Consider the following 57,671-nt stretch of genomic DNA (forward strand, 5'->3'; position numbering starts at 1 on the left):
AAATACTTCGTTGCAATACAAAAAAGTGAGTTTTGTACGGTATCGCATAGAACAAAGCCAAATTGTTCAGATTACAGGCGATATCACTTGAAAATGAGTGGGTTAGATGGCGGTTTTGGGCGATTGTCTGTAGGTACTATTTAACTGCTCATGTCTTGGCTGTTCCTAAACCCTTTTGGCGAGTGGCCGCTCCATTTTTTGAATGCGTGTCGAAAGTTGGCGCTATCAGAAAAGCCGACACGATCGGATATCTCTTCAATCGTAATCTGCGTATTCAGAAGATAGTGCCTTGCGAGTCGATAACGGACATCATCCAGCAGTTGTTGGTAACTGGTACCTTCGTTCTTTAGATGGCGACGCAGTGTGCGCGATGACATGCCAAGTTCTGACGAGAGCGCTTCAATGGATGGATAGTTGCCAAGTCGCTCGACAAACAATTGAGTGATCTTCTCATTAAGGCTGGTGGAGCCCTGAACCGTCGCGAGCAGCTCATCACATGACTTAAGGCACATTTGCAGTGTCATGGTGTTGGCGGCTGGGAGTGGGTCATAGAGTGTGGTGGCGTCAAACTGCCACTCAAGATAGTCGGCATTGAACTCAACGGGGCAGTGGAATATCTCTTTGTAGAGCTCGCTGTGTTCTGGCTCTGGGTAAGGAAAGCGAATCAGTTTGGATGAGAACGGTTGCTGCATCACTTCTTCACAGAGGTTTTGAATAGCAGTAAACCAATATTCGCAAAAGAAGGGCAGTAAGTCTCTGAGATCGACGAGCTGCTCAGCTCGAAAATACCCTAAGTTGTTTTCAACCCACATCTGCTTTTTTAAAACAGGTCCCGCTAAGCGCAAGTATTTAAAGCCCATCATTAGGGCATCCAACATAGTATTGCTGCTAAAAACGGCGTAACCCAATACGCCAAAGTCGCTGAACCTTGCTTGTTGACCCACCTTTAAACCAAGACCGGGTTCATGAACGTGTGAGAGGGCGTTGCTGAAAATCGCCATCTTTTGCGCCATCGTCACTTTAGTATCGGGTTGGTAGAGTTGGTCGGCGGTCAGTGGGGTGCCTTCGAACAAGGATTCGCACGGCATTTTACCCTCAAGATATCGAGTCATAAGCTGAAGATCTAAAATCCCACACGCTTGTAAATCGGGCTCGTAGACTGCCGTGTACTGCATTGCTGATTCTCCCGTTCGAACTGACGTAGTTTCAATAAGTTAGCGTCAACATAGCTCAAAATCGGACACCTCATGTCTGACGAATGTCCGAATATCACCGTTTTTTGTCTCTATGCAACCTGTGATTGATGTTATCAGAATGTTGTAATTGAGCAAAATGGCATGCGGGAAAAATAAATGAGCGAAATGATTGATTGGTCAAAAAGTAACTTGGTTGAATGTAACGCTCCAGAGTTGAGTGAATTATCGACGTGGTTTTCCGAGCTTAAACAGGCATATCAACAAGAGACAAACCCAAGTCTTGCGATAAGAAAGCAGCGTTTACAAGCTCTTAAAACGCAATTGACTCGTTATCAAGATGTGTTGGCAGAGGCGATGAGTGACGATTTTGGCGGACGTAGCCATACAGAATCCATCATGGCGGATGTGTTAGCGCCGGTTCTCGATATCAAACACGTGTTAAGCCACCTTAAAAGCTGGATGAAATCGCAGCGTCGCCCGACGGAGTGGCTCTTCAAGGGCAACAAGCTAGAGGTCCGTTATCAGCCTAAAGGGGTGGTTGGCATTATCTGCCCTTGGAACTTCCCACTCTATCTATCCCTCGGTCCTATGGTCACCGCGTTGGCGGCGGGTAATCGATGCATGATCAAGATGCCTCCAAACTGCCCGGCAACCACTAAGGTGCTGAAGCGCATGTTGGCAGAGATCTACCCAACGGATCTGGTTCGAATCGTCGATGGTACTCATCCTGAGGCCATGGAGATCTCACATCTTCCTTTTGATCATCTGGTTTTCACCGGCTCGCCAGCCAGTGGAAAACTCATTATGGCCAATGCGGCTGCGAATCTAACACCGGTCACGCTTGAGCTCGGTGGTAAATCTCCGGTTATTGTGTTTGATGATTACGATATTCAAACTGCAGCGAGCCGCATTGCTCATGGCAAAGGCTTTAACTCTGGGCAGATCTGTATTGCACCTGATTACGCGTTTGTCCCCGAGTCTAAAGTGACCGAGTTTGTTGAGGCGTTAAAGCAGAGTCATATCGCAATGTACGGTGACATCAAGGGAAATGCTGACTACACCTCGCTAGTGGATGATGCTCAGCATCAAAGGTTTAAGGAACTGCTCGAAGACGCCAAGCAAAAAGGCGCAACCATTACTCAATGTTTACCGGATGGTGAAGGGCGTAAAACACCGCTTTATGTAGCGACCAATCTATCTCCCAACATGCGTATTTGTCAGGAAGAGATATTTGGTCCGCTACTGCCTGTCCATGGCTACCGAGACATTGACGATGTGATTGAGTACATCACAGAGCGTCCAAGACCACTCGCATGTTACCTGTTTAGTCACGATAAAGCTGTACGTGAGCATGTGTTAGAGCAGACTCATAGCGGCGGTGTCACTATCAATGATTGGGGCTGGCACGTGCTTAACCACTCGGTGCCGTTTGGCGGCGTGGGTAACTCAGGTATCGGTAATTATCACGGGGAAGAGGGCTTTCGAGAGCTAAGTCATGCCCGCTCAGTATTGCAGATGCGCGGTTGGTTCCCGATTCAACTGTTCTCTCCCCCTTACGGTACTTGGGTTCAGAAGCTGGTTATTCGCGTCTTTGTTGGCAAGCCAGATCCGAGTCTGAATAAACGCCGTTAGCGACAGCTCAGTTTTATCCAATAACACATTCAGTCCTTCGTCTTACAAGAATCTTCGACACGCCAGCGAGGGCTGGCGTCGTACACCCCAAAAGGAGACCTAAGATGCACAACCTCGCCGTTAATCTAGAGCGAAGTGCTGCGCTTTTCCCTACCAAAGCCGCACTTAAAATGGGCACCGATGACGTGAGTTATCAGCAGTTGGACGAGTACGCGAACATCGTGGCTCACCACTTAGTAAAATTTGGCTTAGTACCGGGTGATAAAGTGGCGCTGACGTGCCCCAATATGACCTTTTTCCCCATTGCGTATTACGGCATTTTGAAGGCTGGATGCGTGGTGGTTCCTCTCAACACCTTATTCAAGAGTCGAGAAATTGCTTATCACTTGAATGACTCTGACGCTAAAGCGTATTTCTGTTTTGAAGCGCCGCAAACCAGTGCCGATGAGCAGTATGGAAGCATTGGCTTTGCTCAGGCGCCGCACTGTGAGCACTTTATTTCCATGCTTGCATCAGCCAATGCTGAGCATGCACTCGAGACCTGGCTTGAGGCACCACCGCAGCCTTTTGAATCCGTCGCAAGGCAAGGCGATGACACCGCCGTTATTCTCTATACCTCTGGCACCACAGGGCAACCTAAGGGGGCAGAGCTTTCTCATACTAATATGCTGACCAATGCCATGGCGTCACAGTATTTGATGCGTCTTGAGTACAGCGACACCACGATGTTGACCCTACCTTTATTCCACAGTTTTGGTCAAACCGTGATGATGAACGCCAGCGTGTTAACCGGCTCGGCTATGGTACTGATCCCGCGTTTTGAGCCCAAGCTCGTCATCGAGCAGATCATCTCGCATAAGGTGAGTGTCTTTGCTGGTGTGCCAACCATGTACATTGCACTGCTTACCGCTGGCGAGCAATCACCAGAGCAATCTGAGCAGGTCAAACACAGCTTGAGGCTAGGTGTGTCGGGTGGGGCATCTATGCCAGTGGAAGTGATTCGCCAGTTTGAATCACGATTTGAACTGCCTGTTTTGGAAGGCTATGGATTGTCGGAAACCGCACCTGTCGCCACCTTTAATCATATCGATGGCGATAGGCTACCGGGCAGTGTTGGACAGCCTCTGTGTGGTCATATGATCAAGATTACCGATGTTCAGGGTAATACGTTAGCTGGTGGCGAACTAGGCGAGGTGTGCATTAAGAGCCCAAGCGTAATGAAGGGCTACTATGGACGAGCGGAAGCAACCGCTGAGTCGATTCGAGACGGTTGGTTTTTAACGGGTGATATTGGACGTTTGGATGAGCACGGTAATCTGTTCATTGTCGATCGCGTCAAAGACATGATTATACGCGGCGGCTACAACGTCTATCCGCGAGAAATTGAAGAGGTGTTGATGTGTCACCCGGACGTTGAGATGGTTGCAGTGGTCGGAGAGCATGATGAAAGGCTAGGGGAAGAGATACACGCGCACGTGGTGCTCCATGAGACCTCAAGCTGCGATGGGGAAACTCTAGTCGCATGGTGTAAAAGCCAATTAGCAGATTACAAATATCCGCGTCGCGTCTTCATTCGCTCATCGCTTCCGATGACAGCGACAGGCAAAATCCTTAAGCGCGAGTTGCATCCTCTAGATATCGTCAAAACCGTTGCAGAGGAGATCAGCAATGGATCGCTATGATTTTATTATTGTTGGCGGCGGCTCTGCTGGGTGTGTGCTTGCCTCACGTCTATCCGAAGACCCGTCTGTTTCGGTATGCTTGCTAGAGGCGGGTGGCAAAGACTCAAGCCCGTTTATTCACACACCTGTTGGCTGTGTGGTCATGATGCCGACCAAGATAAACAACTGGGGTTTTGAGACCGTGCCCCAGCCTGGGTTGAATGGTCGTAAGGGCTATCAACCGCGAGGTAAAACCCTTGGCGGCTCGAGCTCGATCAATGCCATGATGTATGCGCGTGGGCACCGCTACGATTACGACCTTTGGGCGTCATTAGGAAATACTGGCTGGGACTATGATCAATGTCTGCCTTACTTTAGAAAGGCTGAGAATAACGAAGTCTTTAACGACGAATATCATGGTCAAGGTGGGCCGCTCAATGTCGCGAACCTGCGCTCACCTAGTGAGATGGTCGAGCGCTATCTCAATGCCTGTGAATCAATTGGCGTACCAAGAAACCCAGATGTGAATGGAGCCGAGCAACTTGGTGCGATGCAAACGCAAGTCACGCAGAGAAATGGCGAGCGATGCAGCGCAGCAAAGGCTTACCTGACGCCGAATCTTCACCGACCTAACCTAACCGTGCTGACCAAGGCGACCACCCACAAGGTCTTGTTTGAGGGCAAGCGTGCAGTGGGCGTTGAGTATGGATTGAAAGGTCAGCGTTTTCAGATTTTCTGCGATCGAGAAGTGATTTTGAGCGCGGGCGCATTTGGCTCGCCGCAGATCCTTAAGCTGTCTGGTGTGGGGGCGAAAGCGGAACTCGATAAGCATGGCATTGAGCAGGTACACGAGCTTCCCGGTGTCGGGGAGAACCTGCAAGACCATATCGATTTGGTACACAGCTATAAATGTTCAGCGAAGCGGGATACGTTTGGGGTGTCGCTGCAGATGGCGGCGGAAATGTCCAAAGCATTGCCGAAATGGCTCAGACAGCGTGAAGGTAAGCTGAGTAGTAACTTTGCTGAGGGCATCGGTTTTTTATGCTCCGATGATAGCGTGTCGGTACCCGATTTAGAGTTTGTGTTTGTGGTGGCGGTTGTGGACGATCATGCGAGAAAAATCCATGCCAGCCATGGCTTTAGCTCCCATGTTACCTTGCTAAGACCCAAAAGCTCTGGGACGGTGAAGCTCAATAGCGCCGACCCTTACGATGCTCCGCAGATTGATCCCGCTTTCTTTAAAGACCCTGATGATATGGCGGTCATGATTAAAGGGTGGAAGAAGCAATATCAAATGCTCAACAGCGTAGCGTTTGATGGGGTTCGTGGGGAATGTTTTTATCCTGTCGATCCAAATGATAATGAGGCAATAGAGCAAGATATCCGCAATCGCGCTGATACCCAGTACCACCCAATTGGTACCTGTAAAATGGGTACTGAGCAAGACCCATTAGCTGTGGTAGACAATGAACTGTCGGTCTATGGACTAGAAAACCTAAGAGTGGTCGATGCGTCGGTGATGCCAACTTTGGTCGGAGGTAATACCAATGCGCCAACGATTATGATTGCTGAGAAGATAGCGGATGTGATCAAGAAAGCGTATGCGGATATTCAAGAGAAGGGGGCGGTTCACGCCTAGCTGCTGAAGCATAGCGAATTTCGTATAGCCACAAACTAAAACACCAACCGTACTGGTTGGTGTTTTCTAGCTTCATGACTGAGCGAGATTGCTAGCCACATTAGGCAACTTGACCTAGAAGATTAGTGACCGGCGAACTTAACGCGGATCTTGCTGCCACCAAACATGGTTAGGTTTAGCTCTTTAATTGCTACCTTTGCTTCTTCTGCGTCTGGCATGGTTACAAAAGCGAAGCCCTTAGACTTTCCTGTCTCTTTGTCTAGTACTAGTGTGCATTCGGTAACTCGACCGTACTCACGGAACTGAAGACGTACATCGTGCTCTGTGGTTTCGCGAGATAGGTTGCGTACTAAGATTTGCATAATTGACCATCTGTAATCAAGGGTGAATAACGGGCGGATTGTCGCAGGTTATGCCTTTGAAACCAAGTGATTCCTGCCCGTTTCTTCGATTTTCTTACCTTATTGACATGACTTCAGCTCTTTTATGTCAAAGCTAAGGTGTGATGTCACTAAAGCTCACCGCCTGAACCTTGCCATTATTGAGCGATGTAGTCTTGTTCACTTTGCCTTGGTAATAGTATGGCGTGAAGCTCGGTTGTGACTCATCGTTAACCGCGTAATACAGGGTCACTGGATTGTGATTGAGTGAACCGGATGCCAACGTGCCAATGAGCGCGTGTTCAAATTGGTGATAACCATTTCCCCAATGGAACGCTTTAGTCGACTTAGGGTTTAGACCCACACCGCCATACTTGTGGTCAACCCACACATCCATAAAGCCCGTGGTGGTATAACCAAGTGGCGCTTTGACTTCTCCGGCATCCATAGAGAGCGTCATAGCTGCTTGGTCAAGCTCTGCCCATTCCCAAGAAGAGGCACCACCACTATTTGGTCTGCTTTGCCATGTTGGGATGGTGGCTCCTTTTAACGCTTCTTGCTGCTCTTTGGGAAAGTAATCGGCGACATATTCAAATGGCATGTTGTATTGGGCTCTTTCTAGCGTCACTTCCATACCTTGCTTAGCGAAGGCTTCCCAGTCCGGCTTATCGAGTAATTGAGCGGTCAGATAGGTCATCCAATAGGCTTTAATGGTATGGCCGAAGTCATTATGTTTGGCGTTAGGCTGCATCACCGCTTTGTGGTGTATGGCTCCGTAGAATCGCTGCTCGTCATCTGAGTGGTAATCATTAACCAAGATTTGTGTTAGCCACTCGAGATCTGCTATCCACTTGGTTTTGTGGGGCTCAGGGAGTAGGGGAGCCACAAGCAGCATGTAGCCATTGATTTGATCGAGCTGCGCGACGAGCTCGTGTTGTTTGGCACTTTGATCGTCACCATCTTCCAATACCCAGGCTAAGCCAACGTTATCGTTCAGTTTGTATTTATCAAAGATGAATGCTTGCTGCTCGATGAGTGCTTTCTCTACCTTAGGATCGCGCGTTAGGTAGTAGTACATGGCAAGACCCACAAGGGCGTAAGCTTGGTCTTGAGAGGTGCGTTGCGTCCACTTTAGACCCGGCTTATCGTCTTCGGTAAATGAAATAAAGCCACCGTTCTCAGTGTCTTGAAGTTGGTCAATGAGGTAGTAAGCTCCGTCTTTGGCAAGTTCGAGCGCTTTAACATCGCCGGTAAGGTGAAATAGAACGCCATAAGCGTAGGTCTGGCGTGATTTCATACGCGTGTATTCGCGTCCAAAGTGAGCGGTGATCCAGCCGTGTTGTAGCTCTGGACAGACATTGGATACGTCTAATAACTCTCCGTTATCACAGCGAAATGTTGGGAAGTTGCCGACTGGCACACCTTGCGCTGCTTCATGCATCCAGTAGGGAGCGAGCCCTTGTTTTGCGTGTGTGAGCCACGCTTGTGTGCTCGGAAAAGTATCTTCTGGTGTCACGGGCGCTTCTTGAGATGCGATGGTACTGCAGGAGGCAGCGATAGAGAACGCTAAGATTGAGGTACGAAGAGAATAAGACAACATGACGTATCCTTGTTTTTTATAAGTGTTTGAATTGCAGAAACTATAGCGTCATGACACCTATACAAACTGTTGTACAGTTCAAGAGTTTGAGAATGAAAAAAGCCAAGCTGGGGGCGCTTGGCTTGGAGGTCACGCTTTATCAAGCGCGGGTTTGGAGAGGTGGTTTGGTTTGCTGGTGGTGACATCTTTGATTTTGAGTATCAGTATGATTGACGCAAGTATCAGAGTAATCGCATTGGCAATGATGATAGGCAAGTCGATAACGAGTAGACCGTAGATAAACCAAAGGGCGACGCCGGTGACAAAGATGGAATACATGGCGAGTGATATTGATTGTGTATCACGGGTTTTAAGAATGTGCAGCACTTGTGGCACAAAGGAACACGTCGTGCACAGCGCTGCGATATAACCGAGTGTGGTAATACTCAACATGGATGTTGCTCCGTAAAATGCCCTGGATAAACAGGGCATTGTCTTAGCTGTGAGCCTATTTAGAGCGAAGCGTATTACTTCATCTCAACCCAATACTCTTTGTTCGCTTCAATCAGGTCATCCAAAATCGCTTTTGCAACGGTCGCGCTTGGAATGGTTGCTGATAGAGTTAGTGCTTGCCAAAGTTTTTGGTAAGAGCCTTCTACGTGTGCTTCCACGACCAGCTTCTCAACAGAAACTTGTTGGTTCATCATGCCTTTTTGGAACTCAGGGATCGCGCCAATTTGCAGTGGTTTCGCACCTGTGTTGTCAACGATACATGGGATTTCTACCATGGCGGTTGGATCGAAGTTACTGATAGCGCCGTTGTTTGGAACGATAAGCAGCATGCGCTCTTTGGTGTTGAAGGCGATAGCAGTGGCTAGGTCAACAATATAAGAGGCGTGCTCTTCTACTTCGATAGTGGTATCCACAGCTGTACCTGCTGCGATAATGCGGTGACACTCAGTGAATACTTCTTTCTCACGACCTTCCATGACTTCGTTGGCACGGGTGAACTCTTTGTTTGAGTGCTCAACCACGTAATCTGGGTACATGTAGTACTTGAGGTACGTGTTTGGAATGGTTTCTGGGTCGAGTGCGTACACATCGCGAACCTTGATAAAGGTTTGTTTCCAAGACTCATCGGTGTGTTGTGCACCGTTCATTGCACTCGGTGGCAAGTAGCCGTTCTCTTTGATGTACTCTTTGATGCGTGGCATTAGGTCTTCGCCGGTCTTCGCATCTTTAAATTCTTTCCACCAACCGAAATGGTTTAGACCGTAGTACATGATGTCGAACTGTTTACGGTCGTCGTAACCAAGGATCTCAGCGATGCGCGTCTCGATGCCGATTGGCATGTCACAGATGTTTAGTACTTTAGAGTTTGGACGCATCACGCGGCACGCTTCGGCAACGATAGCGGCTGGGTTTGAGTAGTTCAGCATCCATGCGTTTGGAGAGTATTTCTCCATGTAGTCAATCATTTCGATTACAGCAGGGATTGAACGAAGACCGTAAGCCACACCGCCAGCGCCACACGTTTCTTGACCAACACAGCCATGGCGTAGAGGGATTTTCTCATCTTGCTCGCGCATTGCATAAAGACCTGCGCGAATGTGTGCCATACAGAAGTCGATGTCAGTGAACGCTTCTTCTGGGTCAGTGGTGTAAGAGAACTCGATATGAGGAGCGCGTTCTTTCAGTAAGATTCTGCATGCTTCAGCGATGGTTTCTTGGCGCTGAGCAAAGTTGTCATAGAATTTCAGCTTGCGGATTGGAAAACGCTCTTGGTTTTCAAGCAGCATCATTACGATACCTGGAGTGAAAGTTGAGCCGCCGCCTGCGATAACTACTGAGAATTCTTGTTTCATGATATGCCTCACTTGGACTAGGGCGGCAAACTTTCCGCCCTTTATTATTAAAAACGTTGTTAGTTGTGGAGTTGTTTAGGTTGCTGGACTGAGTGTCATGTCCACGGTCTTTGAAGCGCTGTAGATCTTTTCGCACTCTTCTCTAAGCTGTGGGACATTCAGACCGATAATTACTTGAATCGCTTTGCCGTTTTTCACGATATTCACGGCGCCGGTTTCCATAAAGTATTCTGCTGACATCACTTTGCTTGGGTCTTTGACCGTGACGCGAAGTCTTGTTGCGCAGTTACTTAGGTCTTCGATGTTGTGTACGCCGCCCAAGCCTTCGATTGTCTCTACAGCTTGGATTTGTAGAGGTGTTGCACCTGCGGCTGCGCCTTTACCTGTAATACCGTGTTTTTCATTGAAGTCTTGTTTGGTGTGTAGCTTCATTTCAGCCTCGCCACGACCAGCGATTGGCACGTCGAACTTGACGATAAGGTACTTAAAGGTCACGTAGTAGATGGCTGTGAAACATAGGCCGATAGCAATTTGTGTAATGACCATGCTGGTGTGGTTGCCAAGCAGTGGAATCCAGTTGCCGGTTGCGAACTCAATCAGACCGCCACCCATGTTGCCGACAACGCCAAAGGTATACATCACCATTGCCATGGTACCTGCCAGAATCGCGTGGATAGCAAACAGCCAAGGTGCAATGAATAGGAAGGTAAATTCTAGTGGCTCGGTAATACCCACCAATACCGCTGTAAGTGTTGCTGGAATAAGCAGCGCAGCGACTTTCTTACGATTTTCTGGTTTAGCAGTGTGGTACATCGCTAGTGCAATACCTGTACAGCCGAAGATCTTAGAGTTGCCGTGCAGAGCAAAGCCGCCAGCAGGGAAAAGATCTTTCATCGATTGCGCAGATTGAGTAAAGGTCTCTAGGTTAGTAAACCAGTCAACAACGATGCCGTTTGGTGTCGCGACGTTACCGTAGACAAATGGTGCGTAAACAAAGTGGTGCAGACCTGTTGGAATCAAAATTCGTTCTAAGAATGTGTATAGCCAAACACCGAATGAGCCTGAGCTTACCAAGAAGCCTTGTAGGTTTAAGATGCCATGCTGAATAGATGGCCAGATGTAAAGCGTAAGCCAAGCCGCTGGTAGCATTGCGAAGAATGAGATCATCGCTACGAATGAAGCACCTTGGAAAATACCTAAGTACGCTGGTAGCTGTTTTTCAAACGTGCGGTTGTGAATCCAGGTAACAAAGCCAGAGATAATGATGGCACCAAAGATACCGGTATCTAGCGTCTTAATACCTGCAATTTCAGTCAGTCCAGACGTGCCGCCAATAGCTTGAGAGAAGTCAACGCCAAAGAACTCGCCCCAGAATCCACCCATTGCACCAACAAAGTAGTTGAAGGTGAGATAAGAGACCATTACGACCATAACAGCTCGAGCGTGAGCGGTTTTTGCAAGACCGATTGGCAAGCCAACTGCAAACAGAAGTGCCATATTGCGGAAGATCGTCCAGCCACCTTCTTCAATGACTTGCAGAATTTGATAGTACAGACCGTCTTTATCGGCGAGATCGCCTACAAAGATGGGGTTTTTTAGAACAATGGTTAGTCCCACTAAAATCCCGACAAAAGGGAACAGCAAAACTGGGGTAAACATTGCTCCACCTAAGCGTTGGATAGCACTTAACATGGAAGGGTCCTTTTTGTTATTGGTGTTGTTATTTATTGATGTAATAACTTTTTTGTTTCTCGTTGTCTTTCGACACCATTAACGTTACGCCTGAAAAATAAACATGACAAATATATAATGAATAAAGTGTGATTGAGTACAAATAAAGCACCAAATATGTGATTTGAGGCATAAAAAGACACCTATATAGGATGTTTCTTGCTAGTGGTGAGGAAGTTGTGACGGACATGGCTTAATTGGTTATTGATTTGTATTTATGGTGGTGATAGCTTGGCAGCTACGAGGTGAAAAAATGTTATATAAAAAGGTTATGCAGGACCTTAAGTCCCGCATTGATTCGGAAGAGTTTGCTATTGGTGACACGCTTCCTACCGAGCGAGACCTTATCGATGCGTATTCCGTTAGTCGCATCACGGTGCGAAAAGCCATCGAAGAATTGGTTAAGCTCGGCTTAGTCGAAAAACGTCAGGGCGCAGGCTCGACAATTATCGGCAAAACCATGACAGGTTCTATGTCGAACCTACGCAGTACCAGTGAATACATGAGTGATGCAGGGTCGACGCTTGAGTACAAGGTGGTCGAGTTTACCCTGGCAGATCCTGATGAAGATGTGGCTGCTGCGCTAAAGATTGGTATGGATGAGAAGGTCTATTTCATTCGCCGCTTTAAGCTGATTAATGGTGTGCCATCCATCTATGAAGACTCCTATATGCCAGTTGCGATGTTCCCACAAATGAACATCATGTCGCTACAAGGTTCGAAGTATCAGTATCTTGAAAAAGATCTAGGACTACAGATCGACGGCGCGCTACAAGATTTTGAAGCCGTGATGCCAGATAGCCATTTATGCGAGGTATTTGAAATACCTTCCGATGTGCCGATCATTCGATTGCTCTCGACGGGTAAGCTGAAAGACGGCAGCATATTTGAGTACACCAAACTCTACTTCAAACCGAATACTTATTCATACAAGCACTATCTAAAACGATAAGTGATTGTCTAGTTCGAGGGGCACATCTCCCTCGAACTCCTTCAAACTCCCCACTTTCAATACAAAGCATTACACCCCTTGACGGATTAAATATATAGACTATTTCTTTCTATATCGGCACTAATAATTCAAGCTTATGAATTATATGCAATTTTGCAGAGAATTGACTTAGCGGACTTTTCTGCACCGCTTAACCTCAGTAGAGTTTGCCGCCAAACCCCTGAAATTGACCGAGTCCAAGGGAGTCTATGCTGTCTACCATTCTTCACTTTGATCAACATCCAACGTCAACCAATGATGTTGCACGCTCACATCGAGCGGCAGCCATCTGGTGTTTCGTCTACGCAATCGCGTGGTCGTTGGTGTCCTATAATCTCGATCCTGCTGTGCCTTACGATGCCATCGAGGCATTAAACTGGGCAAGCAATGGTGAGTTGGGTAGTCCAAAGAACCCTTGGTTGGTTGGCGTTGTGGCGCGCATCCTTTTGTTGTCCCCTTCGCCTGAGTTTTCTTCTGCGCATTGGTATGTCGGACACTTCTTCGTTGTTGCCGCGGGTATGCTTGGCTGCTATCGCCTCGCTTACAAGCTAACAGATTCCGTCGCGTTTGCCTGGCTTGGTATGCTGACGCTTAACTTGTCTGGTGTTATCAACTTTGATGCGATTCCTTATAACGACAACTTTTTGTTGTTTGGCTCTTGGTCTTGGATTTTGCTTCTGTTTGTCAAAGCGGTATATGACGACTCAAGGTGGTGGATTGCGTTTGGTGTATTAGCGGGCTTATCTGCCATGGCGAAGTACTCGACATTTGCACCCGTAGCCATGGTATTTATCTTGAGCCTGACTGTACCGAGTGTTCGTCGTTTTTGGCGTGACCGTAATTTCTATATTGGGATTGTCGCATTCCTTGCTTTGGTGACTCCGAACTTCTTTTGGATGTTTGCAAATAACTTTTCTTCGGTGAAGTGGGTAGGGAGCCAAGTCGCGGCTCAGCTTAGCCCGGGAAGTTGGTTAGCGTTGCTTTCGGTATTCTATCCGTTGATTCTTTTGGCTGGGCTATTGGGCAAACGTGGTTTGCGCTTTACGAAACAAGTGCCAGAGAAGGTGTGGCTAACGACTTTTGTTTTGTTTGCACCCCTTGTAGTGATTATGGCTTGGTTTTCGTTCCATGCTGGTGGTCGACTAGTAGAGTGGCTTCACCCGTTCTTTATGCCAGCGCCAGCCGTACTGGTGGCGTTTTTAAAGAAAGAGGTGATTGGCTCGCTGTCTCGCGCTTTCAAGGTTCTGTTCTTTATGGGGCTATTGATGATCGTTGGGTATAGCTCGGTGATGGTGTTTAACGTGCGAAATGCGGGTCAGTATTTCTCGGGCTTTAAGACGTTAAGCCATGAAGCTGAGCAGTATTGGTATGAGCACTCTGATAAGCCGTTGAAGTTGGTTGGGGGCTCTGGTTTGGCGGAATGGCTGACCTTCTATATCGCGCCTCACCCAATGGTGACCAACCCTTGGGATAATGAGACGCTGCCGAATATCTACAATCGCAACATCTCTGCAGAGCAAATCGAGGCGGAAGGCGCATTTTTGCTAGGCGCTGAAGGCGCTGGGTGTAGTGAGAATGCGTTCTCGCACTTTACGAGTCACTGGCCAGAGTTTGAGGTAGAGAGTACGAAAGAAGTGGTTTACAAGAATAGTCCGGAAGAGCCAGAGGTGTTGGTTTGTTTTGGGGTTGTGAGTCCGTAGTTGGGCGATGCGACGATAGGAGCTAGCCTTCTGTTCTCCCCTAATATAGGGGGAGTTAGAGGGGGTAAAGCGGACTAACAGTTGGCGATTGAAGCTAGATTCAGCCTCCGCATTTCACCCCTCCCAGCCTCCCCTTAGTAAGGGGAGGAGCCAGTGCTCGCTATCGCGCAGCATATTAAAAGGCGATGCGACGATAGGAGCTAGCCTTGTGTTCTCCCCCTTGATAAGGGGGAGTTAGAGGGGGTAAAGCGGACTAACAGTTAGCGATTGAAGCTAGGTTCAAGCTCCGCGTTTCCACCCCTCCCAGCCTCCCCTTAGCAATGGGAGGAGCCATAGGCTCGCTATCGCGCCGCCTAATATAAGTGAAGCTGAGTGAAGAACATCCGAACAGTTGAAGCGATGCGACGGTAGGAGCTAGCCTTGTGTTCTTCCCCTAATATAGGGGGAGCTAGAGGGGGTAAATCGGACCAACAGTTAGCGATTGAAGCTAGATTCAATCTCTGCGTTTCCACCCCTCCCAGCCTCCCCTTAGTAAGGGGAGGAGCCAGTGCTCGCTATCGCGCAGCATATTAAAAGGCGATGCGACGATAGGAGCTAGCCTTGTGTTCTCCCCCTTGATAAGGGGGAGTTAGAGGGGGTAAAGCGGACTAACAGTTAGCGATTGAAGCTAGGTTCAGCCATCGCGTTTCCACCCCTCCCGGCCTCCCGGCTACGCGCCCCGCTTGCAAGGGGAGGAGCTATAAGCTCGCTTCGCGAAGCTCACTAAAAGGCGATGCGACGAGAGGAGCTAGCCTTGTGTTCTCCCCTAATATAGGGGGAGCTAGAGGGGGTAAAGCGGACTAACAGTTAGCGTCTGAAGCTAGATTCAGCCTCCGCGTTCACCCCTCCCAGCCTCCCCTTAGCAAGGGGAGGAGCTATAAGCTCGCTGCCGCTAAGCTTACGAAAAGGCAAATGCGACAATAGGAGCTAGCCCAGTGTTCTCCCCCCTAAAATAGGGGACCTAGAGGGGGTAAAGCGGACTAACAGCTAGCGCCTGAAGCTAGATTCAGCCTCCGCGTTTCACCCCTCCCAGCTACGCGCCCCGCTAACAAGGGGAGGTGCTATAGGCTCGCTATTACGCCGCTTAAGCGACTTTAATCCCTTCCAAATGCTGCTGACATTGTGCTCGCGCAGTCCCAAAAAACGCTTGTAAATAGTGCTTATCTTTCTCACCATTCCGAACCGCGGCGAACAAGCGTCGCCACAAACCATCACCCAGCGGGCGACTGGTAATTAATCCCTGACGTGAAAACTCACTAACCGCCCAATTCGGCAGCGCAGCGACCCCTAAACCCGCGGAAACCATCTGAACCAGCATCAGTGTATTGTCCGCTTGCTTCCATTTATTGGGCTCAATTCCTGCTGGCGTTAGAAAGTGTTTAACCACGTCGAGACGCTGCTTTTGTACTGGATAGGTAAGTAAGGTTTGGTCCGCCAGGTCCTCTGGCTCAATATACTCTTTTTCAGCTAATGGATGGGATAGGGAAGTAACCAAGCGCATCTCGAAATCAAACAAAGGTTCATAATGCACTTCAGAGCGAGGTTGGATGTCTGAGGTGATCACGAGATCTAACTCACCACCGACCAACGCAGGGAGTGGTTCAAACCCAAAACCAGAAGAAAAGTCGAGCTCGACATGCGGCCATGCGAGTTGGTATTCCTTAAGGGCAGGCATGAGCCATTGAAAACAGGAGTGACAGTCTATCGCCATATGAAGTCTGCCATTCACATCCTCTTTTAATCCTGCAAGGTCGCCTTCTGCTTGAGCGATTCTAGGCAGAACCTCATTAGCTAAGTTAAGAAGGATCTCACCCTCAGAAGTAAACTTCACCGGACGAGTTTTGCGAATAAAAAGTTGGGAGCCGATACGAGCTTCAAGATCTTTTAATTGATGAGACAGCGCCGACTGCGTCAAGTGTAACGATGTCGCCGTTGCTGTTAATGATCCTGTGTCCCGCAGCGACGCGAGCGTTTTTAAGTGCTTTAACTCAATCATGAAATTCCCTCATCCTTAATCCCTTTTCATTAACTTACCGCGCTTTTAAGGATATGTAAACGTCTAGACGTCCAAATGAGGGATTCTTCCTTCATGAGAATCCTTCATATTTATGGTGAATGAATTGCGATTGTTCATGTTGTGCGGTTGAGAGATGCTTTAGCCATCCAGACTGCTAACGAAAAATAAAAGGACAATACTATGACAGCAACGCACATTCTTGGTTACCCGCGCATTGGTGAAAAACGTGAGCTTAAGTTCGCCCTAGAGAAATACTGGCGCGGTGAGCTGGACCAAAACGGCTTAAAGGAAGTCGCGGCGACAATCCGTAACGAGAACTGGGCACGCCAACAGCAAGATGGCCTCGACTTTGTAACAGCAGGGGACTTTGCTTGGTATGACCATGTATTAGGTACGAGTTTGTTACTAGGTCACGTGCCTAAACGCCATAACAAGGGTTTCCCGGACCTAGATACCCTGTTCCGAATCGGTCGTGGTCAGTCTCAATCAAATTGTGACTGTGCAGGTGAAGCAGCATCAGACATGACTAAGTGGTTCAACACCAACTATCACTACATAGTCCCTGAGTTCTCGTCTGATGATCAGTTTAAAGTGAGCTGGACACAGCTGTTTGATGAAATTAATGAGGCTCAGCAGCAAGGGCATAAAGTAAAACCCGTACTACTAGGTCCTCTGAGCTACTTGTATCTCGGTAAAGAGGTGGAACAAGGGTTCGATCGTTTGTCACTGCTTCCAAGACTGCTTACTGCCTACCAAGCAATTTTCGCTAAGTTTGAAAAACTAGGCATCGAGTGGGTACAAGTTGATGAACCTATCTTGGCATTGGAGTTGGACAAAGTCTGGTTAGATAGCTTCAAACTCGCGTATCAAGTGATTCGCAGTGACGTGAAAGTACTGCTGGCAACTTACTTTGATTCTGTCGTCGATTCACTGGATAAGATTACTGAGCTCGACGTCGATGGTCTTCATATCGATATCGCTGCAGCGCCAGCACAGCTAGAGTCAGTCGTGGAACAGCTACCAAGTGAGTGGGTGTTGTCTGCGGGTATCATTAATGGTCGAAATGTGTGGCGTGCTAATTTGCATAGTGCACTGCAAACACTCAAGCCAATTAAGGAGCAGTTGGGTGAAAGGCTATGGGTTGCTTCGTCTTGTTCACTACTTCACAGCCCGGTGAATGTTGAGCATGAAACTAAGCTTCCAGAAGGCACGAAAAACTGGTTCTCGTTTGCGAAGCAAAAAGTATCGGAAGTGTCGTGGCTTGCCAAAGCTCTGGATGGTGATCGTGAAGCTATCGAATACTGCGCCCAATATAGTCAGCCAATTCTAGACCGCGCTCGCTCTACGTGGGTAAACAAGCCGCAAGTACAAAACCGAGTGGCTGCACTTACTGCGACAAGTGGCGACCGCAGCGCCCCTTACATCGAGCGTGCTCATCACCAGCAAGAGGTGCTAAAACTTCCTAAGCTGCCTACAACGACTATTGGTTCGTTCCCTCAAACTGCTGAGGTGCGTAAGAGCCGTGCAGCGTTCAAGCGTGGTGAGATCGGTGTCGCTGAATATGAGTCATTAATGAAAGGCTTTATCAAAGATACCGTTGAGCGCCAAGAAGCCACCGGCCTTGATGTGCTGGTTCATGGCGAAGCTGAGCGCAACGATATGGTGGAGTACTTTGCCGAGAACTTATCAGGCTTTCAAACTACGGAGTTTGGTTGGGTACAAAGTTATGGCTCACGCTGCGTGAAACCGGCGATTGTTGTTGCAGATATTGAGCGAGATAAGCCGATTACAGTTGATTGGTCGACCTACGCACAGTCACTTACCGACAAACCAATGAAGGGCATGCTGACAGGCCCCGTGACGATTCTCTGCTGGACCTTCCCTCGCGAAGATGTCTCCCGTGAGACGATTGCGAACCAGTTGGCACTCGCGCTGCAAGATGAAGTGGACGCACTGCAAAACGCAAACATCAATATCATTCAGATTGATGAGCCAGCGATTCGTGAGGGTCTGCCTCTAAAACAACGTGACCATAAAGAGTACCTCGATTGGGCAGTGAACGCGTTCAAAGTATCGGCAGCGAGTGCACGACCAGAAACACAGATCCACACTCATATGTGTTACAGCGAGTTCAACGAGATTATTGAATCGGTCGCTGAGCTGGATGCGGATGTGATTACCATCGAAACCTCGCGTTCAAACATGGAACTTCTGAACGCGTTTGAAGAGTTTAACTATCCGAATGAGATTGGTCCTGGTGTGTATGACATCCACTCACCAAACATTCCTAAAGTGGAGTGGATAGAGCAGCTTATTGAGAAGGCGGCAAAGCGTATTCCAGTCGAAAGACTCTGGGTGAATCCAGATTGTGGTCTTAAAACCCGTAACTGGGAAGAAACGGAAGCGTCACTAACTAACCTGGTGCAAGCTGCGAAAAACTTGCGTGAGCGTCTATTGTAATAGGCGGTATTTGTTTTAGATGCAAAAAAGAACCCCACTTTTAAAAAGTGGGGTTTGTCTATTGTTCCGACCGAAACCAGTGTACTTCGGTCTTTTTGTCTACGTGTGGCTAAGCATTCTTAGGCGGCGTGAAAGCCATGAGCCCCGGTACTTTGCCCGTGTATTTTTCGATACGTACCAAGGAGGAGTTAGCCGCACAGCCGTTGGCTAAGCGCGAGGTAGGGATGTCACTTGTGAGCACGTTAGCGCCACCGTTACGACACATACCCGTCTCTGGGTCCAGATCTGGCCAGCCACCTTCGTGAATACACACGGAGCCTTGCTTAATGCCGTCTGTGACCAGAGCACCCACAAGAACTTGACCACGATCGTTAAACGCTCGAACTAAATCGCCACTTTGGATACCACGAGCTTTTGCATCCTCAGTGTTGATCGAAATCGGTTCACGGTCGGCAATCGCATACTCTTCACGCAGTTTGGCATAGTTAAATTGGCTATGTAGACGATGTGCAGCGTGAGCCGTCATAAGCTGTAACTCACCTTCTTTTGCAGAGCCGAAGAATTCCGTTGGTTCCATCCAGGTAGGGTGCGCTGGACAATCTTTGTATCCATAGCCTTCGATGGTCTTCGAATATATCTCGATCTTACCACTTGGCGTACCTAACGGGTTCATCACTGGGTCAGCTCTAAAGTCAGCATGGCGGACGAATGCCGCAGCTTTCTTATTAAACTTCATCTCAATGAGTTCATTGTCATCCCAGAACTTACCGAAGTTAGGCATACGAACGCGTGCAGCACGTCCGCCTTTTTGCGCCGCTTCATAGAAGCCTTTGAGCCAGTCCATCTCAGATTTGCCTTCGGTATACACATCGCGACCGCCGGCTTTGATCATCTCAGCCATATCGGCAAATACATCGAAGTCATTGCGAGCTTCGCCTTGAGGCTCGACGACTTGTTTCATAGGCACTAAGTGCTGGTTACTGTAGTCGCCGGTCATGGTCATATCGTTACGCTCGAATGACGTGGTAATAGGCAACACAATATCGGCATGCTTAGCAGCCGCAGTCCAATAGATTTCTGAAATCACGATCAACTCTGGCTTTTGCCACGCTTTGATCAGACGGTTGGTGTCTTGGTGGTGAGTAAAGTTAGCACCGCCAGCCCACCAAATCATTTTGATTTCAGGGAAGGTTTTCTCATGGCCATTATGCTGATATTTTTGGCCTGGGTTTTCCAGAGCTTCGACGATTCGAGCTACTGGGAATGAGTTAACGGCACCGGAGACTGCCCAATCATTACCCGCAGAGGAACCACCACCGATAGATGCTGAAATTGCCGGTAATACACCTGCATCTCGAGTAGGGTTACCACCATTAGAATAGTGATAAGAGAAGCCAAAACCACCACCTGGGAGGCCAATCTGTCCAAGCATTGCTGCAAGAGTAGCAATCATCCAGTGGCGCTGCTCACCAAATTGCTGACGCTGAATACCCCAGCCGGCCATTAACATGGTGCGGTTTGAGCTAAAGATTTCCGCAAGAAGCTCAATCTGCTTCGCAGGCACTCCAGTGATATCGGCAGCCCACTCAGAGGTCTTTTCGACACCATCTTCTTTACCTAGCAGATACGCTTCGAACTGATCGTAGCCCGTCGTGTATTTATCTAAGAAAGCTTTATCGTGCTTGCCATTCTTAACCAGTGTATGTGCGATACCCATTAGCATAGCGACATCAGTCATTGGACGCGGAGCGATCCACTGGATCTTGTCTTCGAAGAAGTCGATGGTTTCAGAGCGCATTGGGTCAATCGCGATGATCGTCTTGCCCGACTTCTTAAGCTGGTGGAAGAACTCAAGACCAGAGCAGTCCGTTGAGCTCCAAGCAATCTTAAGTGTATTGAGAGGGTTCATACCCCAAAGTACAACAACGTCGCTGTGCTCAAGAACCATTGGGTGTGTTGTTTGCTGCTCATAGACCTCAATAGAACCCATCACGTGGGGCATGATGACCTGTGCGGCACCCGTAGAGTAGTCTCCTAGGTGGCCAGAGTAACCGCCCGCCATACTCATATAGCGTTGAAGTAGGGTCTGTGCCTTGTGAAGTACACCAGAAGAGCGCCAACCATAGGAGCCGGCAAAGATGGATTCTGGCCCATTCGCCTGACGAATACGCATATGTTGTTCGTGAATGAGTTTGTAGGCATCGTCCCAAGACACGCGTACATATTCATCTTTGCCGCGCTCACCAGATGGTGCTGCTGGGTTGTCGAGATAGCCTTTACGTACCATCGGGTATTTGATTCGAGCCTTAGTGTAAACCTGATCAGGGCCAGTAGTCTGTAGGCTATTGGGTACTGTTTGCGCGAGCGCATTCTTACTAGCGACCAGCTTGCCATCTTTGACTTCACATAACATTGGTCCCATACGACCTGCTGTTAACACACCAGAACCTCGCTTAGAGGCAGCAACTGCAGATAGGGGAGTGAGGGAGGTAAACGCCAAAGCGCCCGCAGCCATGCTTGAGCCTTTGAGGAATCCACGACGTGTAATATCTGTCATATCTCTTTCCTTATTGTTTTAGTGACCAGCCACGTCTTTTGCGTGGTTTTGGAAGAATTTGGTGAGAATCTCGAGATCCAGAGCTGAGATATCCGTTCTGTCACCCATGCCTTTAGCAACGGGACCCCAGGCGTTGACGGTAAAGTGGTTGGCAGGGATCTTGGTGTGACAAGTCGCGCAGTAGACGTTATCTAGCTCTTCTGCATAGCTCCAAAGTGGCTCAGGAGTACCTAATACCGGTGCTTCGATGACGGCTGCTAGTGTTGCTGTACGCCATTCGTTGCCATACTCGTCAGCCTCAAACTCGCCTACAGTTAACGCTTGCTGGCCTGCATCACTCAACATGGCAATAATGTTTCTCTGTCCACGACCCATGTAAAGCACCTGTTCCGCGCCTTTCATTTGGTAACCAGAGATCTCTATATTGCGAGCATTGTCTTGTGTTGATTTAACCGTCATCTCAACCGCTGGGTTAATGCTGCCGAGCTCGTCAAGGTCGATTTTCGCAACTGAGTAAACGGTCGAAGCGTCAGCTGCCGTGCTTTCAGTTTGAGCGACGACGCGATTGTATGCCTCGCTGTCGAGCTCTGGCTCTGGTGCGAAGTGGGCAACACCTTTATGGCAATCGATGCAGGTTTGGTTATTGGCAATGCCATACTCATGCATCTTCGCGGCGTCTTCAGATTGCTCGTAGCTGTCCATGGCATCGAAAGAGTGGCATGAACGGCAAGTAGCGGAATCATTGGCACGAAGCTGGGCCCATACTGCTTCAGCCATTTCCATACGATGAGCTTCATACTTGTCTTCATCGTCAATCTTGCCAGTGACAAACTCGTGGTAGATATCTTTGGTGGCACGGATTTTCGTGATGACGTAATCAACGGGGTCGGTAGGAATATGGCAGTCAGAACACTCAGCTCTGATGCCTTTTGCGTTAGTGAAGTGGATAGAGCCTTGGTATTCCTCGTAAGGAATCTGCATTGAGTGACAAGATAAGCAAAACTCAGTACTGGAGGTCTTGTGCATGATTGCAGCTGTACCGCCCAGCGAGAGCCAGCCAACTAAGATACCGAGGGTAGCAACGACTAGAATGTGTCTTTTTTTTATTTTCATAAGCACTTATTAATAATTGTGTCATTTTATTTTCTATCTCTACGCTACTCCTTTAGTGGTATCCTTTGACTTGATTTAAATCATAAATAACCCCTCAATTAATGTGGGTTATCGGAATTGTGCAAAAGCTCACTTTTTATCATCAGATAAGAAATGGGGAGGAAACGCAGTACGAAGAAAGCTCGCGGATTGTTACTCCCTCATTGTGAAAAATAGTTTTTAGGCTTAATTGAAAGGCGTGAAAAATGGATGACCGATAAAAAAAGAGGCTTGCATATGCAAGCCTCTTTGGTGGAATAGAGTTATCGCTTTAGTTAGGAAGCGGCTGACTACAGTACTGTTGAGTCACCATTTGATCTATCATCAACTGGCCACGCGTGTTGCGGATCATGATGCGGTAAGCGAGCCCTAAATCGAGATTCGCTTTCACTTCGCGGTCTGTACAGTAATAGTTCATACTATTGCGAAGAAGCTGATCTAATGACAAAGCGCCTTTAGCATCAGTATTGTAGAGCATCATAATTTCAACCACGCCTTTGCTTGCTGATGCTTTCATGATCGACAGCGGGCCTTGCTCAATAGGCAAACCAGAAGAAATCACACTAGCGCGACTTTGCGCTAAAAGTTCGAGTTTACGGCGCTCGTCTTCACCTGTGCTCGAACAACCCGCCAGCACCGTGAGTGCGGCAATTGCTAGCCAACTTAGTTTATTTTTCATTGTGCTATTTATCGCTATTAAAGTACTTTCTTGAATGGTTTAACGATGACATTTTCGTAAACGCCAGCTTCAATGTATGGATCAGCATCAGCCCAAGCTTGAGCCGCTGCAAGCGATTCAAACTCTGCGATTACCGTTGAGCCAGTGAAACCCGCTTCACCTGGGTTCTCACTATCAATAGCGGGCATTGGACCTGCGGTCAGAAGACGACCTTCATCACGTAGTGCTTGAAGTCTTTCTAGGTGCTGTGGGCGTACACTCAGACGCTTTTCTAGCGAGTTCTCGACATCTTGAGAAAAAATAACGTACCACATATTTGTATCCTTCAAATAGTTCAGTAACTTAAATTCTTTCTATAAGATGTCATTTTTTCACTGAAAAGTCATCGTTAGGTGTCGCTTAATTTGGATTAATTGGACGTGGACGCCCATCTACATCAATTGCAACGTAGTTAAAGGTGGCTTCACAGACCTGATAACGCTCACCAACACCCTCAATGCTGACGGGTTTCACCCAAACATCCAGGTTGATGGACATTGATGTATTGCCGATGCGAGTACACTCGCCATAACAGCAAACCACGTCACCTACTTTAACTGGGTGCTTAAAGGTGATGCCTGAAACAGAAACGGTAACGATACGTCCAAGTGAAATTTCTTTTGCGAGGATACCGCCAGCAAGGTCAAGCTGAGACATGATCCAACCACCGAAAATATCACCATTGGCATTGGTGTTTTCCGGCATCGCTAATGTACGAGTGATTAGTTGGCCTTTAGGAGTGTTCGATGTTGTATTTGTCATGATTATAATCTTCCAGAAACAGCACAGCGACCCGTAGGTCGCTGATTCTTAGTCGTTCGCGGAGTATACAAAAGATCCGCCGCTGTTCAAGACGTATGATCTTGGTTCTCATTTTTGGTGTCTTCGTCGGCTTGCTCTTTCGGCATGTGCTTATAGATGTAAATGCCAGTAAAGACAGTAAAAAGTAGAGTCGCGATGAGCAGCCCAAACACTTTGAAGTTGACCCACACATCAAGTGGCAATGAGTACGCGACGTAAATATTCAGACCAGCGCAAAATGAGAAGAAGCCGACCCATGCGTAATTCACTTTTGCCCAGACACTATCCGGTAGGGTTAGCTCTTTGCCTAACATACCTTTGATCAAGCCACGCCCCATTGCATGAGTCACTGCGAGTGCGATGGCGAACAGCGCATAAACAATGGTGACTTTCCACTTAATGAAGTTGTCATCATGGAAGAAGATGGTCATGCCGCCGAATACTGCCACCATAGCAAACGTAATGAGCTGCATTTTTTCTACTTTCTTGTATAGAAGGTAGGTCACACCTATTTGAACGGCAGTGGCTATGATAAGCGCCCCTGTTGCCACGTAAATATCCTGCATTTTGTACAAGACGAAGAAAATAATCAGGGGAATAAAGTCGAGTAGTTGCTTCATTGGTTGAGCTAAGCCTTTTTATAGAATATCGCTGTAGTGTATCGAAAAGTCCTCGCAGCATAAAACGGTAATAGGAGGCTGGAAGCAGTAACACAGTTTTCATTATTACTATTATCTAGCACGTCAATTGCACCAGAATGCAGCAGCTATTGATAGAATAGCGCCTGTAAATGTTTACGAAATGTTAACAACCGAGTTTTTGCTCTATTCTTGTTTATTACAGATTTGTTGCATATGTTTTTACTTCAATCGGATGTTGGTTAACTGATTGAATTATAAGTATTAATTATATCAATAATATTCAAGGATTTCAGAATGAACAATGTAACACGTCAAGCTAGGTGGCTTATTGGAACGTCGAGTATAGCCATGGCTATGTCGGTAAATGCAGCAGAGCTTGTTGAAATGACCGATGCCACTAAGGCACAAGCGCTTATCGACGCGCAGTTTAGTATCGTCCCTCAAGCCGATGCTTACACAGAGATCAAACGTGTCACCCTGCCAAATGGAAAGACCAAGGTGAAATATCAACAGCTCTATCAGGGATTGCCGGTCTATGATGCAACAATCACATCGACCAAAGGAGAGCAGGGTATCTCAGAAGTATACGGTGTGATGGCTCAAGGATTGGCAAGTGATATACCCGTGGTCAAACCAAACATTTCAAGCGATGAAGCGTTAGAGCTTGCAGAGCGTCATCACTTTACACTGCATAGCGCAGTGACCAGCGATAAACCAGACATTGAAAATCGCCATTCGAAACTCATGGTGAGAGTCGGAGAGGACCAAGTTGCACGTATGGTGTATCTGGTCGACTTTTTTGTGGCCGGTGAGTCGCCAGAGCGACCGTTTATGTTTGTCGACGCAGAGTCTGGGATGATCTTGGACTCTTGGGATGGCATTAACCACGCTCATGCAACGGGGCCCGGTGGAAACAGTAAAACTGGCGCGTATTACTTCGGACAGGACTTCCCGTCTATTTTAATAAGTAAGTCGGGTAACACCTGCACGATGTCGAATGAGAACGTAAAAACGGTCAACCTTAACGGCGCCACCTCGGGCTCGACGGCGTTCAGTTATACGTGTAATGATTCAACCAACTACAACGATTACAAGACAGTTAATGGTGCCTACTCGCCAATAAACGATGCTCAGTACTTCGGTAATGTGGTGTTTGATATGTTCCAAGACTGGATGCAAACGGCACCCTTGACCTTTCAACTGACGATGCGCGTTCACTACGGAAGTAACTACGAGAATGCGTTCTGGAATGGTTCGTCGATGACCTTCGGAGACGGCCAGAATCGTTTCTACCCATTGGTGGATATAAACGTGAGTGCCCATGAGGTGAGTCATGGTTTCACCGAGCAAAACTCAGGCTTGGTTTACAAAGACATGTCGGGTGGTATGAATGAAGCCTACTCGGATATCGCGGGTGAAGCGGCAGAATATTACATGCGTGGCAGCGTCGACTGGATTGTGGGTGCGGATATCTTCAAAAGCGATGGTGGCCTTCGTTACTTTGACCAACCTTCGAAAGACGGTAAGAGCATTGATGATGCTTCGCAATACTATGATGGCATTAATGTTCACTATTCGAGTGGCGTCTTCAATCGAGCGTTTTATTTGCTGAGCACCAAATACAACTGGGATATTAAATCGGGTTTTCAGGTGTTTACTCTGGCGAACCAAATGTATTGGGGAGCGAACAGTACCTTTGATCAAGGTGGTTGCGGAGTGGCGAAAGCTGCAGATGATTTGTCGTTTAACCGCGACAATGTTGTAAAAGCCTTTGCTGAAGTAGGTGTGGACGCTAGCTGTGGGGTAACAACGCCAACACCAGACAATGAACTCAAGCTTGGACAATCAATTACAGGTCTTAGCGGTGCATATAACAGCACCGACTACTACACCTTCAAACTTGAGAGTAGTGCAACCGTCACGGTTGCTATCGAAGGTGGTGCAGGAGATGCCGATCTCTACGCACAGAAAGGCAGTAAACCGACTACTTTAAGCTACGATTGTCGACCATATCGCAACGGTAACTCTGAAACGTGCTCAATCAACGCTGAAGCGAATACGACCTATCACGTAATGTTGCGAGGCTATCGCGAATACTCGGGCGTCACACTGTCACTGAACTAGTGATTATCTTCGAAAAGCAATTGCCAACAAAAAAGGGCTGCACCTATTGGTGTCAGCCCTTTGATATTGAAAGCGTTAGATTATGCTTGTTGTTTTTGAAGCTCAGCTTGTTCTTCTGCTGCTTCTTCTTCAACTAGTGCGTCAACGATAACTGCACAAGCCGCATCACCCGTGATGTTTAGTGCTGTTCGAATCATGTCGAAGATACGGTCAAGAGCGAACAGTAGTGGTAGACCTTCGATTGGAATACCTGCAGCCAGTAGTACTGCAACCACAAGGAACGAAGGACCAGGAACACCTGCTTGACCAACTGCGCCTAGGGTAGACGTCACGATGATGGCAATGTAAGCGCCCATTGAAAGGTCGATGTTGAATAGCTGTGCAAAGAAGATCGCAACTAGACCGTAGTAGATCGCGTTACCAGACATGTTGATCGTCGCACCTAGAGGCAGAACGAATGATGCCGTTGAGTTTTTAACGCCTAGCTCTTTCTCTACCGTGTCCATTGTCACTGGTAGTGTTGCCATTGATGAAGCGGTTGATAGTGCAACTGCTTGAGGCTTTTTCATTGCACTAATGAACTTCTTCGCAGAGGTCTTAGTGAACAGTTGAATCATCAGTGGGTAAGCAACGAAACCGAAGATAAGGATTGCGGCGATGTAGACAACGAACAGCTTGAACACAACCATCAGTGCGCCAAAGCCGAATGTACCCACAGCCTCAGCCATTAGACCAAATACACCGATAGGTGCGATGATCATCACCTTGTTGATCATCCATACCATGACGTCAACGATCGCGTTTACACCGTTTAGTAGTGGATCGCGGCGAGTGGATTCAAGCTTAGAAAGACCGATACCGAAGAACAGACAGAACACAAGGATCTGTAGGATGTTCGCTTCATTTAGGGACTGGAAAACGTTAGTTGGGATCATACCGGTTAGGGTCGCCCAGAAAGAGGGTAGTTCACCTTTTGAAGCGTATTCAGATGAGAACATGCCTTCGATACCCGCAGTATCGATATTTACGCCTGGTTGGAAGACTTCGCCCATAACTAGAGCAAGTGCAACCGCAAGTGCTGAAGTTAGACCGAAATAAGCGAGCGTAGTCACGCCAACTTTACCGGCGTTACTGCTGTTGCCAAGACCTGCAGCACCAGAAATCAGTGCAACGGCAACCAAAGGAATCACCAACATCTTAATTAGATTGATGAAGATGGTACCTAGTGGAGCAAACATAGAAGCAGATTCACCCATGATGGCACCAATAAGGGTACCGAGGATCATTGCAATCACAACTTGGACGCCAATGTTATTTAGCATCAACTTTTCTTTTAACACTTCCTTAACTCCTGTGCTATTTATTTATCAAATCCTAGAATAGTCGTTTACTTGAACGGAAAATAACAGACTAATCTTCGGTGGCAATTTTTACACTTATTTAGCACTTGGCGCAACAGAAGAAATCGAAATCATGTAAAAAACCGCGAAAAAACCGAGTAAATGGTGAACAAATAATCGAAAGCAAACGTTTGCTATTGGTCGGGTGAATTGCTGGTGGTCGATTTTTGGGCAGGGTTATCGATATTTAGGATCTGGGGAATATTGAGATGTAAAAAAAAGGTTGCACGATAAGTGCAACCTTTTTGGATAGTAAAGCAGAGATTAACGCTGTGTCGCTGCCTTCATAGATTTAACAAACTGAGACAGTTCATTCAACATAGTTTCTGGTGCATCGACATTATTCTCGATGATTTTCACAACCGCTGAGCCTGAAATTGCACCTGCTGCGCCCGCATCTAAAGCTTGCTTAACTTGCTCTGGCTCAGAAATACCAAAGCCAAGCAGCGAAGGCGGTGCGTCGAACTTGTTCAGCTTTTCTAGCTGAGTGTTCATCGGCATGTTTGCCTTGGTTTCAGTACCCGTTACACCTGCACGAGAAAGCAGGTAAGTGTAACCGCCGCCAAGTTTTGCGACTTGCTCGATGGTCTCTTCACTTGCTGTTGGCGGAGCGATGAAGATTGGGTGTACACCGTGCTTGTGTGCTGCTTCTACGAACTCTTTGCTTTCGTTGGTTGGAACGTCTGCGATAAGCACTGAATCCACACCGACATCGGCACATTGCTTATAAAACGCATCGACACCTTTTGAGTATACGAGGTTAGCGTACATAAGCAGGCCGATAGGCGTCTCTGGGTACTTTTCACGAATCTTCGCGAGCATATCGAAGCAGATAGTTGGCGTTGTTTTCGCGTCTAACGCACGGATGTTTGCGCCTTGGATTGTTGGACCATCCGCCTGTGGATCTGAGAACGGCATACCTAGCTCTAGTGCGTCTGCACCAGACTCAATCAAGGTTTCCATGATCTGTAGCGACAGCTCTGGGCTTGGATCACCCATAGTGACGAAAGGAACGAATGCGCCCTGACTCTTCTCGCCCAAACGAGCGAACATCTCTTTATAACGATCTTGATTCAGGCTCATTACATTACTCCTTTTTCTTTTAGAATGTCGTGTACAGTAAAGATATCTTTGTCACCGCGACCTGATAGGTTCACGACAAGAAGCTGCTCTTTTTCTGGGTTTTCACGTGCCATTTTAAGCGCGTAAGCTAGGGCGTGAGAAGACTCTAGCGCAGGGATGATACCTTCATGCTTCGCTAGCTCTTGGAATGCATCCAATGCTTCGTCATCGGTAATTGCGCCGTATTCTGCACGACCAATCGCGTTAAGGTGTGCGTGCTGAGGACCCACAGATGGGAAGTCTAGACCAGCCGAAACAGAGTAAGACTCTTCAATCTGACCGTTAGGGTCTTGCATCAATGGCGCTTTCATACCAAAGAAGATACCCGTTGTGCCGTGTTTAAGCGGTGCACCGTGCTGATCAGTATCAATACCAAGACCTGCTGGCTCGACACCAATTAGACGTACTGATTCTTCTTCGATGAAGTCTGCGAACATACCGATAGCGTTAGAACCGCCACCTACACAAGCGATGACGGCATCTGGAAGCTTGCCTTCACGAGCCAGTACTTGGTTTTTGGTTTCTTCGCCAATCATGCGCTGGAACTCGCGCACGATAGTTGGGAATGGGTGAGGACCTGCCGCAGTACCCAGTAGGTAGTGCGCATCTTCGTAGCTTGCTGACCAGTCACGTAGCGCTTCGTTACAAGCATCTTTAAGTGTTGAAGAGCCAGAGTGTACAGGAATCACTTCTGCCCCCATAAGACGCATACGGAACACGTTCGGGCTTTGACGTTCAACGTCTTTCGCACCCATGTAAACGCGACACTTAAGGTCAAGCAGAGCACACGCAAGAGCGGTTGCTACGCCGTGCTGACCCGCACCAGTTTCGGCGATGATCTCTTTTTTACCCATGCGCTTAGCAAGCAGTGCTTGACCAAGTACTTGGTTAGTTTTGTGCGCACCGCCGTGAAGGAGGTCTTCACGCTTTAGGTACAGCTTGGTTTTGGTGCCTTTTGTTAGGTTGCGCGTTAGCGTTAGCGCGGTTGGTCGGCCAGCGTATTCTTGCAATAGCTCCATGAACTCTGAGCGGAACTCAGCGTCGTCTTGAGCATCGATGAAGGCTTGCTCTAGTTGATCCAGTGCAGGCACTAGGATCTGTGGTACGAACTGTCCACCGTATTCGCCAAAGTAGGCATCTAATTTAGACATGGTTAATTCCTCAATAATCCACTTGCTCGAGCCTTTACAAACGATGATTCGTTGTCGAGCAAGTTTTAATAATTCTTAGTGTATGACCTTAACTCATTGGGTGTCGTTAATCTGGACGTTAGTAGTCGCGGATTAGCGCGAACGCTTGGTTTAGCTTCTCTGCGTCTTTTTTACCCGGTGCTGACTCGACTCCTGAGTTTAAGTCTAGTCCGATGCAGCCAAGTGTACTGGCTTGCTTGATGTTGTCTGGAGACAAACCGCCTGCCAACATCACATCGCTTGTGTTGTTTAACAATTGCCAGTCAAAGCTTTGACCCGTGCCGCCGGATTGCTCGCCAACCTTGGCATCCAGTAGGTGACGGTCTGCCTTAATTGCAGTTAGATCAGGAATGGCATCAGTCACGCCGTGCGCCTTCCAGATTTTTACGTCATCATTCAGAAGTGGGGTCAGCGTATCGATGTAGGCTTGGTCTTCGTCACCATGAAGTTGTACAGCCGACAGTTTTAGCTCGTTAGCCGTGCTAGCAACAAACTCTGGGTTGTGGTTTTGGAACACACCCACAAACTCAAGTGGTGCACCGCTCATCACCATGCGAGCCGATTCGGCATCAACAAAGCGAGGCGATTTTTCAACAAAGATCAGCCCGCCTTTTACTGCGCCTGCTTGATAAGCTTTCGCCGCGTCGTCAGCATGAGTTAAACCACATACCTTGTTTTCGCCTAGTAGAACTTTACGTACTGCTAACTCAAGGTTGTCTTCTGCCATGAGTGAGCTACCGATCAGGAAGCCATTTGCATAGGCACAAAGGTCACGAACCTGCTGGTGGTTATAGATACCAGACTCAGAAATGATGATGGTGCCTTCAGGCAGTTTCGGTGCCAACTCTTTGGTGCGCTCTAGGTTAACCGATAGGTCACGAAGATTGCGGTTGTTGATACCGACGACCTTTGCGCCAAGCGCGATTGCGCGCTCTAATTCTTCTTCGTTGCTCACCTCGGTCAAAATGCCTAGCTCAAGAGACTCTGCGACTTCCGCGAGCTCACGGTACTCCTCATCATTAAGCACGGACAGCATCAGCAAGATAGCATCTGCGTTGTAATGACGAGCGAGATACACTTGATAGGTATCGATCATGAAGTCTTTACACAGTACCGGCTGCTTAACTTGCCCGCGCACCTGAGGCAGGAAGTCAAAGTTTCCTTGGAAATACTTTTCATCGGTCAATACAGAAATCGCGCTAGCGTGATTGTTGTAAACCGAGGCAATGTAGTCGAGGTCAAAATCATCACGGATCAAACCTTTTGATGGTGATGCTTTTTTACATTCTAGAATGAACGCGGTTTTACCTGTCGAGAGCGCACCATAGAAGCTACGATCTGATGGAACGAGATCCGCTTTGAAGCTCTCTAGTGGCTGAGTTTGCTTACGCTCTTCAACCCAAATCTTCTTATCATCGACGATTTTTGCTAATACTGTTTCCATTATCTTTTCCTGTTAATTCGCCGAGTTACTTGCCGTGCGCTGCCAGCTTTTGGACGAGCTCGTATGCTTTACCGGAGTTCATCGCTTCGATGGCTTGTGCTGCGTTAGCTTTGAGGTCTTCATGACCAAATAGTTTCATTAGCAGAGCAACGTTTACCGCTACAGCGCCTAATTGCGCGTCCGATCCTTTGCCCGTTAGCATGTTGGTAATGATGGCGCGGTTTTCTTCTCGCTCACCACCTTTGATCGCCTCTAGCGGGTAAGACTCTAAACCGAAGTCTGCTGGTGTTAGGGTGTATTCGGTGATCTTGCCGTCTTGAATTTCTGCTACCAGAGTTTCACCGTGAATAGCTACCTCATCCAAGCCACTACCGTGAACCACCGCCGCGCGCTTCATACCCATTTGTAGCATGGTTTCTGCAATAGGACGAACCAGTTTTGCATCATAAACACCCATCAATTCGATGTTTGGGCGAGCTGGGTTGATTAGAGGGCCTAAGATGTTAAAGATGGTGCGAGTTTTCATCGTTTGACGTACTGGCATCGCATGGCGCACACCACCGTGATATTGCGGAGCAAAAAGGAAAGCAACGCCAATTTCATCCACGGCTTTGCGTGTATCTTCGGCAGACATTGCCAAGTCGATACCGAAAGAGTCAAGCAGGTCAGATGAACCAGATTTGCTCGACACGCCACGGTTACCGTGTTTTGCGACTTTCAGGCCACACGCTGCGGCAACAAATGCAGCCGTGGTAGAGATGTTGATGGTGTTGGCGCCGTCGCCACCTGTGCCTACGATGTCTGCGAAGTCATAATCAGGACGAGGGAATGGGTTCGCGTTGGCAAGCAGTGCTTTTGCTGCGCCCGCGATCTCGTCTGGTGTTTCGCCTTTGATCTTTAGAGCCGTCAGAGCTGCTGACATTAGAATTGGATCAAGCTCGCCTTTGATAATAGTGTCAAACAACGACTGGCTCTCTTCTTGAGTCAGATCCAGTTGGTCGTAAAGTTTGTTGATAATGGTTTCCATAATTACGATTCCTTAGTTGTTTGAATTCTTAAGCCGATTTTGTTTCGTTAGATTTTTCTGTCGCCCAAGCGATGGCATTGCTCAGTAGTGTCGCACCGTAGGTAGTCATAATAGACTCTGGATGGAACTGAAAACCACAGATACGATCTTGTTCGTTAGCGACTGACATGACTAGACCATCAACTTGCGCAGTCACTTCCAATGAGTCAGGCACTTTCGTTGCCACGAGAGAGTGATAACGAGCAATGGCTAGCGGTGAAGGTAAGCCTTCGTAGATAGCGTGGTTATCGTGCGCCATCATTGACACTTTGCCATGAATGATTTCACCAGCGCCGGCAACCACACCACCGTATGCTTCGACAATCGCTTGGTGGCCAAGGCAAATACCGATCATCGGTACTTTGCCACGCAATGTTTTAATCAGCTCTGGCATACACCCCGCTTCTGAAGGTGCACCGGGGCCCGGTGAAAGCACAACTACAGGGTTATCGAGCTCCAGTACTGCCTTAGCGATTTTGTCTGCAGCAATATGGTTGCGATAAATCTTAACGCTGTGACCTAGGCTTCGGAACTGATCCACTAGGTTGTAGGTAAACGAGTCAAAGTTATCGACAAATACGATATTAGCGAGTTCGTTGTTCACTGAATTTGTAGTGTTAGACATCGTGATTACCCCTTGTGCGCCGTTTTGATTGCTGAAATGACGGCTTGCGCCTTACCACGAGTCTCATCTGCTTCAGATTGAGGGTCAGAATCAAATACCACACCAGCACCCGCTTGAACTTGAGCAATACCGTCTTCAACGTACGCTGAGCGAATTACGATACAGGTATCTAAATCACCCGCACCGTTCATGTAACCAACGGCGCCGCCGTAGCTGCCGCGAGTTTGGCCTTCGAATTGGCGAATCAGCTGCATTGCACGAATCTTGGGTGCGCCGGTGAGCGTACCCATATTCATACAAGCTTGGTAGCCGTGAAGGGCATCTAGGTCACCACGAAGCTGACCGACGACGCGAGAAACTAAGTGCATGACGTGACTGTAGCGGTCTGTTTTTAGAAGGTCGGCTACGTGGCGAGAGCCTGGCTCAGCAATGCGAGCCACGTCATTACGTGCTAGGTCAACCAGCATCATGTGCTCAGCGTTCTCTTTCATGTCGCTGCGAAGCTCAAGCTCGATGCGGCTATCAAGGTCTTTGTTGATGCTGCCATCTGCATTCTTGCCACGACGTCGAGTACCTGCGATAGGGTAGATCTCAATTTGGTTTGAATCTTTGCCGTACTTAAGTGCACTTTCTGGAGAGGCACCAAACAGAGTAAACAGCTCATCTTGCATATAGAACATGTAAGGGCTTGGGTTGCTCTGCTTCAGCTCTTTATAGGCAGCAAGAGGTGACGGACATGGCAGAGTAAAACGGCGAGATGGTACAACTTGGAAGATGTCGCCACGAACCACGTACTCTTTTAAGTCGCGAACGATTTGGCAAAAGTCTTCATCTGAGATGCTGACGTCTTCTTGAATACCTTCGACTTTCATTGCCGCTGGCACCATTTTTAGGTTTTCGCATTGCTGGCTGATCTCTGTGATTCGGCCGCGGATACGAGCAAGTTCAGCATCGTCGTGGTTAAACAGGGTCGTTTGTAGGTCGCAAGACTCTTTTTGGTGGTCGACGACCAGCAGGCTCTCAGCAACATAGAATACAAAGTCAGGACACTGGTTCGCTTGGCTTGCATCACCCAGAGGCTCAAAGTTTGCAACGATGTCGTAAGCAAATAGGCCGCCCATGAAAATGGCGTTTTTGTCTAATCCGCTTAGGTCAAAGCTGTGTTGAACAAGACGCAATGCATCAAAAGACGAAGCTTCACGAAGTCGAGAGTCTTCATCGAGTGTGTCATCTGGCATCTCAAACTGAACGACGAGCTCTTTGTCTGTTAGCGTGTGCTCGATTTCGTTAGCAATGTTCTGAGCAATGATGTTAAGAAGATTGACACCGTTTGTGGTCAGCGCTTCATAGCGTACCTTGTGACCTTCACACACAATACGAACGGCAGAATCAACGATAAGTAGGCTCTGTAGGTCTTGTTTTGAGTCGATTTCAGCAGACTCAAGTAGCAGACTATCGGTTTTGTTTTCACACAGGGTGTGAAACAGTCGGGTTGGGTCTTGCGCGTATGGCACTTGGAGAGAAAGGACTTCCAATCGACCCTGTTTATTGATGCTAATGGCTTTATTCACAAAAGCTCCTTTTAATCTTGAATCTGCTGTTGCAACAATCTTGGTTCACCTAGCGGTCATTAAGCTATAGTCGCACAATTAAAACGTTTGCCCAACGCTCAATGTACCCAAATTGTTGCTAAAATAATCGTTTAAATTGAATTCTTTGTCAGATGAATCGAAAAACAAAAAAGCCCACTCGATTGAGTGGGCTTTAATCAAATTCGGGTTTGATTATGCACGCAAAAAAGCCCACTCGGATTGTGTCCAAGTGCGCCACCAACCTACTAGAGCATTAACCCTAAGGTTTAAAGGTTTTTTGAATGTATGAATATCGAGTAACATACGTGCCTAATCTCAAAATCTGTATCTGCGTACTAGTTAACTAGTTCGCAAGCTAAAAGTCAACCGAAAATGTGAAAAAATGAAGATAGATTTACACAGTCACACTACCGCCTCTGATGGCCGATTATCGGTTGCTGATCTCTTGGACAGAGCCATAAGCTTCGATGTAAAAGTTCTGGCGATTACTGACCATGATACCTTAGATGCGTTGCCTACCGCGCATCAGCTAATTGAAGAGCAGTCTCTGCCTATTGAGTTGGTGAACGGCATCGAAATCTCAACGGTCTGGCAGAATAAAGATATTCATATTGTTGGGCTTGGCGTAGACATTGACTCCCCTGAATTAAATGCGCTGATCCGCGCTCAGCAAGCAAGAAGAGTAGAACGTTCTGAACTTATCGCTCATCGGCTAGAAAAAGCAACCCGTGAGGGTTTGCTTGAAGAAGTGAAGGCGATAGCGGGCGATGCGCCGATCACTCGCGCCCACTTTGCGAAATGGCTGGTGGACAACGGCTACGCGAAAAACATGCAGCAGGTGTTCAAGAAGTTTATGACGCGTAATAACACCGGTTACGTACCGCCAAACTGGTGCACGATGTCAGAAGCAGTGGATGCCATCCATCAAGCGGGAGGGGTCGCTGTGCTGGCGCATCCGGGCCGTTATCAGTTAACGGCTAAGTGGCTAAAGCGTCTATTGGCCGCGTTTGTTGAAGCCAATGGCGACGCCATGGAAGTCGCTCAGCCACAACAAAGTCAACAAGAAAGGCGCAACCTCGCAGATTATGCGATACAATACAATCTATTAGCTTCACAAGGGTCAGATTTCCACTATCCTTCCCCTTGGATGGAGTTAGGTAGAAACTTGTGGTTACCATCAGGCGTAGAACCGGTATGGGACCGCCTACCATTAAAGACAGCAACTTCGCTGACGACCACTACAATTGAGAGTGGTGCTGAAGATGGTGAAAAAGAATAACGAAGCCGATATCTTTTGGCCTTGGCGTTTGTCCAAATAGACATAAGCATCTTCACCTCACTTTCTTTTGATTCATTATCGTATTGAAGAGACAGCTCTTGAAGTCGAACGACAGGGAAGGTCGTACCGAGAGCGTCCTTAAGTTTGAAGGAATAACAATGAGCCAATTTTTTTATGTACACCCAGACAACCCACAGGCACGCTTGATCACTCAAGCAGTAGCCATAGTTCGTAACGGCGGTGTCATTATCTATCCAACCGATTCTGGTTATGCACTTGGGTGTCAGTTAGAAAACAAACAAGCGTTAGAGCGCATTTGCCAGATCCGTCGTCTCGATGACAAACACAACTTCACTCTGTTGTGTCGTGACTTGTCTGAGTTGTCTCTTTACGCACGTGTTGATAACACTGCATTCCGTCTGTTAAAAAACAACACGCCTGGTCCTTACACCTTTATCTTCAAAGGCACCAAGGAAGTTCCGCGTCGTTTGATGAATCCAAAGCGTAAGACGATTGGTATTCGTGTACCAGACAATCAAATTGCTCTTGATTTGCTTGAAGCATTGGGTGAGCCGCTGATGTCTACTTCTCTGATTCTGCCAGGAAATGAAGTGACTGAATCAGATCCCGAAGAGATCCGTGACAAGCTAGAGCATGCGGTAGATTGCATCTTGAATGGCGGTTATTTGGGTGAGCAACCAACGACCGTGATTGATTTTAGTGATGACGAAGCCAAAGTTCTACGTATCGGTGCAGGTGACCCAGAACCATTCGAGTAGAGTTTTGAATGTTTTCTTACTAAATTAGTGAAGAAACTTGATGCGTGAATCAGGTTTCTTTGCGATAATACGCGACCGCGATTTTTAGGTCGCATTATCTGGTTTCGACGTCTGTGAAGACGACATTATAGGTAGGTAAATGAGCGAAAAATTACAAAAAGTGCTTGCTCGCGCAGGCCACGGTTCTCGTCGTGAACTTGAAGCCCTGATTAAATCTGGGCGCGTGAGTGTGAATGGTCAGGTAGCAAGACTGGGCGAACGTCTGGAAGACGAAAATGCGGTCATCCGTATCGATGGTCATACTGTTTCTGCCAAAGCACAAGAAGAAGTGGTTTGTCGAGTTCTGGCCTACTACAAGCCGGAAGGTGAGCTGTGTACACGTCACGACCCTGAAGGTCGTCGTACCGTATTCGATCGCTTGCCGAAGATCCGCGGTTCTCGCTGGATTTCTGTTGGTCGTCTTGACGCTAACACATCAGGTCTACTACTTTTCACGACCGATGGTGAACTGGCTAACCGCCTAATGCACCCAAGCCGCCAAGTAGAACGTGAATACCTTGTGCGCGTATTTGGTGAAGTGAACGAGCAAAAAGTTCGCAACGTGGTAAATGGTGTTGAGCTTGACGATGGTATGGCTCGCTTCGAAGACGTGGTTTACGCGGGTGGTGAAGGTATGAACCACACCTTCTACGTTGTTATCAACGAAGGTCGTAACCGTGAAGTACGTCGTCTGTGGGAATCTCAAGAGACCACAGTTAGCCGCCTTAAGCGTGTTCGCTACGGCGACATCTACCTAGACAAGAAGCTGCCTCGTGGCGGTTGGATGGAGCTAACTCTAAAAGAAGTAAACTACCTACGTGAGCTAGTTGAACTTCGCCCTGAGAAAGAGACCATGCTAGACCAAAGCCAGAACACCTCTCGTCAACGTGAGCGTTCTCGCAGTCAGAAGATCCGTCGCGCAGTACGTCGCCACGAAGAGCGTGCAAACGCACCAAAAGGTCGTAGCAATCAACAGCGTCGCAACAAAAAGTCTTCTGGTGAGCAAGGTGCTCGTAATAAGACGCGTCGCTAATCACGACAGTTATCGAATACTAAAAAAACCAGCATGAGCTGGTTTTTTTGTACTTGCGGATCGAACCAGAGCCTATTACTGATCTTGCTCTGAGTTGAGAAATGCCTTAACCACAGAAGTAAGCGCTATCGTCCCGGTCGGGATAGCGCCTTGTTCAACCACAAAGTTTGGATTGTGGTTAGTATATTTAGGGAAAGTGCCGTGTTCGACGAAGGTATCCCATGTGTTCTGTGTTGCCGCACCAACTTCGACAAACAATACCGGTACTTCCGGGTATTCGTAGGTCAACATGTGAAAATCTTCAGACCCCATTACTGGTGGAAACCCGAGTTTCACGTTCTCTTCTCCAAGAGATTCAATCATCGCCTGTTTGGCGACTTCCGACTCTTTAGTTGGATTAATGAGTGGTGTTGAGTAGCCTTTTATCTCATAGGTCGGCATGTTGTCTTCATCCACACCGTACATGCGAGCCACATTGTCGGTGACTTGCTTGATACCTTTAAGCATCACATCACGATCTTCAGTGCGGTACCAGCGAAGGTTGAGCTTGAGCGTCGCTGTATCAGGAATGATGTTGTTTTCACTGCCTGACTCGATCGCGCCGACAGAAAGCACGGCCGGTTGTTGTTGGTCGACCATTCGCGACATGATAGTTTGGTAGCCAAGTACTGACATTGATGCCATCACAACCGGATCTTTGGTGACATGAGGTGTTGAACCATGACCACCGACACCTTGAATGAAGACGTCAATCTGGTCGGTACCCGCCATACGACGACCGTCGGAGATTGATACACTGCCTTCTGGCAGAAGAGGGTGAACATGACCCGCAATCAAAATATCAGGCACTGGTACCTTACTAAATAGTCCGTCTTTTGCCATCGCTGTTGCGCCCATAATCAGCTCTTCAGCAGGCTGGGCGATAAGGACTACGGTGCCGCTCCATTTCTCTTTCGCTTCAGTCAACTGTTTTGCCATGCCCAGAAGCCAAGTCATGTGGGCATCGTGACCGCACGCATGCATTGCGTAAATCGGATTACCAAAGCGGTCTTTGGTTGGGTTTGTGGATTTGTAAGGCAGGTCCGTTTCTTCTTTAACCGGTAAAGCGTCCATGTCCGCACGGAACATGACCGTTGGTCCTTCACCATTTTTAAGCACCGCGGCTACGCCGGTTCGCGCGATGCCTTCGTGAACCTCGAAACCAAGCTGCTTGAGTTCATTAGCAATGATCTTAGCCGACTCAAATTCCATAAAGCCGATCTCTGGGTTGGCATGGAAGTGTTCAAACAGCTCAATCAGTCGTTCATTGTCCTCGTAGACGGACTGTTTCAACTCAGAGTCAGCAAACAGGGTTGGTGAGAATAGGAAGACGGAAGAGGCTAGGGCGGTAAGCGTCATCTTTTTAATCATAATAGTGTTTCCGTAGTTGGGTTGTGATGAGCCAAACGGCGGTTTTCCCTATGCTATTCAATTCATTAGTATCGACAAACTCTTCTGTAGAGGACTCAGTCCTCACCCTCTCGCATTTTAACTAAAGTGAACTTTTGCCCGAGTAGTGCCCAGTTTGGTACCCCAATATTGAAGTAGATGGATAGCGAACGACCGGCAATGATGAGTAAGATACAGAGTGTCGAGCTCAGTACCGACCATTGTGGTGCGAGACTTAAAACCACGCAGTGCATGGCACAGCCCAATGCGATAGGAATCGCGTAAAGTTCGCTTTCAAAAAGTAGAGTAGGTCTTTGCATCAGCATATCTCTGACAATGCCGCCTCCCACTGCAGTTATTAGGCCCATGAACACCGGAGCGATAGGGAGTCCAAACCCAAGTGCCCATGCCTTGTTAGTGGCTTGAATGGCAAACAAAGCAATGGCAAAGGCATCGATATGAAGATAAAACTCATTTATCCAGCGCTTCTTCAGCAGACCAAAGAAAACGAAACCCAACAGGCTCGCACTGATCGAGATCCACACATAGCTAAGGTCTTGAGACCAAAAGACAGGGACATCCAACATGAGGTCACGCATTGTTCCCCCGCCAATTGAAGTGATCAGTCCCAGTATGATGAGCGAGAAAATATCGACTCGCCTTTTACTTGCGGCCAGTACGGCCGACAGCGCAAAAGCGGCGGTTCCTAGTACGGTGACAACTTCACTGAAAATTTCTGAACCAGAGCTCATTTTTTGCCTCAATCATGTGTAGGTAGAAGGTTAGCAACAGGATTGGAAGGTCTGGTTTATCGACCTTTCGAATCTCAGCATCAAAAGGGTTACCACGCAGCCATCTGTTCCTCCGAAGAGATAACTGCGCGGTACGTCGCGTCGATGATTACATCCAAGTAATCATTGAAGTCGGAGTTAGCTTGTCAGTCACATCTCCAGCGATGAACTCAGGACCATTTAGCTCGATTGCCATAATTGGCGCACCTTGTTCTAGATTTAGGTTGTCTAGGTCAACCCAGATAAGCGCTGGTTGGCTTGCTGAGTCTAGGAAAAAGCGTTTTGCGTCATGGTCTGACATTGAGCGCCATAGCGTTGCAGAGATGTTTGGGTGCTCAGGATCTTCCATACCTAGAGGCACGCCTACAGAGCGCAATACAGATAGGGCAGCAGCCGTTGCTTCTTGACCGTCAGCGAAGTTAGGCGTGCTTTTTAGTAGGTAGTTAGCACGAACAAAACGGTCTGCCGCATTGATTGTGCCTGGTAGCATTTTGTCGCCACCAACAAGCTCCCAATATTTGTTGATTGCAATTTGCTCGTCAAAAACTGGTGAGTTAGTCATGACGCGGTAGTCATTGCTGTGGTGGATTTTAAGCTCACCATCGACATATTCTAGAATTGCGCTGTCGCCAGTGCTATCAGAAAGAGAAAGGTGAACAGATGCTGCGCGGCCGTTAGGTAGTAGCGGAGCGACAATCACAAAAGGAGGCTCTTGCATCGCTGCTACTGCTTCTGCAACAGTGGCGAAGTTATCCAAGAAGTATTGGTTCCATGCGCCAATAGAAAGGCGAGGTTTGTTCGATAGTGTGTAGTCACCGTAATCCGCTTCAGCAAGATAAAGAGTGTTGGCAGTCAAACCCGCTTCATTTAGACCGTCAGAAGATGCTTTGCCGTAAAAAGAAGCAAAAACAGAACCATACTTAGAAGTCCAAGTCAGTGCATTTTCCATGCTACCACCAGTTTGTGCTAGGCCGCGTGGGTATACGATCATGCTGGTTTTTGCGGTTGGATCGTTCCAATCCATGCCACGTGCGGTAATGAATTTGCCAGATTCTGTTTGATAGATAATGCGAGTACACATAAGTGCTTTCTCCAAGGATTAGTTTTGATATTTCGTTGAGCGGTAATACATTTGTCTCAACAACTGCGGTTATAGTATCTGGCTTGTCCCTAACCCCTGAATTCACTGAAGAGGATTCAATCATCACCTCTTAGTAATTCGAAATTGGGAAGATAGGGAATCTAAGCGCTTTGTGTCGCGACAAAAAAAAAGCGAGGGCATTGATGCCCTCGCTTTGATGAGTGAGTGAGATTTATTTGTGGCTGTGACCACAGGTCGGATTGTAGTTTTCACCCAGCCCGAAATGTTCTAAAGCTGTATGTAGACAGCAGTCGTAGTTGGTCAACTGCTCGTCATTTAAGATACCTCTAGGGTTATAGTCGGTATCATTCAATGAAACATATTCCTGGCCGTTTTTGTTTTTCTCAAACTCAGCCGTCACGTCTTTTAGTAGCTGAGGATTTGTGAGTAACTCCAGTCCTTGCGCTGCCATAACATGAGCAGCTTGCAGGCCAGCTTTATGTCCAATACTCATACCGTTACACGCAGTGCAACCCCATTGATGTGGTGGGATGTATTTAGGCCATGCGGCAAACATCACACCCATCGTTGGTACTTTCCAGCTGACATCACCAACGTCTGATGAGCCGCCAACTTCAACACCATGAGGTACATCCATCACGTCTGTAGCTAGGCCGTGTTCTGGTTTGCCCATTTCACGTTGAATAGATTTGGCAAACTCTTGCTCTTCCTCTGTCCAAGCGATCGGTAGATAACGATTCATATGAGTCGTGATTGCTTCGGCAAATGGGTCGTTAGGCAAAATGTCATAGATACCGCCTAGGTTAGTCACGACTTCAGTGGTTTGAGTCGACAATGAGGCACCCTTGGCCATGTCTTCTAGCCACGCCTTATACTTGCGCACATTCTCAGCAGATTTTCCGCGGTAACGAACCAGAACTTTAGCGTAGTCAGGGATGACATTCACTGCGTCACCGCCATTTAGAATCTGATAGTGTAGGCGACCCGTAGGTTCCATTTGCTCACGCATCATATTCGCTGACATTAAGAAAATCTCAGCAGCATGGAGTGCACTTCGACCTTCCCACGGAGCTGCACCAGCGTGTGCAGTGACGCCTTTCCACTCGATTAGTAGGTCGATGGAAGCCGCAGAATGGAAGTTCAGTGCTGCATTCACCATCGCAGGGTGGTTGTGCAAACAAACATCCAAATCATCAAATGCGCCAGCAGAAACCATGTAGTTTTTACCGTTCAACGCTTCTTCTGCAGGACAGCCGATAACCTTAATGGTGCCAGCGATACCTTCTTTTTCCATGTGGTTTTTTAGCGCGATCGCTGCGCCAATAGATGAAGAGCCGATAAGGTTGTGCCCACAACCGTGGCCATTAGTATTGCCATTCTTAGCTGGGGTTTTAGTCGGTACCGTATCGTTGCCAAGACCTGGCAGTGCATCAAACTCCACCAAGTAGCCGATGACAGGCTTGCCAGTACCCCATTCAGCGACCCAAGAGGTCTCTAGGCCAGCTACCGCACGCTCAGTAATTGTAAAACCATTGTTTGCAAGTACGGCACTTTCCAGCGCTGAGCTTTTGAACTCTTCATAGCTCAGTTCTGCGTAGTCCCAAACCTTTTCTGCCATATTCCAGATAACGCCGGCTAGCTGCTCAACTTCGTTATCGATTTTTGAGTAATCTGTCATCATGTTTACCTTTATGTTTCACGAGTTAATTTCGTTCAGAGAAGAGCTCTCTGGGTCTGCGAAAATAATATGATGAGATTTCCAATCACCAAACATCACAGCGTAGGACGTAATCCTCACATCTACAGTATGGTGAAAAGCCATAAATAAAGAAGTACAGCCCTCACTACGCTGTCTGAGCTGTGTGACAAATGAAATAATTCGTCTATCATTGACAAGAAAAGTAACGTTTCGACAATAAGTTACGTTTTAAATGGGTTTAGGAGGCGTGTGTGAATTTTAGCTTGGAACAGTTGGCGGCATTTGTCAGTGTCTATGAAGAGCGCTCTTTTAGTAAAGCGGGGAGCAGACTAGGTAAACACAGAACCACAGTGGGGCAGGTGATTGCCAACTTAGAAGATCAAGTCTCCGTTGAACTGTTTGAACGTAACACACGCAGTGTTGACCCGACTCAAGATGGCCATTTTCTTTATCGCTATGCAAAACAGGCCCTTGAGCAAGCAAAGACCTTTGATAAAGTGGCACTGAGCTTATCGTTTGGAGAGCTTGATGCCGTTACCGTCGCCTACAGTAGCTTTTTACCACACCTTGCGATTGCGTTAATCCGCGAACAGCTTATTGACGACTTCCCGGCGCTTCGTGTGAACTTGTTGGTGAGGACGCAAGAGCAGATTCGTGAAGGACTCGCTGATGAGTCGATTCAGTTCGGTATTGTTAATGTGACCAAAGCGAGTGCAATGAGCAACATCGACTACACCATGATTGGCAATATGCCGTTTGTTCCTTTTGCCAGTAAGTACAGTGAGTTAGCAAGCTTACCTGAAGATCAAGTTTATGACGCACTGAAGACGACACGTCAGTTCGTTCTCAAATCTCTTGTTGATGAAGGGTTAGCGAATCATGTGGTTTTGTCAGCAAACCATGACCTTATCGATCAGTTAGCACTGACCATTAAGCTCACTCAGAAAGGCTTAGGCTGGACTTTGATGCCTAAGAACATTGAAACCAGCGACTATGTGGCGGATAACCTCACCGAGATAAAGTGTGAGAAGATCCGCGGTGGATTGTCTGTGCCGGTCGCCCTCTGGAGCTTGCAATCTAAGCCTCTTATGGAAATAAAAAAGTCGATACAAAAAGGTATCGACAGTTATATAGAGCTGATTACTTAGTCGGTTTTTTAGCGCTGTCTTCTACTAGCGATGCCGTTTTTTAACGATGCCGTCCACTAACGATGCATGGGCGTCTTGTGGAAGTGACTCTCTACCATGCGCTGCGTGACAATATGTTGTGGGTTGGTAAGGACTTCACTGGTCTTGCCATACTCCACAACGTCGCCTTCGTGCATCACCATCACCTTATCCGTAATGTGTTTCACTATGCCTAGATGCTGAGATACATAAACAAACGCAACGCCCATCTCTTCCTGAAGCTCTAAAAACAGGTTAATAATCTGCGAGCGCATCGCCATATCCAATCCGTTCAGCGCTTCATCGGCAACGATGATAGAAGGCTGCAAAATCAAAGCTCGAGCCAGACAGATACGCTGCTTTTGACCTGTCGCTAGCATTTGCGGATAGAAGTAGGCGTGCTCCGGTAGCAGGCCGACACGAATCAAGGTGTCTTTAACACGCTTCATACGAGCTTCGGGCGGCATATTGGTGTTTCGCTTGAGCGGACCTTCCAAGATACGACCAATCTGAATTCGAGGGTTCAGAGACGTGTTCGGGTCTTGGAAGATCATCCGAATCAGCTTACAGCGGGTCGAGTAGTCTTTATGTTCTAGTAAATCACCGTTCACTCGAATTTCGCCAGCAGTGGGCTCAACCACTCCGGCAAGCATGCGAGCCAATGTCGATTTTCCGGAGCCGTTCTTGCCGATAAAACCAATTGTTTGTCCCGCTTCGAGGCTGAAGCTCACAGGCTTAACCGCGTGCTGCACTTTCTTCTGAAATAGCTTAGAGCGAGTGACAAAGTCTTTTTTTAGATCGGAGACTTCTAACAAAGAACTCATGCTTTTTTCTCCGTGTTCAGAGGGAAGTGACAACTGAACTTATGATTCTTAATTCGTTTTGCTTCAGGGATTTCAACGCATTGTCTCTGGGCATACGGACATCTTGGTCCCAAACGACAGCCAATTGGAAGATGCTGTAGTGGGGGAATTGATCCCGGTAGTGATTGCAGTTTCTCTTTATGAGGGATCCATTCACCAAAGTCTGGCATCGCCTTGAGCAGTGCAACCGTATAAGGGTGCTTCGGCTTAGCAAGAATCTTAGCTGTGTCCGCTGATTCCACCGATTGACCACAATACATAACAGTAATACGCGTTGCCCATTGCGTGATCGTTGTTAAGTCGTGACCAATCAACACAATAGTGGTGTTGTTGAGCTGGTTCATGCGACTTAACAGACGCAGAATTTGCGACTGAGTAATCGGGTCTAAGTCGTTAGTTGGCTCATCGGCAAGCAGCAGTTTCGGCTTGGCAGCGATAGCCATAGCGATCATGATCTTTTGACACTCACCATCGGTGAGCTCATAAGGATAGCTGTGCATGACACGCGTGTGTTCTTTAATGCCGACCTTATGAAGCAGGGCAATGGCTTGCTTCTTACGCCACTTAAAGCGCTCCCACCATTTACCTTCGAACGAGCGCGATGGGATGGATTCGATAAGCTGCTTACCAACCTGTTCAGAAGGGTCCAAACAAGTTGTTGGTTCTTGAAAGATCATCGCCACGTCACGAGCGATGACTCGGCGACGTTCACGGGGCGTAAGCTGCAGTAGGTCTATGTTGCCAAGACGCATGCGGTCAGCCGTGACCTTCCAGTTGTCTTTGGTTACGCCAACGATGGCTTTAGCGACAAGACTTTTACCTGAGCCAGATTCACCCACAAGACCACGGATTTCTCCCTCGTTGATCGTGAAGCTCATACGGTCAACGGCTTTCACGAGCCCCTGCGGGGTTTCGATTTCAATGGTGAGATGTCGAATATCTAATACTGGCATTATTCGATCCCCGCACTTAATGCATTTCGGATGCCTTCACCCACAATGTTCACCGCTACTACTGTAAATAGAATGGCTAGACCTGGCAGAATAACAGTCCAAGGCGCCAGATAGAGAAGCTCAGCGGCGTCACCTAGTACCGCGCCCCATTCACTGCTTGGTGCTTGAGCACCTAAACCCAAAAAGCCTAGAGCAGTGATATCGAGAATTGCGATAGACAACGCAAAGGTGACCTCCGCTGCAATAACGGTGAGTAGGTTGGGCAAGATCGAGTTCCAAAGTAGATAAAATTCGTTCGCACCATCAAGTCTCGCCGCCATGATGTAGTCTTTCTCAACTTCGGTGTGTACCGCTACGTAGATAGAGCGAATAAATCGAGGGATCAACGCAAGGCAGATCGCCAACATGATATTGAACTCACCTGGACCCAAGAAGGCGACAAAGATAATCGCTAGCAGCAGCGAAGGAATCGACATGACGGTATCGAGCAAGTGGTTCAGTGTACTGGACAGCAAACCACGCGTCATACCCGCTAGGATACCGATTAAACAGCCGACTAGGGTTGCAATCGCGGTGATGATCACCGCCGCGCCAAATGACAATCGAGAGCCGTCGATAATGCGCGATAAAATATCGCGTCCCAAGTCATCGGTACCGAAGAAGAAGTCGACAGTACCCTCTGGATCCCACGAAGGCGGCACCAGCAGATTGGAGCTTTGCGCCATCGGGTCGTAAGGCGTGATAAACGGAGAAAGCAGAGTAATAAGGATCAGAAACCCTAAGCACCACAAACCGAACATGGACAGGCTATTTGAACGATAGCTGCGCCAAAATCGCTCCAGTTGGGTCGGAATGCGCTCTTCCTGGTAGACATTATCTGACAGCATACCATTCCTTCCTTACTAGCGGATTGATCATCGCACCAATCAAATCTGACACAATACTTGCCGCTAAAACGATAGTCGCCACAACCAATACACCTGCTTGAATAGACGCGTAGTCTTGGTTTGATAGCGCGTCTAAAAGCCAACGACCGACACCAGGCCAGTTAAAAATGGACTCTGTCATAATCGCGAGCGTAATCATACTCGAGAGCTGAACACCAAGTTTAGGAATAATTGGCGGAATCGCATTACGCAGTACGTGCTCGATGACGATTTCATAGTTAGACAAACCACGAATACGCGCAGCTCGGATATAGTTTTGCGACATCACCTCAGTCACCGAGGTTCTCATCATACGGATAACCTGCATCGTAGGTGACAGTGCCAATACTAGACAAGGCAGAATCATATGTTCAATCACACTTTGCAGTGCTTCTTTGCGATAAGGTCCGTCAGAGAGCAATGCGTCGATAAGCGCAAACCCTGTGACATGATCGATCTCGTAAAGGAGGTCATATCGACCAGCTACTGGAAACCATTGATAGTTGAGCGAGAAATACATGATCATCAACAGCGCAATCCAAAAGAGAGGCGCGGCGTAGCCAACCATTGAAGAAAACGAAATTACGTTGTCGAGCCATTTCCCTTTGCGCATACCCGCAATAGTGCCCGCAGGAATACCCAGGAACACAGAGATAGTGAAGGCTGCAAAACAAAGTTCAAGTGTGGCCGGAAGAACTGACGCCAATTCTTGAGTGATAGGAACGCCAGCTTTGGTTAGACCAAAATCGAGTTCAATCAGTCGGCCCAAATACTCAAACCAGCCTGCCATCATTGGCTGCGTCGCCCAGTGAGACTGAGGCTCTAGTCGCACCAAGCTGTAGCCGACAAACGTTAGGATCAGCAGTGTGATCACAAAGAGGTTGAGGCGGCGAATCGAATACCAAAACATTTACTTCAACCTCACAACTTGGTCAAACGGCTGAGCGTTAAATGGGCTGGTTCTAAAACCGGTTAGATTCTCGTTATGTGCTTGGTATTTCTGTCCATGAGCGATAGGCAGCACAGGTACTTCCTCGTTCAGAATGTTTTGTGCCTGGCGATAAAGATTCAGGCGATACCTTGGTTGATTCACTTCGAGTGCTAAGTCCAAAATGAAATCAAAGTCGTCGTTACACCACATCGAAAGGTTAAGACCTTCACGCTTAGAGGTGCACGAAAGAAGGGGACGCAAATAGTTATCTGGGTCGCCGGTATTGCCGACCCAGCCGGTGAGCAACATATCGACGGACTCGATATTAGATAACTCTTGGCGGTCAACGCGATCATCGGTCAATAGATTCAAGGTGATGCCAATATCGGCAAAGTTCGCCTGAATGAGCTCAGCGGTTTTACGAGGGCTTGGATTGTATACACGTGGCTCTAGAGGAACCGCCATTGTGAGCTCTAAGCCGTGAGCGTAGCCTGCTTCTCTAAGCAGCGCCATGGCGTAGTTACGGTCATAGCGTACTTGAACCGCATCTTTTTGATGTGCCCAAGAGCTCGGTGGGAGCAGGCTATATGCCTTCTCTCCGCTGCCGAAGTAAACGGCTTCTAAGATGTTGTCGCGATTGATAGCAAGATTTAACGCTTTACGTACTCGAGCATCGCTAAGCGCTCGATGTTGTGTATTCATAGCAACAAACGCCACGTTCATCGCAGGTTTGGCTTGCAACACAACAGAGTCTTCTTCAAGGATGACCGGGATCTGACTAGAGATTGGCGAGTTGAGCACATCGCACTCATTTCGAAGAAGCTTAGCCAGTGCGCCAGCGCCACGGTGCGAGATATCAAATACCACTTGCGACATCTGTACGGGACCACGCCAGTAATTATCGTGACGTTTCAGTCTAACTAAATCGGCAACTTGATACTCATCGAGGTAAAACGGTCCCGTGCCAACAGGCAACGTATCAATATCCAGCTTCTTGTCGCTAAACAATAGATTGCCTGCATACTCGGCTGAGTAAATAGGCGCATGCGCAGTCGAGATATTCGATAGGAAAGAGTTGTCTGGTCGGGACAAGGTAAACTTCACAGTAAGCTCATCAACCGCTTCGACACTCTGTACAAGATTGGCAAAATCTATACCCGCAAACCAAGGGTAGACACTACCACCAACCTGATGAAACGGGTTATTGGGGTCAATAATTCGATTGAAGCTAAAGACTACGTCATCCGCGTTTAGAGTCCGAGTGGGAGTAAACCAATCTGTGGTTTGAAACTGCACGCCTTGACGTAGATAAAAGGTATATTCAGTACCTGATTTGTCGACCTGCCACGATTTTGCCAAGTTTGGTACAGGCTGATGGGTACCCGAATTTAGCGTGAGCAAGGTATCGAATATTTGCGGTGCTATTGATTCAACAGTGATACCACCGTCGACTAGCTGTGGGTTGAATGTACTTGGTCTGCCTTGGTCGCAGTAGACGAAACCGTCTTGTCTTATTTTCGAGTGGTCGACTTTGTCTTCACACCCTGCTAGCAGAACTAAGCCACATAGCCCAAGTGATAATTTGATTATTGCCTTCATAAACACGCTACATTCGTTGGCGAACGTAATATCTGTATTGAGATCAGGGTAATTTACCACTTTTTTACTCGCTAAACCAATAACGACAAGCACTTATCGTCGACTTTGTTAGATAGGTAGGCGAGGAATCCATCATTCTCAAACCAGTTTATACTTTCGCACCAATCCTCTTAGCTGGTCATAACTCAAGCTTAGCAGTTTGGCAGCACCTCGTTGATTGTATTGAGCTTGCTTAAGTGCTTCATTAATCAACTTTATATTCTGTTCATCCTGCCAAGACTTAAAGTCTAGAGGGAATGCATAGTCCACTGGCGGTGCAGAAGCATCAGAATCCTCTGACGCGGTTTCCTCTTCACTGTTCGTACCCTGAAGATCATCCTTTCTTGCCATTGAACTTAGCTTGCCAAAATCGCTCTCAAATGGATTGAATATTAGAGATTCGATAGGGTCTTCATTAGTACCTTGCTGGTATACAGCGCGCTCTACAACGTTTTTGAGCTCACGTACGTTGCCGGGCCATTGGTAATCGTGGATGCTTTGCCACGCCTGCTCGGTAAAGCCAACAAAGAAGGGTAAACCGAGCTCTCGGCACATTTTGATAGCAAAAAACTCCGCGAGCAACGAGATGTCCTCTTGTCGGTGCCTTAGTGGGGGAAGGTGAATAACGTCGAAAGCCAGTCTATCGAGCAGGTCGGGACGAAACTTACCTTTTTCAGCGAGCAAGGGTAAATCTTCATTGGTTGCGCATACAAGGCGAACGTTGGCTTCGAGTGCGGTGGCGCCGCCGACTCGCTCATATTGACCATATTCGATCACTCTTAACAGTTTCTCTTGTACTGATAGTGGCGTAGTCGCGAGCTCATCTAAGAATAAAGTGCCATTTTCAGCGCGCTCAAAACGCCCTTGGTGTCGACCCTTTGCACCAGTAAAAGCACCAGACTCATGGCCAAATAATTCAGAGTCAATCAAGCCTTCACTTAGTGTAGAGCAGTTCAAAGAGACAAGCGGTTGGTCCCAGCGCTTAGACAGGTAATGCAAGCGCTGCGCAATGAGCTCTTTACCCGTTCCTCGTTCTCCAATCACTAGCACGGGGCGATCAATCGGAGCAAGTCGAGAAACCTTATCTAGAACGGCAAGAAACGCAGGAGATTCACCAATTAAGTTTTGAGCCATGATATTCCCTTTGAAGTTGGTAAAAATTACCAATAGTTGGCTAATGCATCTTAGCACTGAGTCATGATAAATCGAGTGGAATTTATTAAGCTATTGAATTTTATCGAATATTAAAATTGGCACGGTACTTGGATTATCAATAACAACTACCAAAGAGTTCAATGGCGAACTCGTCCAGACAGGAGATGTATTATGGGTATTTTTTCTCGTTTTGCCGATATCGTAAACTCAAATATTAGTGCACTGCTTGATAAAGCAGAAGATCCAGAAAAAATGATTCGTCTAATCATTCAGGAAATGGAAGATACTTTGGTTGAGGTGCGCACTAACTCAGCAAAAGCCATTGCCGATAAAAAAGAACTGGCTCGTAAAGTGATTGCAATTGAAGAGCAAATTGCGGAGTGGGCACAAAAAGCGACGTTGGCACTGACTAAGCAGCGTGAAGATCTTGCTCGCGCAGCACTGATTGAAAAGCAAAAGCTTGAAAACGTTGTAAAAGGCTTGCACGATGAGCAAACCTTAGTGGAAGAAACCATTGAGAAATTGACCAACGAAATTGCTAAGCTTGAATCAAAGATCACTGAAACTCGCGCCAAACAACAAGCGTTGATTATTCGCTCGGAAGCGGCAAGCAACCGCCGAGATGTGCAAAAACATCTGCACACAAGTCGCACAAATGAAGCGATGGCGAAGTTTGAGCAGTATTCGCGCAAAATTGATGAGCTTGAAGCCGAGGCGGATCTTTATTCGAAAACGGGCAACGCTAAGTCTCTAGACCAAGAGTTTGCAGAGCTGCAAGCGCAAGATGAGATCGACAAAGAACTTGCGAAACTCAAAGAGCAGATGAATAACGAAAAATAACGCGGAGTAGGAGAAAAACATGTCGTCTTTTTTAATTGCGGGTCCATTAATTGTCTTTCTGATTTTTGTCGCACCGCTGTGGCTTTTTCTCCACTACCGCAGCAAACGCAAGTCAGAGAATGGGTTGTCTGAACAAGACTTTCAAAAGCTGCAGACCTTGTCACAACGAGCAGAAAAAATGCAGGCTCGAGTTGATAATCTAGAAAGGATTCTAGATGCGGAAGCGCCGAACTGGAGACAAAATTATGACTCATAGAGAGCTGTATAAAGATCCTGTCAACGGTAAGCTCACCGGGGTTTGCGCAGGACTTGCAAACTACTTTGGACTGGAAGTGTGGCTGGTGCGGATTTTGTTCATCTCCGCCGCACTGTTCAGTGGCTTTTTCCTTGTGATGTTGGCGTATTTTGCGCTTAGCTTGATGCTAGAGAAGCAGCCAGATAATTTTGTCCAAGCGATGAAAAGCAAGAAAGAACACTCACTAAAGAGTAAACCTTGGCAGCAAGGACAAAACGCCAAGGATCTACTATCTACATTAGAGCGCGATTTCGACTCAATGGAACACAAGGTACGTGATATGGAAGCGTATGTGACTTCTGAAGCGTTTAAGGTGAATCGCGAGTTTAGTAAGTTGTAGCCGCTAGATTGGTACAATCTTTGAAACAGAAAATGGGAGGTCAATTGACCTCTCATTTTGTATTTATTCTTCGCAATTCAGCCCCTAAAAGATTGATCTGAACACTGCAGTACAACACTATGTCTAGCATTAACTGAAGTGCGTACTTTTAATGAGGTAGCTTGTGAAGCTTATTGTGAATGCAGATGATTTTGGTCTAACGGAAGCGGTAAATTTGGGTATTGTTGAGTGCTTTCGTGCGGGTATCGTTAAGTCGACGACCATAATGATGAATCAACCTGGTACGGAGCACGCGATCGAGCTTTACCATAAAGGAAAAGTACTTGAAGTTGGCCTTCATTTCACCGTAACCAGTGGTAAGCCTATTTTGCCTGCTGAATACGTTCCTAGTTTGGTTGACGATAGTGGCTACTTTCTCGATAAGTCGGTGCTCCGAAACAAGACAGACGTCAATCCTGCAGAGGTATCGGCTGAACTATACGCACAATATCAAGCAGCCATTGACGCCGGACTAAAAATTAATCACCTCGATAGCCACCATTTTGGTGGTGTGTTTGCGCCGCTCAAACAGGCTTTCACTCAGGTAGCCAATGAGATTGGGCTGCCCGTTCGACGAATTGACAATATCATTGCTGGTCAAGAAGGGTTGGAGGTGGCGACACCGACAAGATTTGATATGCGTTTTTTCGCCGAGGGTGTTTCACTCGCTCGGTTTCAAGAGTTGTTACTGGAGCACAGAACATCATGCCCAGACGGCATTATTGAGTTCATGTGTCATCCCTCAAATGCAGTGACACAAGAGCTAACTCAGCTATCAGGATATAGCGCTGAGCGAGTTGAAGAGCTAACTATCCTCACGGATCCGAAGTTAAAAGCCTGGCTGGATGAAAAGCAGATCCAGTGTGTAGGATTTGATGATTTGAACAATTAGCGAAAAGCGGTTGTTAATACACCAATAAAAGCAAGGTAAAACTATTAATTATTAATGACTTGGTGGCAAGTCTGTCATCTCTAGACTATGTTTTAAATTACAATTAAAACAAGGTAGTTAGAGAATGAATAGTAAGTTTACCTTGCTGGTGGTCGTCACTAGCCTTCTTAGTGGTTGCGGTAAGGAGCCGCCACCCGTTCCCGAGCCAGAATCTCGCCCAGCCAAACTTTTCTCTGTCGCCGTCGGTAATAGCCAGTTTGAACGTACTTTTCCAGCCACTTCTGAGGCGGGCGACCGAGCGGTATTAGCATTTCGAGTGCCAGGACAACTAGAGCGTATTGTGGTTCGCGCAGGTCAACCTGTGACGAAAGGGGATCTTCTCGCTGAGCTGAATCCAGATGAATATCAACTACTTGAAAAACAAGCTCAAGCCAATTTCCGTCTTGCAGACGTGCAGTATCAGCGTGCACTAAGTCTTCGTAAAAGCCAGGTGGTGTCTGAACAAGACTTCGACCAGGCCAAAGCGAACATGAACTCTGCCCGAGCTGACTGGTCACAGGCAAAAGCTAACCTCAGCTACACTCGCTTAATCGCACCTTATGATGGAACCGTCTCTATCATCCCAGCCGATAACTATGAATACATTCAAGCCAAAGAAGGCGTGATGAACATTCAGTCTAATCAACTTCTTAAGGTGATATTCCAGCTTCCAGACCATCTTTTGAATCGTTTTCAAGGCGGTACTGAAGTCGAAGCAACGATGGCGTATGACGCCTATCCGTCCAATCAGTACGAGCTTACTTTCCAAGAAATTGATACAGAAGCGGATCCAAAAACCGGTAGCTACAAGGTTACCATGGTGATGGAAAGACCGACCGATATTGGGATCTTACCTGGAATGGCGGGACAAGTTCGCGTGATCGCTAAAAGTGGTTCCGCAACGGTTATTCCAACCTCAGCGCTCTTTATGGAGGGAGATACACAGTGTGTATGGCGTGTTAACGATCAAGGTCTAGTCGAGAAAGTGGCTGTGGAACTGAATGAAAAACGTCAAGTAGTGAGCGGACTGAATGATGGCGACCAAATCGTGATCTCCGGTGTTCAGGGTATTGAAGCTGGCATCAAGGTTCGCGAATGGATTAAAGAGAGGGGGCTCTAATATGACTCATCGTTATCTTATTGCCGTCTTACTTGGCTCATTTCTTGTTGGTTGCGGTAAGCCAGAAGTTGGCGTCCGTGACGAAGTACCGAAAGTTCGTGTGTCTGCCATTGGCAAAACGGAACTTAAGAGCAAGCTTTACTTTCCTGCACTCGCAAGTGCTGCTGACCGTTCCCACTTAAGCTTTCGCGTCGCGGGAGAGATCAGCACTATTGATCTGAAGGAAGGGGATTTTGTAAATCGAGGAGATGTACTTGCGGTCTTAGAACCGACCGACTATAAACTCGCTGTCGATAACGCTCAGGCACGATTTAACGTTATCGATAGTCAATATCGCCGTTCTAGCCCGCTAGTGAAAAAAGGCTTACTTGCGCAGTCGCAGTTTGATGAGATAGCGGCTCAGCGAGCGTATGCCAGAGCTGAGTTGGAACTTGCTAAGTTGCGCCTTTCGTTTACTGAGTTGAAGGCACCGGTAGATGGCATTATTTCTCGCGTTTCTGCGGAAAAATTTGAGAACGTTCAGATTGGTCAGCAGATAGTGAACATCCACAGTATTGAAGAGGTCGAGGTAGTGGTTCAAATGCCGGACAGCTTCTCGCTTAATCAACCTAAACATCAAGATATCACCAACATTGAAGCTCTCGTTCGTGTGCCATCTGGCAATGAATATGTCGCGACCTTGAAGGAGTTTACTACCGAGCCAGACCCCGCGCTTGGCACATTTACCGCAACATTAGTGCTGCCAATGCCTGAGAATGAATACATTCTCGACGGTATGGCCGTGGATGTGACCTCTAAAGCAGAGGACGTAGGTCTCAAGCTTGCTGCAGGCGTAAGTGTACCAATTGCCGCGGTGTTCAATCAGGATGGTGATTCACTTGCCGACGATGAGAAGTTTGTTTGGGTCCTCAACTCAGATAATACGGTGACCAAACAACAAGTGACGACAGGCAAGGTATCACAATCGACGATCCAGATACTGAAAGGGCTTGAGCAGTCACAGCAAATTGTCGTGGCAGGGATTGCACGATTGAGGGAAGGCATGAAGGTTGAAGTATTACCGCAGGAGGCGAAGTAATGAGCCAAGAACAACAAAAATCATTACCGCAATCCGATGATGAAATCACTGGCGTAGCGGCGTATTTTATCCGTAATCGCGTGATAAGCTGGATGGTCTCGCTAATCTTCTTGATCGGCGGCGTTTCAGCATTTTTTGGGTTAGGACGACTGGAAGACCCGGCCTTTACCATCAAAGATGCCATGGTCGTCACCTCTTACCCTGGTGCGACACCTCAGCAGGTGGAAGAGGAGGTGACTTATCCTATTGAGAAGGCGATCCAACAGCTAACGTATGTTGATGAGATCAATTCGATTTCAAGTAGAGGTCTTTCACAGATCACGGTGACGATGAAAAACAATTATGGTCCTGATGATCTTCCGCAGATCTGGGATGAGTTGCGTCGAAAAGTGAATGATGTGAAAGGCTCACTCCCCCCAGGTGTGAATGAACCTTCGGTTATTGATGACTTTGGTGACGTTTATGGGGTGCTGTTTGCCCTGACTGGTGAGGGTTATAGCTACAAAGAGCTTTTGGATTACGTTGATTATCTTCGCCGAGAACTCGAGCTTGTTGATGGTGTCAGTAAAGTCTCCGTGACAGGCGATCAGCAAGAGCAGGTTTTCATTGAGATTTCTATTAAACGCATTAGTGCGCTAGGAATCGCTCCAAGTACGATCTTTAACCTGCTGCAAACCCAGAATATCGTGTCTAACGCCGGTGCAACGCGTATCGGAGATGAGTATATTCGCATCCAGCCGACTGGTGAGTTTACCGATGTATCTGAGCTTGGTGACTTGATTCTGACCGAAGGCGGGGCTCAGGGTCTTATCTATTTGAAAGACGTAGCGGATATTAAGCGCGGCTTTATAGAAGTGCCAAGTAACATCATTACCTACAACGGTGATGTGGCACTTAACGTCGGTATCTCATTTGCTACAGGTGTTAACGTAGTGGAAGTTGGGGATCGCCTATATCGCAGGCTCGCAGAGCTTAAGTTCCAACAACCTGTAGGGATTGAGATAAACGAAGTCTACAGTCAGCCGAAAGAGGTGGACAAGTCGGTTCGAGGTTTTGTTGTCAGTCTTGGACAGGCGGTTGCGATTGTTATTGTTGTACTGCTGTTCTTTATGGGGCTTCGCTCAGGGCTGTTGATTGGTCTGATATTGCTGCTTACGGTATTGGGCACTTTTATCTTCATGCAGTATATGGCCATCGACTTACAACGTATCTCACTGGGAGCGCTGGTTATAGCGTTGGGGATGCTGGTGGATAATGCCATTGTGGTGGTCGAAGGGATACTCATAGGGACGCAAAAAGGGCGAACGAGGCTGCAAGCGGCAACTGATATTGTCACGCAAACCAAGTGGCCGCTTCTTGGTGCAACCGTGATTGCGGTTACCGCGTTTGCCCCTATCGGTCTCTCTGAGGATTCTACTGGTGAGTATTGTGGTACCTTATTCTCGGTACTTCTGATCTCTCTTATGCTCAGTTGGTTTACGGCAATCTCGCTGACACCCTTCTTTGCCGATATCTTCTTTAAAGGACAAAAGGTGAAAGAAGGCGAGGAAGGTAAGGACCCGTATAACGGCTTTGTCTTCGTTGCATACCGCAAGTTCCTCGAGTTCTGTATGCACAGAGCGTGGTTGACGGTTGTAGTGCTAATTGCAGCACTAGTCGCGGCTCTTTATGGCTTTACTCAGGTGAAACAGTCATTCTTCCCAGCTTCAACGACGCCTATGTTCCAAGTGGATGTTTGGCTTCCTGAGGGAACCGATATTCGAGCAACCAACACCAAACTTAAAGCGATCGAAACGTGGATTGCCGATCAGCCAGAAACCGACCATATCACCACAACGGCGGGTAAGGGCTTACAACGTTTCATGCTCACTTACGCACCAGAGAAAAGCTATGCCGCCTACGGTGAGATCACTACTCGCGTTCA

At 47.6% G+C, this 57,671-nt stretch carries 49 protein-coding genes and 1 other annotated feature (1 of these 50 running past the window's edge); of the genes, 18 read left to right on the plus strand and 31 right to left on the minus strand.

Features of this window, described 5'->3' with window-relative positions; genetic code table 11:
• Nucleotides 1-140: 140 nt before the first annotated feature.
• Nucleotides 141-1,175 (minus strand): AraC family transcriptional regulator, encoded by a 1,035-nt coding sequence (locus tag AC6I8U_RS05830; RefSeq protein WP_498017970.1) that lies wholly within the window; start codon nucleotides 1,173-1,175, stop codon nucleotides 141-143.
• A gap of 186 nt (nucleotides 1,176-1,361) precedes the next feature.
• Here AC6I8U_RS05830 and AC6I8U_RS05835 point away from each other — a divergent pair, with 186 nt between their 5' ends.
• The 3 genes from AC6I8U_RS05835 to AC6I8U_RS05845 all read left to right on the plus strand — a co-directional run bounded on the left by AC6I8U_RS05835 (nucleotide 1,362) and on the right by AC6I8U_RS05845 (nucleotide 6,128).
• On the plus strand, nucleotides 1,362-2,828 hold the full coding sequence (locus tag AC6I8U_RS05835; protein ID WP_498018322.1) for a coniferyl aldehyde dehydrogenase: 1,467 nt from the start codon (nucleotides 1,362-1,364) through the stop codon (nucleotides 2,826-2,828).
• Nucleotides 2,829-2,932: 104 nt separating this feature from the next.
• Nucleotides 2,933-4,510 (plus strand): long-chain-fatty-acid--CoA ligase, encoded by a 1,578-nt coding sequence (locus AC6I8U_RS05840; protein ID WP_498017971.1) that lies wholly within the window; start codon nucleotides 2,933-2,935, stop codon nucleotides 4,508-4,510.
• Entirely contained in the window at nucleotides 4,497-6,128 is a 1,632-nt protein-coding gene (locus AC6I8U_RS05845; RefSeq protein WP_498017972.1) for a GMC family oxidoreductase, read from the plus strand. Before AC6I8U_RS05840 ends, AC6I8U_RS05845 begins: the two co-directional genes overlap by 14 nt.
• Nucleotides 6,129-6,250: 122 nt before the next feature.
• Here AC6I8U_RS05845 and AC6I8U_RS05850 read toward each other — a convergent pair whose 3' ends face one another.
• From AC6I8U_RS05850 to AC6I8U_RS05870, 5 genes are all read right to left on the minus strand, one after another.
• Nucleotides 6,251-6,490, minus strand: coding sequence for an RNA recognition motif domain-containing protein (locus tag AC6I8U_RS05850; RefSeq protein WP_042472161.1), 240 nt, complete (start codon nucleotides 6,488-6,490; stop codon nucleotides 6,251-6,253).
• Between the two features lie 133 nt (nucleotides 6,491-6,623).
• On the minus strand, nucleotides 6,624-8,108 hold the full coding sequence (locus AC6I8U_RS05855; RefSeq protein WP_498017973.1) for an AGE family epimerase/isomerase: 1,485 nt from the start codon (nucleotides 8,106-8,108) through the stop codon (nucleotides 6,624-6,626).
• A gap of 129 nt (nucleotides 8,109-8,237) precedes the next feature.
• Nucleotides 8,238-8,540, minus strand: a complete 303-nt coding sequence (locus tag AC6I8U_RS05860; protein ID WP_498017974.1) for a SemiSWEET transporter — start codon at nucleotides 8,538-8,540, stop codon at nucleotides 8,238-8,240.
• Nucleotides 8,541-8,614: 74 nt separating this feature from the next.
• Entirely contained in the window at nucleotides 8,615-9,952 is a 1,338-nt protein-coding gene (locus tag AC6I8U_RS05865) for a 6-phospho-alpha-glucosidase (RefSeq protein ID WP_498017975.1), read from the minus strand.
• A 75-nt stretch (nucleotides 9,953-10,027) separates the two neighbouring features.
• Nucleotides 10,028-11,644 carry an alpha-glucoside-specific PTS transporter subunit IIBC gene (locus AC6I8U_RS05870; protein WP_498017976.1) on the minus strand — a complete coding sequence of 539 codons (1,617 nt, stop codon included), beginning with the start codon at nucleotides 11,642-11,644 and terminating at the stop codon, nucleotides 10,028-10,030.
• A 292-nt stretch (nucleotides 11,645-11,936) separates the two neighbouring features.
• Between AC6I8U_RS05870 and AC6I8U_RS05875 the strand changes: the two genes are divergently transcribed.
• Both AC6I8U_RS05875 and AC6I8U_RS05880 read left to right on the plus strand, forming a co-directional pair.
• Nucleotides 11,937-12,635 carry a GntR family transcriptional regulator gene (locus AC6I8U_RS05875; protein WP_234495624.1) on the plus strand — a complete coding sequence of 233 codons (699 nt, stop codon included), beginning with the start codon at nucleotides 11,937-11,939 and terminating at the stop codon, nucleotides 12,633-12,635.
• 248 nt (nucleotides 12,636-12,883) lie between these two features.
• The gene (locus AC6I8U_RS05880) at nucleotides 12,884-14,374 is read left to right on the plus strand and encodes an ArnT family glycosyltransferase (protein WP_498017977.1); all 1,491 of its coding nucleotides are present in this window, start codon (nucleotides 12,884-12,886) and stop codon (nucleotides 14,372-14,374) included.
• 1,123 nt (nucleotides 14,375-15,497) lie between these two features.
• Here the strand turns inward: AC6I8U_RS05880 and metR are convergent.
• Nucleotides 15,498-16,409: an HTH-type transcriptional regulator MetR gene (metR, locus tag AC6I8U_RS05885; RefSeq protein WP_498017978.1), complete on the minus strand. Its 912-nt coding sequence runs from the start codon at nucleotides 16,407-16,409 to the stop codon at nucleotides 15,498-15,500.
• Nucleotides 16,410-16,610: 201 nt separating this feature from the next.
• Here metR and metE point away from each other — a divergent pair, with 201 nt between their 5' ends.
• Entirely contained in the window at nucleotides 16,611-18,890 is a 2,280-nt protein-coding gene (metE, locus tag AC6I8U_RS05890; RefSeq protein ID WP_498017979.1) for a 5-methyltetrahydropteroyltriglutamate--homocysteine S-methyltransferase, read from the plus strand.
• Between the two features lie 109 nt (nucleotides 18,891-18,999).
• On the opposite strand, the gene AC6I8U_RS05895 is transcribed toward metE, so the two are convergent.
• From AC6I8U_RS05895 to AC6I8U_RS05920, 6 genes are all read right to left on the minus strand, one after another.
• The gene (locus AC6I8U_RS05895; protein WP_498017980.1) at nucleotides 19,000-21,447 is read right to left on the minus strand and encodes a trimethylamine-N-oxide reductase 2; all 2,448 of its coding nucleotides are present in this window, start codon (nucleotides 21,445-21,447) and stop codon (nucleotides 19,000-19,002) included.
• An 18-nt stretch (nucleotides 21,448-21,465) separates the two neighbouring features.
• Nucleotides 21,466-22,560, minus strand: coding sequence for a NapC/NirT family cytochrome c (locus AC6I8U_RS05900; RefSeq protein WP_498017981.1), 1,095 nt, complete (start codon nucleotides 22,558-22,560; stop codon nucleotides 21,466-21,468).
• Between the two features lie 310 nt (nucleotides 22,561-22,870).
• Nucleotides 22,871-23,278, minus strand: coding sequence for a GspS/AspS pilotin family protein (locus AC6I8U_RS05905; RefSeq protein WP_252011817.1), 408 nt, complete (start codon nucleotides 23,276-23,278; stop codon nucleotides 22,871-22,873).
• A gap of 17 nt (nucleotides 23,279-23,295) precedes the next feature.
• Entirely contained in the window at nucleotides 23,296-23,592 is a 297-nt protein-coding gene (locus AC6I8U_RS05910) for a YciI family protein (RefSeq protein ID WP_234495630.1), read from the minus strand.
• Between the two features lie 85 nt (nucleotides 23,593-23,677).
• The gene (yciA, locus tag AC6I8U_RS05915; RefSeq protein ID WP_394151505.1) at nucleotides 23,678-24,079 is read right to left on the minus strand and encodes an acyl-CoA thioester hydrolase YciA; all 402 of its coding nucleotides are present in this window, start codon (nucleotides 24,077-24,079) and stop codon (nucleotides 23,678-23,680) included.
• Nucleotides 24,080-24,165: 86 nt separating this feature from the next.
• Nucleotides 24,166-24,738 carry a septation protein A gene (locus AC6I8U_RS05920; protein WP_498017982.1) on the minus strand — a complete coding sequence of 191 codons (573 nt, stop codon included), beginning with the start codon at nucleotides 24,736-24,738 and terminating at the stop codon, nucleotides 24,166-24,168.
• 315 nt (nucleotides 24,739-25,053) lie between these two features.
• Between AC6I8U_RS05920 and AC6I8U_RS05925 the strand changes: the two genes are divergently transcribed.
• A complete protein-coding gene (locus AC6I8U_RS05925; protein WP_498017983.1) occupies nucleotides 25,054-26,883 on the plus strand; it encodes a M4 family metallopeptidase in 1,830 nt (609 codons plus the stop codon).
• An 80-nt stretch (nucleotides 26,884-26,963) separates the two neighbouring features.
• On the opposite strand, the gene AC6I8U_RS05930 is transcribed toward AC6I8U_RS05925, so the two are convergent.
• The 8 genes from AC6I8U_RS05930 to trpL2 all read right to left on the minus strand — a co-directional run bounded on the left by AC6I8U_RS05930 (nucleotide 26,964) and on the right by trpL2 (nucleotide 35,625).
• Nucleotides 26,964-28,205, minus strand: coding sequence for a dicarboxylate/amino acid:cation symporter (locus AC6I8U_RS05930; RefSeq protein ID WP_498017984.1), 1,242 nt, complete (start codon nucleotides 28,203-28,205; stop codon nucleotides 26,964-26,966).
• A 342-nt stretch (nucleotides 28,206-28,547) separates the two neighbouring features.
• Nucleotides 28,548-29,366 (minus strand): tryptophan synthase subunit alpha, encoded by an 819-nt coding sequence (gene trpA, locus AC6I8U_RS05935; RefSeq protein WP_498017985.1) that lies wholly within the window; start codon nucleotides 29,364-29,366, stop codon nucleotides 28,548-28,550.
• The gene (gene trpB / locus AC6I8U_RS05940; protein ID WP_234495635.1) at nucleotides 29,366-30,556 is read right to left on the minus strand and encodes a tryptophan synthase subunit beta; all 1,191 of its coding nucleotides are present in this window, start codon (nucleotides 30,554-30,556) and stop codon (nucleotides 29,366-29,368) included. Before trpB ends, trpA begins: the two co-directional genes overlap by 1 nt.
• Nucleotides 30,557-30,674: 118 nt before the next feature.
• The gene (gene trpCF, locus AC6I8U_RS05945; protein ID WP_498017986.1) at nucleotides 30,675-32,039 is read right to left on the minus strand and encodes a bifunctional indole-3-glycerol-phosphate synthase TrpC/phosphoribosylanthranilate isomerase TrpF; all 1,365 of its coding nucleotides are present in this window, start codon (nucleotides 32,037-32,039) and stop codon (nucleotides 30,675-30,677) included.
• Between the two features lie 25 nt (nucleotides 32,040-32,064).
• Nucleotides 32,065-33,066: an anthranilate phosphoribosyltransferase gene (gene trpD, locus AC6I8U_RS05950; protein ID WP_498017987.1), complete on the minus strand. Its 1,002-nt coding sequence runs from the start codon at nucleotides 33,064-33,066 to the stop codon at nucleotides 32,065-32,067.
• A 28-nt stretch (nucleotides 33,067-33,094) separates the two neighbouring features.
• Nucleotides 33,095-33,730 (minus strand): aminodeoxychorismate/anthranilate synthase component II, encoded by a 636-nt coding sequence (locus tag AC6I8U_RS05955; RefSeq protein WP_498017988.1) that lies wholly within the window; start codon nucleotides 33,728-33,730, stop codon nucleotides 33,095-33,097.
• Between the two features lie 5 nt (nucleotides 33,731-33,735).
• Nucleotides 33,736-35,301 carry an anthranilate synthase component 1 gene (locus AC6I8U_RS05960; protein ID WP_498017989.1) on the minus strand — a complete coding sequence of 522 codons (1,566 nt, stop codon included), beginning with the start codon at nucleotides 35,299-35,301 and terminating at the stop codon, nucleotides 33,736-33,738.
• Between the two features lie 164 nt (nucleotides 35,302-35,465).
• Nucleotides 35,466-35,568 (minus strand) — a sequence feature (Trp leader region).
• Nucleotides 35,515-35,625, minus strand: a complete 111-nt coding sequence (gene trpL2, locus AC6I8U_RS05965) for a tryptophan operon leader peptide (RefSeq protein ID WP_498017990.1) — start codon at nucleotides 35,623-35,625, stop codon at nucleotides 35,515-35,517. Its footprint overlaps the feature before it by 54 nt.
• 79 nt (nucleotides 35,626-35,704) lie before the next feature.
• Between trpL2 and rnm the strand changes: the two genes are divergently transcribed.
• From rnm to rluB, 3 genes are all read left to right on the plus strand, one after another.
• Nucleotides 35,705-36,601, plus strand: coding sequence for an RNase RNM (gene rnm, locus AC6I8U_RS05970; protein WP_498017991.1), 897 nt, complete (start codon nucleotides 35,705-35,707; stop codon nucleotides 36,599-36,601).
• A 158-nt stretch (nucleotides 36,602-36,759) separates the two neighbouring features.
• Nucleotides 36,760-37,380 carry an L-threonylcarbamoyladenylate synthase gene (locus tag AC6I8U_RS05975; RefSeq protein ID WP_498017992.1) on the plus strand — a complete coding sequence of 207 codons (621 nt, stop codon included), beginning with the start codon at nucleotides 36,760-36,762 and terminating at the stop codon, nucleotides 37,378-37,380.
• A gap of 139 nt (nucleotides 37,381-37,519) precedes the next feature.
• Entirely contained in the window at nucleotides 37,520-38,452 is a 933-nt protein-coding gene (gene rluB, locus AC6I8U_RS05980; protein ID WP_112461021.1) for a 23S rRNA pseudouridine(2605) synthase RluB, read from the plus strand.
• A gap of 75 nt (nucleotides 38,453-38,527) precedes the next feature.
• Here the strand turns inward: rluB and AC6I8U_RS05985 are convergent, their stop codons facing one another.
• From AC6I8U_RS05985 to AC6I8U_RS06000, 4 genes are all read right to left on the minus strand, one after another.
• Nucleotides 38,528-39,862, minus strand: coding sequence for an amidohydrolase (locus tag AC6I8U_RS05985; protein ID WP_498017993.1), 1,335 nt, complete (start codon nucleotides 39,860-39,862; stop codon nucleotides 38,528-38,530).
• A 95-nt stretch (nucleotides 39,863-39,957) separates the two neighbouring features.
• Nucleotides 39,958-40,632 carry a trimeric intracellular cation channel family protein gene (locus AC6I8U_RS05990; protein WP_498017994.1) on the minus strand — a complete coding sequence of 225 codons (675 nt, stop codon included), beginning with the start codon at nucleotides 40,630-40,632 and terminating at the stop codon, nucleotides 39,958-39,960.
• 148 nt (nucleotides 40,633-40,780) lie between these two features.
• Entirely contained in the window at nucleotides 40,781-41,752 is a 972-nt protein-coding gene (locus AC6I8U_RS05995; RefSeq protein ID WP_498017995.1) for a linear amide C-N hydrolase, read from the minus strand.
• Between the two features lie 232 nt (nucleotides 41,753-41,984).
• A complete protein-coding gene (locus tag AC6I8U_RS06000) occupies nucleotides 41,985-43,454 on the minus strand; it encodes an amidohydrolase (protein WP_498017996.1) in 1,470 nt (489 codons plus the stop codon).
• A gap of 269 nt (nucleotides 43,455-43,723) precedes the next feature.
• Here AC6I8U_RS06000 and AC6I8U_RS06005 point away from each other — a divergent pair, with 269 nt between their 5' ends.
• Nucleotides 43,724-44,620, plus strand: a complete 897-nt coding sequence (locus tag AC6I8U_RS06005) for a LysR family transcriptional regulator (RefSeq protein WP_498017997.1) — start codon at nucleotides 43,724-43,726, stop codon at nucleotides 44,618-44,620.
• Between the two features lie 56 nt (nucleotides 44,621-44,676).
• On the opposite strand, the gene AC6I8U_RS06010 is transcribed toward AC6I8U_RS06005, so the two are convergent.
• The 6 genes from AC6I8U_RS06010 to pspF all read right to left on the minus strand — a co-directional run bounded on the left by AC6I8U_RS06010 (nucleotide 44,677) and on the right by pspF (nucleotide 51,083).
• Nucleotides 44,677-45,462, minus strand: a complete 786-nt coding sequence (locus AC6I8U_RS06010; RefSeq protein WP_042472203.1) for a peptide ABC transporter ATP-binding protein — start codon at nucleotides 45,460-45,462, stop codon at nucleotides 44,677-44,679.
• Complete coding sequence (locus AC6I8U_RS06015) at nucleotides 45,459-46,454, minus strand: peptide ABC transporter ATP-binding protein (protein ID WP_234495646.1); 996 nt, start codon at nucleotides 46,452-46,454, stop codon at nucleotides 45,459-45,461. The genes AC6I8U_RS06010 and AC6I8U_RS06015 overlap by 4 nt, the downstream gene beginning before the upstream one ends.
• Nucleotides 46,454-47,341 carry an ABC transporter permease subunit gene (locus AC6I8U_RS06020; protein WP_498017998.1) on the minus strand — a complete coding sequence of 296 codons (888 nt, stop codon included), beginning with the start codon at nucleotides 47,339-47,341 and terminating at the stop codon, nucleotides 46,454-46,456. The genes AC6I8U_RS06015 and AC6I8U_RS06020 overlap by 1 nt, the downstream gene beginning before the upstream one ends.
• Entirely contained in the window at nucleotides 47,328-48,290 is a 963-nt protein-coding gene (locus tag AC6I8U_RS06025) for an ABC transporter permease (RefSeq protein ID WP_234495647.1), read from the minus strand. The genes AC6I8U_RS06020 and AC6I8U_RS06025 overlap by 14 nt, the downstream gene beginning before the upstream one ends.
• Nucleotides 48,291-49,910 (minus strand): ABC transporter substrate-binding protein, encoded by a 1,620-nt coding sequence (locus tag AC6I8U_RS06030; RefSeq protein WP_498017999.1) that lies wholly within the window; start codon nucleotides 49,908-49,910, stop codon nucleotides 48,291-48,293.
• A gap of 138 nt (nucleotides 49,911-50,048) precedes the next feature.
• Entirely contained in the window at nucleotides 50,049-51,083 is a 1,035-nt protein-coding gene (gene pspF, locus AC6I8U_RS06035; protein WP_498018000.1) for a phage shock protein operon transcriptional activator, read from the minus strand.
• Nucleotides 51,084-51,275: 192 nt separating this feature from the next.
• Between pspF and pspA the strand changes: the two genes are divergently transcribed.
• The 7 genes from pspA to AC6I8U_RS06070 all read left to right on the plus strand — a co-directional run.
• The gene (gene pspA, locus AC6I8U_RS06040; RefSeq protein ID WP_234495650.1) at nucleotides 51,276-51,944 is read left to right on the plus strand and encodes a phage shock protein PspA; all 669 of its coding nucleotides are present in this window, start codon (nucleotides 51,276-51,278) and stop codon (nucleotides 51,942-51,944) included.
• A gap of 19 nt (nucleotides 51,945-51,963) precedes the next feature.
• Nucleotides 51,964-52,200 (plus strand): envelope stress response membrane protein PspB, encoded by a 237-nt coding sequence (gene pspB / locus AC6I8U_RS06045; RefSeq protein WP_128648555.1) that lies wholly within the window; start codon nucleotides 51,964-51,966, stop codon nucleotides 52,198-52,200.
• Nucleotides 52,160-52,579: an envelope stress response membrane protein PspC gene (pspC, locus tag AC6I8U_RS06050; RefSeq protein WP_197058701.1), complete on the plus strand. Its 420-nt coding sequence runs from the start codon at nucleotides 52,160-52,162 to the stop codon at nucleotides 52,577-52,579. Before pspB ends, pspC begins: the two co-directional genes overlap by 41 nt.
• A 163-nt stretch (nucleotides 52,580-52,742) precedes the next feature.
• Nucleotides 52,743-53,510 (plus strand): carbohydrate deacetylase, encoded by a 768-nt coding sequence (locus AC6I8U_RS06055; RefSeq protein ID WP_498018001.1) that lies wholly within the window; start codon nucleotides 52,743-52,745, stop codon nucleotides 53,508-53,510.
• Nucleotides 53,511-53,634: 124 nt separating this feature from the next.
• Complete coding sequence (locus AC6I8U_RS06060) at nucleotides 53,635-54,669, plus strand: efflux RND transporter periplasmic adaptor subunit (RefSeq protein WP_498018002.1); 1,035 nt, start codon at nucleotides 53,635-53,637, stop codon at nucleotides 54,667-54,669.
• A gap of 1 nt (nucleotide 54,670) precedes the next feature.
• The gene (locus AC6I8U_RS06065) at nucleotides 54,671-55,747 is read left to right on the plus strand and encodes an efflux RND transporter periplasmic adaptor subunit (RefSeq protein WP_498018003.1); all 1,077 of its coding nucleotides are present in this window, start codon (nucleotides 54,671-54,673) and stop codon (nucleotides 55,745-55,747) included.
• Nucleotides 55,747-57,671, plus strand: the 5' portion of a protein-coding gene (locus AC6I8U_RS06070; RefSeq protein ID WP_234495656.1) for an efflux RND transporter permease subunit. It continues 1,177 nt past the right edge of the window; the window shows 1,925 of its 3,102 coding nt (coding positions 1-1,925); the start codon lies at nucleotides 55,747-55,749; the stop codon falls past the right edge of the window. The genes AC6I8U_RS06065 and AC6I8U_RS06070 overlap by 1 nt, the downstream gene beginning before the upstream one ends.

The organism is Vibrio sp. KUL80 (assembly GCF_059725495.1).

Coding starts and splice junctions, on each gene's coding strand:
- AC6I8U_RS06025 (WP_234495647.1), bottom strand. CDS start 48,290: ATGTTTTGGTATTCGATTCGCCGCCTCAACCTCTTTGTGATCACACTG.
- pspC (WP_197058701.1), top strand. CDS start 52,160: ATGCGGAAGCGCCGAACTGGAGACAAAATTATGACTCATAGAGAGCTG.
- pspA (WP_234495650.1), top strand. CDS start 51,276: ATGGGTATTTTTTCTCGTTTTGCCGATATCGTAAACTCAAATATTAGT.
- AC6I8U_RS05880 (WP_498017977.1), top strand. CDS start 12,884: ATGCTGTCTACCATTCTTCACTTTGATCAACATCCAACGTCAACCAAT.
- AC6I8U_RS05840 (WP_498017971.1), top strand. CDS start 2,933: ATGCACAACCTCGCCGTTAATCTAGAGCGAAGTGCTGCGCTTTTCCCT.
- metE (WP_498017979.1), top strand. CDS start 16,611: ATGACAGCAACGCACATTCTTGGTTACCCGCGCATTGGTGAAAAACGT.
- AC6I8U_RS05990 (WP_498017994.1), bottom strand. CDS start 40,632: ATGAGCTCTGGTTCAGAAATTTTCAGTGAAGTTGTCACCGTACTAGGA.
- AC6I8U_RS05855 (WP_498017973.1), bottom strand. CDS start 8,108: ATGTTGTCTTATTCTCTTCGTACCTCAATCTTAGCGTTCTCTATCGCT.
- trpB (WP_234495635.1), bottom strand. CDS start 30,556: ATGTCTAAATTAGATGCCTACTTTGGCGAATACGGTGGACAGTTCGTA.
- AC6I8U_RS06030 (WP_498017999.1), bottom strand. CDS start 49,910: ATGAAGGCAATAATCAAATTATCACTTGGGCTATGTGGCTTAGTTCTG.
- trpA (WP_498017985.1), bottom strand. CDS start 29,366: ATGAGCCTGAATCAAGATCGTTATAAAGAGATGTTCGCTCGTTTGGGC.
- AC6I8U_RS06020 (WP_498017998.1), bottom strand. CDS start 47,341: ATGCTGTCAGATAATGTCTACCAGGAAGAGCGCATTCCGACCCAACTG.
- rluB (WP_112461021.1), top strand. CDS start 37,520: ATGAGCGAAAAATTACAAAAAGTGCTTGCTCGCGCAGGCCACGGTTCT.
- AC6I8U_RS05930 (WP_498017984.1), bottom strand. CDS start 28,205: ATGCTAAATAACATTGGCGTCCAAGTTGTGATTGCAATGATCCTCGGT.
- AC6I8U_RS05830 (WP_498017970.1), bottom strand. CDS start 1,175: ATGCAGTACACGGCAGTCTACGAGCCCGATTTACAAGCGTGTGGGATT.
- trpCF (WP_498017986.1), bottom strand. CDS start 32,039: ATGGAAACAGTATTAGCAAAAATCGTCGATGATAAGAAGATTTGGGTT.
- AC6I8U_RS05905 (WP_252011817.1), bottom strand. CDS start 23,278: ATGAAAAATAAACTAAGTTGGCTAGCAATTGCCGCACTCACGGTGCTG.
- AC6I8U_RS06015 (WP_234495646.1), bottom strand. CDS start 46,454: ATGCCAGTATTAGATATTCGACATCTCACCATTGAAATCGAAACCCCG.
- AC6I8U_RS05850 (WP_042472161.1), bottom strand. CDS start 6,490: ATGCAAATCTTAGTACGCAACCTATCTCGCGAAACCACAGAGCACGAT.
- AC6I8U_RS05900 (WP_498017981.1), bottom strand. CDS start 22,560: ATGAAAATAAAAAAAAGACACATTCTAGTCGTTGCTACCCTCGGTATC.
- pspB (WP_128648555.1), top strand. CDS start 51,964: ATGTCGTCTTTTTTAATTGCGGGTCCATTAATTGTCTTTCTGATTTTT.
- AC6I8U_RS05835 (WP_498018322.1), top strand. CDS start 1,362: ATGATTGATTGGTCAAAAAGTAACTTGGTTGAATGTAACGCTCCAGAG.
- AC6I8U_RS05870 (WP_498017976.1), bottom strand. CDS start 11,644: ATGTTAAGTGCTATCCAACGCTTAGGTGGAGCAATGTTTACCCCAGTT.
- AC6I8U_RS05865 (WP_498017975.1), bottom strand. CDS start 9,952: ATGAAACAAGAATTCTCAGTAGTTATCGCAGGCGGCGGCTCAACTTTC.
- AC6I8U_RS05875 (WP_234495624.1), top strand. CDS start 11,937: ATGTTATATAAAAAGGTTATGCAGGACCTTAAGTCCCGCATTGATTCG.
- AC6I8U_RS06000 (WP_498017996.1), bottom strand. CDS start 43,454: ATGATGACAGATTACTCAAAAATCGATAACGAAGTTGAGCAGCTAGCC.
- AC6I8U_RS05845 (WP_498017972.1), top strand. CDS start 4,497: ATGGATCGCTATGATTTTATTATTGTTGGCGGCGGCTCTGCTGGGTGT.
- rnm (WP_498017991.1), top strand. CDS start 35,705: ATGAAGATAGATTTACACAGTCACACTACCGCCTCTGATGGCCGATTA.
- AC6I8U_RS05925 (WP_498017983.1), top strand. CDS start 25,054: ATGAACAATGTAACACGTCAAGCTAGGTGGCTTATTGGAACGTCGAGT.
- pspF (WP_498018000.1), bottom strand. CDS start 51,083: ATGGCTCAAAACTTAATTGGTGAATCTCCTGCGTTTCTTGCCGTTCTA.
- AC6I8U_RS06060 (WP_498018002.1), top strand. CDS start 53,635: ATGAATAGTAAGTTTACCTTGCTGGTGGTCGTCACTAGCCTTCTTAGT.
- AC6I8U_RS05910 (WP_234495630.1), bottom strand. CDS start 23,592: ATGTGGTACGTTATTTTTTCTCAAGATGTCGAGAACTCGCTAGAAAAG.
- AC6I8U_RS05955 (WP_498017988.1), bottom strand. CDS start 33,730: ATGTCTAACACTACAAATTCAGTGAACAACGAACTCGCTAATATCGTA.
- metR (WP_498017978.1), bottom strand. CDS start 16,409: ATGATTGAGTTAAAGCACTTAAAAACGCTCGCGTCGCTGCGGGACACA.
- trpD (WP_498017987.1), bottom strand. CDS start 33,066: ATGGAAACCATTATCAACAAACTTTACGACCAACTGGATCTGACTCAA.
- AC6I8U_RS05995 (WP_498017995.1), bottom strand. CDS start 41,752: ATGTGTACTCGCATTATCTATCAAACAGAATCTGGCAAATTCATTACC.
- trpL2 (WP_498017990.1), bottom strand. CDS start 35,625: ATGTTACTCGATATTCATACATTCAAAAAACCTTTAAACCTTAGGGTT.
- yciA (WP_394151505.1), bottom strand. CDS start 24,079: ATGACAAATACAACATCGAACACTCCTAAAGGCCAACTAATCACTCGT.
- AC6I8U_RS06065 (WP_498018003.1), top strand. CDS start 54,671: ATGACTCATCGTTATCTTATTGCCGTCTTACTTGGCTCATTTCTTGTT.
- AC6I8U_RS05920 (WP_498017982.1), bottom strand. CDS start 24,738: ATGAAGCAACTACTCGACTTTATTCCCCTGATTATTTTCTTCGTCTTG.
- AC6I8U_RS06010 (WP_042472203.1), bottom strand. CDS start 45,462: ATGAGTTCTTTGTTAGAAGTCTCCGATCTAAAAAAAGACTTTGTCACT.
- AC6I8U_RS05895 (WP_498017980.1), bottom strand. CDS start 21,447: ATGACAGATATTACACGTCGTGGATTCCTCAAAGGCTCAAGCATGGCT.
- AC6I8U_RS05985 (WP_498017993.1), bottom strand. CDS start 39,862: ATGATTAAAAAGATGACGCTTACCGCCCTAGCCTCTTCCGTCTTCCTA.
- AC6I8U_RS05975 (WP_498017992.1), top strand. CDS start 36,760: ATGAGCCAATTTTTTTATGTACACCCAGACAACCCACAGGCACGCTTG.
- AC6I8U_RS05860 (WP_498017974.1), bottom strand. CDS start 8,540: ATGTTGAGTATTACCACACTCGGTTATATCGCAGCGCTGTGCACGACG.